Annotated in this window: 56 protein-coding genes and 2 pseudogenes (1 of these 58 cut by a window edge); 27 read left to right on the plus strand and 31 right to left on the minus strand. The window is 69.4% G+C overall.

Annotated elements, in window-relative coordinates; all coding sequences use genetic code 11:
* Window positions 1-506: 506 nt before the first annotated feature.
* The 5 genes from AB0J69_RS45170 (at window position 507) to AB0J69_RS45190 (ending at window position 4185) form a co-directional block, all read left to right on the plus strand.
* A complete protein-coding gene (locus AB0J69_RS45170) occupies window positions 507-749 on the plus strand; it encodes a hypothetical protein (protein WP_364131562.1) in 243 nt (80 codons plus the stop codon).
* Between the two features lie 311 nt (window positions 750-1060).
* Window positions 1061-1636 (plus strand): GNAT family N-acetyltransferase, encoded by a 576-nt coding sequence (locus AB0J69_RS45175; protein ID WP_364131565.1) that lies wholly within the window; start codon window positions 1061-1063, stop codon window positions 1634-1636.
* A gap of 15 nt (window positions 1637-1651) precedes the next feature.
* On the plus strand, window positions 1652-1930 hold the full coding sequence (locus AB0J69_RS45180; RefSeq protein ID WP_364131568.1) for a hypothetical protein: 279 nt from the start codon (window positions 1652-1654) through the stop codon (window positions 1928-1930).
* Between the two features lie 93 nt (window positions 1931-2023).
* Entirely contained in the window at window positions 2024-2422 is a 399-nt protein-coding gene (locus AB0J69_RS45185; RefSeq protein ID WP_364131570.1) for an integrase core domain-containing protein, read from the plus strand.
* A 149-nt stretch (window positions 2423-2571) separates the two neighbouring features.
* Window positions 2572-4185, plus strand: a complete 1614-nt coding sequence (locus tag AB0J69_RS45190) for a hypothetical protein (RefSeq protein ID WP_364131572.1) — start codon at window positions 2572-2574, stop codon at window positions 4183-4185.
* A 41-nt stretch (window positions 4186-4226) separates the two neighbouring features.
* Here AB0J69_RS45190 and AB0J69_RS45195 read toward each other — a convergent pair whose 3' ends face one another.
* Window positions 4227-5621, minus strand: coding sequence for a BTAD domain-containing putative transcriptional regulator (locus tag AB0J69_RS45195; protein ID WP_364131575.1), 1395 nt, complete (start codon window positions 5619-5621; stop codon window positions 4227-4229).
* A gap of 276 nt (window positions 5622-5897) precedes the next feature.
* Between AB0J69_RS45195 and AB0J69_RS45200 the strand changes: the two are divergent.
* The 3 genes and pseudogenes from AB0J69_RS45200 (at window position 5898) to AB0J69_RS45210 (ending at window position 8490) form a co-directional block, all read left to right on the plus strand.
* Window positions 5898-7022, plus strand: a pseudogene (locus AB0J69_RS45200) (alkene reductase).
* A 152-nt stretch (window positions 7023-7174) separates the two neighbouring features.
* Window positions 7175-7825 carry a hypothetical protein gene (locus AB0J69_RS45205; RefSeq protein ID WP_364131577.1) on the plus strand — a complete coding sequence of 217 codons (651 nt, stop codon included), beginning with the start codon at window positions 7175-7177 and terminating at the stop codon, window positions 7823-7825.
* Window positions 7826-7845: 20 nt separating this feature from the next.
* Window positions 7846-8490 (plus strand): TetR/AcrR family transcriptional regulator, encoded by a 645-nt coding sequence (locus tag AB0J69_RS45210; protein WP_364131580.1) that lies wholly within the window; start codon window positions 7846-7848, stop codon window positions 8488-8490.
* 85 nt (window positions 8491-8575) lie between these two features.
* On the opposite strand, the gene AB0J69_RS45215 is transcribed toward AB0J69_RS45210, so the two are convergent.
* The 3 genes from AB0J69_RS45215 to AB0J69_RS45225 form a co-directional block, all read right to left on the minus strand.
* Entirely contained in the window at window positions 8576-9811 is a 1236-nt protein-coding gene (locus AB0J69_RS45215; protein ID WP_364131582.1) for a serine hydrolase domain-containing protein, read from the minus strand.
* 169 nt (window positions 9812-9980) lie between these two features.
* Window positions 9981-10202, minus strand: a complete 222-nt coding sequence (locus AB0J69_RS45220; protein WP_364131584.1) for a hypothetical protein — start codon at window positions 10200-10202, stop codon at window positions 9981-9983.
* Window positions 10199-11506, minus strand: coding sequence for an MFS transporter (locus AB0J69_RS45225; RefSeq protein ID WP_364131586.1), 1308 nt, complete (start codon window positions 11504-11506; stop codon window positions 10199-10201). The genes AB0J69_RS45220 and AB0J69_RS45225 overlap by 4 nt, the downstream gene beginning before the upstream one ends.
* A 311-nt stretch (window positions 11507-11817) precedes the next feature.
* Between AB0J69_RS45225 and AB0J69_RS45230 the strand changes: the two genes are divergently transcribed.
* A complete protein-coding gene (locus AB0J69_RS45230; RefSeq protein WP_364131589.1) occupies window positions 11818-12327 on the plus strand; it encodes a helix-turn-helix domain-containing protein in 510 nt (169 codons plus the stop codon).
* Between the two features lie 197 nt (window positions 12328-12524).
* Here AB0J69_RS45230 and AB0J69_RS45235 read toward each other — a convergent pair whose 3' ends face one another.
* Window positions 12525-12983 (minus strand): MarR family transcriptional regulator, encoded by a 459-nt coding sequence (locus AB0J69_RS45235; RefSeq protein ID WP_364131592.1) that lies wholly within the window; start codon window positions 12981-12983, stop codon window positions 12525-12527.
* Between the two features lie 63 nt (window positions 12984-13046).
* On the opposite strand from AB0J69_RS45235, the gene AB0J69_RS45240 reads away from it, so the two are divergent.
* Both AB0J69_RS45240 and AB0J69_RS45245 read left to right on the plus strand, forming a co-directional pair.
* On the plus strand, window positions 13047-13415 hold the full coding sequence (locus tag AB0J69_RS45240) for a VOC family protein (RefSeq protein ID WP_364131594.1): 369 nt from the start codon (window positions 13047-13049) through the stop codon (window positions 13413-13415).
* Between the two features lie 237 nt (window positions 13416-13652).
* Window positions 13653-13787: pseudogene (locus tag AB0J69_RS45245) on the plus strand (ISL3 family transposase); the annotation flags it as partial.
* A gap of 154 nt (window positions 13788-13941) precedes the next feature.
* Here AB0J69_RS45245 and AB0J69_RS45250 read toward each other — a convergent pair.
* Window positions 13942-14157 (minus strand): hypothetical protein, encoded by a 216-nt coding sequence (locus AB0J69_RS45250; protein ID WP_364131731.1) that lies wholly within the window; start codon window positions 14155-14157, stop codon window positions 13942-13944.
* A gap of 20 nt (window positions 14158-14177) precedes the next feature.
* Window positions 14178-14909, minus strand: a complete 732-nt coding sequence (locus AB0J69_RS45255; RefSeq protein WP_364131597.1) for an SDR family oxidoreductase — start codon at window positions 14907-14909, stop codon at window positions 14178-14180.
* Between the two features lie 357 nt (window positions 14910-15266).
* Here AB0J69_RS45255 and AB0J69_RS45260 point away from each other — a divergent pair, with 357 nt between their 5' ends.
* Window positions 15267-15407 carry a hypothetical protein gene (locus AB0J69_RS45260; protein WP_364131600.1) on the plus strand — a complete coding sequence of 47 codons (141 nt, stop codon included), beginning with the start codon at window positions 15267-15269 and terminating at the stop codon, window positions 15405-15407.
* Between the two features lie 41 nt (window positions 15408-15448).
* On the opposite strand, the gene AB0J69_RS45265 is transcribed toward AB0J69_RS45260, so the two are convergent.
* The 3 genes from AB0J69_RS45265 to AB0J69_RS45275 form a co-directional block, all read right to left on the minus strand.
* The gene (locus AB0J69_RS45265) at window positions 15449-17392 is read right to left on the minus strand and encodes a hypothetical protein (RefSeq protein ID WP_364131603.1); all 1944 of its coding nucleotides are present in this window, start codon (window positions 17390-17392) and stop codon (window positions 15449-15451) included.
* A 366-nt stretch (window positions 17393-17758) separates the two neighbouring features.
* Complete coding sequence (locus AB0J69_RS45270) at window positions 17759-17899, minus strand: hypothetical protein (protein ID WP_364131606.1); 141 nt, start codon at window positions 17897-17899, stop codon at window positions 17759-17761.
* A gap of 68 nt (window positions 17900-17967) precedes the next feature.
* Window positions 17968-18600, minus strand: a complete 633-nt coding sequence (locus AB0J69_RS45275) for a LuxR C-terminal-related transcriptional regulator (protein WP_364131609.1) — start codon at window positions 18598-18600, stop codon at window positions 17968-17970.
* Between AB0J69_RS45275 and AB0J69_RS45280 the strand changes: the two genes are divergently transcribed.
* Window positions 18556-18945: an FtsX-like permease family protein gene (locus tag AB0J69_RS45280; protein ID WP_364131612.1), complete on the plus strand. Its 390-nt coding sequence runs from the start codon at window positions 18556-18558 to the stop codon at window positions 18943-18945. The two genes, AB0J69_RS45275 and AB0J69_RS45280, sit on opposite strands and share 45 nt — an antisense overlap.
* A gap of 17 nt (window positions 18946-18962) precedes the next feature.
* On the opposite strand, the gene AB0J69_RS45285 is transcribed toward AB0J69_RS45280, so the two are convergent.
* From AB0J69_RS45285 to AB0J69_RS45295, 3 genes are all read right to left on the minus strand, one after another.
* Complete coding sequence (locus AB0J69_RS45285) at window positions 18963-19451, minus strand: ester cyclase (protein WP_364131615.1); 489 nt, start codon at window positions 19449-19451, stop codon at window positions 18963-18965.
* A gap of 381 nt (window positions 19452-19832) precedes the next feature.
* Window positions 19833-20396 (minus strand): dihydrofolate reductase family protein, encoded by a 564-nt coding sequence (locus AB0J69_RS45290; protein ID WP_364131618.1) that lies wholly within the window; start codon window positions 20394-20396, stop codon window positions 19833-19835.
* A 342-nt stretch (window positions 20397-20738) separates the two neighbouring features.
* Window positions 20739-21416 (minus strand): TetR family transcriptional regulator, encoded by a 678-nt coding sequence (locus AB0J69_RS45295; RefSeq protein ID WP_364131621.1) that lies wholly within the window; start codon window positions 21414-21416, stop codon window positions 20739-20741.
* 97 nt (window positions 21417-21513) lie between these two features.
* Here AB0J69_RS45295 and AB0J69_RS45300 point away from each other — a divergent pair, with 97 nt between their 5' ends.
* From AB0J69_RS45300 to AB0J69_RS45320, 5 genes are all read left to right on the plus strand, one after another.
* Window positions 21514-22689 (plus strand): cytochrome P450, encoded by a 1176-nt coding sequence (locus AB0J69_RS45300; RefSeq protein ID WP_364131624.1) that lies wholly within the window; start codon window positions 21514-21516, stop codon window positions 22687-22689.
* Between the two features lie 462 nt (window positions 22690-23151).
* Window positions 23152-25716, plus strand: a complete 2565-nt coding sequence (locus tag AB0J69_RS45305; RefSeq protein WP_364131627.1) for a LuxR C-terminal-related transcriptional regulator — start codon at window positions 23152-23154, stop codon at window positions 25714-25716.
* A gap of 247 nt (window positions 25717-25963) precedes the next feature.
* Entirely contained in the window at window positions 25964-26884 is a 921-nt protein-coding gene (locus AB0J69_RS45310; RefSeq protein WP_364131629.1) for an alcohol dehydrogenase catalytic domain-containing protein, read from the plus strand.
* 378 nt (window positions 26885-27262) lie between these two features.
* Entirely contained in the window at window positions 27263-29659 is a 2397-nt protein-coding gene (locus tag AB0J69_RS45315) for a DUF4132 domain-containing protein (RefSeq protein WP_364131632.1), read from the plus strand.
* A 349-nt stretch (window positions 29660-30008) separates the two neighbouring features.
* Window positions 30009-32051, plus strand: a complete 2043-nt coding sequence (locus tag AB0J69_RS45320; protein ID WP_364131634.1) for a SpoIIE family protein phosphatase — start codon at window positions 30009-30011, stop codon at window positions 32049-32051.
* Window positions 32052-32096: 45 nt separating this feature from the next.
* Here AB0J69_RS45320 and AB0J69_RS45325 read toward each other — a convergent pair whose 3' ends face one another.
* The gene (locus AB0J69_RS45325) at window positions 32097-33257 is read right to left on the minus strand and encodes a magnesium and cobalt transport protein CorA (RefSeq protein ID WP_364131637.1); all 1161 of its coding nucleotides are present in this window, start codon (window positions 33255-33257) and stop codon (window positions 32097-32099) included.
* A 349-nt stretch (window positions 33258-33606) separates the two neighbouring features.
* Between AB0J69_RS45325 and AB0J69_RS45330 the strand changes: the two genes are divergently transcribed.
* On the plus strand, window positions 33607-34581 hold the full coding sequence (locus AB0J69_RS45330; RefSeq protein ID WP_364131640.1) for a VWA domain-containing protein: 975 nt from the start codon (window positions 33607-33609) through the stop codon (window positions 34579-34581).
* Between the two features lie 134 nt (window positions 34582-34715).
* On the opposite strand, the gene AB0J69_RS45335 is transcribed toward AB0J69_RS45330, so the two are convergent.
* From AB0J69_RS45335 to AB0J69_RS45350, 4 genes are all read right to left on the minus strand, one after another.
* Entirely contained in the window at window positions 34716-35708 is a 993-nt protein-coding gene (locus tag AB0J69_RS45335; protein WP_364131642.1) for a magnesium and cobalt transport protein CorA, read from the minus strand.
* A 357-nt stretch (window positions 35709-36065) separates the two neighbouring features.
* Window positions 36066-36764: an MFS transporter gene (locus AB0J69_RS45340; RefSeq protein ID WP_364131644.1), complete on the minus strand. Its 699-nt coding sequence runs from the start codon at window positions 36762-36764 to the stop codon at window positions 36066-36068.
* Entirely contained in the window at window positions 36761-37087 is a 327-nt protein-coding gene (locus tag AB0J69_RS45345) for a hypothetical protein (protein ID WP_364131647.1), read from the minus strand. The genes AB0J69_RS45340 and AB0J69_RS45345 overlap by 4 nt, the downstream gene beginning before the upstream one ends.
* Window positions 37088-37104: 17 nt before the next feature.
* The gene (locus tag AB0J69_RS45350) at window positions 37105-37686 is read right to left on the minus strand and encodes a TetR/AcrR family transcriptional regulator (protein ID WP_364131649.1); all 582 of its coding nucleotides are present in this window, start codon (window positions 37684-37686) and stop codon (window positions 37105-37107) included.
* 161 nt (window positions 37687-37847) lie between these two features.
* On the opposite strand from AB0J69_RS45350, the gene AB0J69_RS45355 reads away from it, so the two are divergent.
* Both AB0J69_RS45355 and AB0J69_RS45360 read left to right on the plus strand, forming a co-directional pair.
* Window positions 37848-38978: an MFS transporter gene (locus AB0J69_RS45355; RefSeq protein ID WP_364131728.1), complete on the plus strand. Its 1131-nt coding sequence runs from the start codon at window positions 37848-37850 to the stop codon at window positions 38976-38978.
* Window positions 38979-39380: 402 nt separating this feature from the next.
* On the plus strand, window positions 39381-40265 hold the full coding sequence (locus tag AB0J69_RS45360) for a fructosamine kinase family protein (protein WP_364131652.1): 885 nt from the start codon (window positions 39381-39383) through the stop codon (window positions 40263-40265).
* Window positions 40266-40343: 78 nt separating this feature from the next.
* On the opposite strand, the gene AB0J69_RS45365 is transcribed toward AB0J69_RS45360, so the two are convergent.
* Entirely contained in the window at window positions 40344-41042 is a 699-nt protein-coding gene (locus AB0J69_RS45365) for a response regulator transcription factor (protein WP_364131655.1), read from the minus strand.
* Window positions 41039-42289, minus strand: coding sequence for a sensor histidine kinase (locus AB0J69_RS45370; RefSeq protein ID WP_364131657.1), 1251 nt, complete (start codon window positions 42287-42289; stop codon window positions 41039-41041). The genes AB0J69_RS45365 and AB0J69_RS45370 overlap by 4 nt, the downstream gene beginning before the upstream one ends.
* A 276-nt stretch (window positions 42290-42565) precedes the next feature.
* Here AB0J69_RS45370 and AB0J69_RS45375 point away from each other — a divergent pair, with 276 nt between their 5' ends.
* Together AB0J69_RS45375 and AB0J69_RS45380 are read left to right on the plus strand one after the other, a co-directional pair.
* Entirely contained in the window at window positions 42566-42967 is a 402-nt protein-coding gene (locus tag AB0J69_RS45375) for a DUF6223 family protein (RefSeq protein WP_364131659.1), read from the plus strand.
* Between the two features lie 108 nt (window positions 42968-43075).
* A complete protein-coding gene (locus tag AB0J69_RS45380; protein ID WP_364131662.1) occupies window positions 43076-43489 on the plus strand; it encodes a DUF6223 family protein in 414 nt (137 codons plus the stop codon).
* Window positions 43490-43648: 159 nt separating this feature from the next.
* On the opposite strand, the gene AB0J69_RS45385 is transcribed toward AB0J69_RS45380, so the two are convergent.
* From AB0J69_RS45385 to AB0J69_RS45395, 3 genes are all read right to left on the minus strand, one after another.
* Entirely contained in the window at window positions 43649-43972 is a 324-nt protein-coding gene (locus AB0J69_RS45385; RefSeq protein ID WP_364131665.1) for an alpha/beta fold hydrolase, read from the minus strand.
* The gene (locus AB0J69_RS45390; protein WP_364131667.1) at window positions 43944-44444 is read right to left on the minus strand and encodes a hypothetical protein; all 501 of its coding nucleotides are present in this window, start codon (window positions 44442-44444) and stop codon (window positions 43944-43946) included. Before AB0J69_RS45390 ends, AB0J69_RS45385 begins: the two co-directional genes overlap by 29 nt.
* 115 nt (window positions 44445-44559) lie before the next feature.
* The gene (locus tag AB0J69_RS45395; protein WP_364131669.1) at window positions 44560-45330 is read right to left on the minus strand and encodes a LuxR C-terminal-related transcriptional regulator; all 771 of its coding nucleotides are present in this window, start codon (window positions 45328-45330) and stop codon (window positions 44560-44562) included.
* Between the two features lie 291 nt (window positions 45331-45621).
* Between AB0J69_RS45395 and AB0J69_RS45400 the strand changes: the two genes are divergently transcribed.
* Both AB0J69_RS45400 and AB0J69_RS45405 read left to right on the plus strand, forming a co-directional pair.
* On the plus strand, window positions 45622-45801 hold the full coding sequence (locus tag AB0J69_RS45400) for a hypothetical protein (RefSeq protein WP_364131671.1): 180 nt from the start codon (window positions 45622-45624) through the stop codon (window positions 45799-45801).
* Window positions 45802-45819: 18 nt separating this feature from the next.
* The gene (locus AB0J69_RS45405) at window positions 45820-46131 is read left to right on the plus strand and encodes a hypothetical protein (RefSeq protein WP_364131674.1); all 312 of its coding nucleotides are present in this window, start codon (window positions 45820-45822) and stop codon (window positions 46129-46131) included.
* 495 nt (window positions 46132-46626) lie between these two features.
* Here AB0J69_RS45405 and AB0J69_RS45410 read toward each other — a convergent pair whose 3' ends face one another.
* Window positions 46627-47490, minus strand: coding sequence for a LysR family transcriptional regulator (locus tag AB0J69_RS45410; RefSeq protein WP_364131676.1), 864 nt, complete (start codon window positions 47488-47490; stop codon window positions 46627-46629).
* A 92-nt stretch (window positions 47491-47582) separates the two neighbouring features.
* Here AB0J69_RS45410 and AB0J69_RS45415 point away from each other — a divergent pair, with 92 nt between their 5' ends.
* Entirely contained in the window at window positions 47583-48320 is a 738-nt protein-coding gene (locus AB0J69_RS45415) for an SDR family oxidoreductase (protein WP_364131678.1), read from the plus strand.
* Between the two features lie 85 nt (window positions 48321-48405).
* On the opposite strand, the gene AB0J69_RS45420 is transcribed toward AB0J69_RS45415, so the two are convergent.
* Genes AB0J69_RS45420 through AB0J69_RS45445 form a run of 6 tightly spaced genes read right to left on the minus strand, consistent with a single transcriptional unit; the run spans window position 48406 to window position 54668 of the window.
* A complete protein-coding gene (locus AB0J69_RS45420) occupies window positions 48406-49302 on the minus strand; it encodes a hypothetical protein (protein WP_364131681.1) in 897 nt (298 codons plus the stop codon).
* A 39-nt stretch (window positions 49303-49341) separates the two neighbouring features.
* Complete coding sequence (locus tag AB0J69_RS45425) at window positions 49342-50721, minus strand: MmgE/PrpD family protein (protein WP_364131684.1); 1380 nt, start codon at window positions 50719-50721, stop codon at window positions 49342-49344.
* Window positions 50711-51046 carry a DUF4387 domain-containing protein gene (locus AB0J69_RS45430; RefSeq protein ID WP_364131687.1) on the minus strand — a complete coding sequence of 112 codons (336 nt, stop codon included), beginning with the start codon at window positions 51044-51046 and terminating at the stop codon, window positions 50711-50713. The genes AB0J69_RS45425 and AB0J69_RS45430 overlap by 11 nt, the downstream gene beginning before the upstream one ends.
* Entirely contained in the window at window positions 51039-52421 is a 1383-nt protein-coding gene (locus AB0J69_RS45435) for an acyclic terpene utilization AtuA family protein (protein WP_364131690.1), read from the minus strand. The genes AB0J69_RS45430 and AB0J69_RS45435 overlap by 8 nt, the downstream gene beginning before the upstream one ends.
* 19 nt (window positions 52422-52440) lie before the next feature.
* On the minus strand, window positions 52441-53391 hold the full coding sequence (locus AB0J69_RS45440) for a phosphoglycerate dehydrogenase (RefSeq protein ID WP_364131693.1): 951 nt from the start codon (window positions 53389-53391) through the stop codon (window positions 52441-52443).
* Entirely contained in the window at window positions 53388-54668 is a 1281-nt protein-coding gene (locus AB0J69_RS45445; protein ID WP_364131695.1) for an MFS transporter, read from the minus strand. Before AB0J69_RS45445 ends, AB0J69_RS45440 begins: the two co-directional genes overlap by 4 nt.
* Window positions 54669-54778: 110 nt before the next feature.
* Between AB0J69_RS45445 and AB0J69_RS45450 the strand changes: the two genes are divergently transcribed.
* Window positions 54779-55522: a GntR family transcriptional regulator gene (locus tag AB0J69_RS45450; protein ID WP_364131698.1), complete on the plus strand. Its 744-nt coding sequence runs from the start codon at window positions 54779-54781 to the stop codon at window positions 55520-55522.
* 24 nt (window positions 55523-55546) lie between these two features.
* Here the strand turns inward: AB0J69_RS45450 and AB0J69_RS45455 are convergent, their stop codons facing one another.
* Window positions 55547-55966, minus strand: the end of a protein-coding gene (locus AB0J69_RS45455; protein ID WP_364131700.1) for a hydantoinase/oxoprolinase family protein. Its footprint extends 1647 nt past the window's final position; only the last 420 of its 2067 coding nucleotides appear in the window; its start codon lies off the right edge, out of view — the gene reads right to left on this strand; the stop codon is at window positions 55547-55549.

A 55966-nucleotide genomic window follows, 5' to 3' on the forward strand; every position in this document is an offset into this window, starting at 1 on the left:
TCCCTCAAGTGGCCTGGGCGCCCGTGACCCTGGGCCGCCTTTCTTGATCTCGCCCTCGCCAGTGCCCCTCTCTCGGGCTCCCACGATCACTCTCGGGTGCGGGTGGGCCGCACCGGTTCCGGCGACTCTCGGCCGCTGGTCGCACTCGCCCCGTTTCGGGGCTTCGTCGATGCGCGCCCGATTGTCGACGATCTCCATCAGGCGGGGCCGTTGTCGAGGGTCGACCTGCAGAGGTGAGGCGGATTTGGCCGCCATCCTGGCGGCAGGAACCGGGCGCTGGCGGGTGGGGGACGCTGCGGTGGCCAGGAATGCGAGAACGGGCACCAGCTCGTCACGAGTTTGAGCACCACCGACTGATCGTTGGGGTGCGTCATGTTCACGAGTTTGAGCACCACTTCTCGATCTTGCACTGGTCGGGGTTCGTAGGGGCGAGAGCGTGACGGCCTGGTTGTGGGCGAGGCGCTAAGGTCGGTTCGCTCGGAAGTGGTTTCCGGGCTGATCTGCGCATGTGGGAGTCGGCATGGGGCCGTCGGTCATCGAGTTGGAGCCGCTGCGGGCTGCTGGTGGGTTGCTGCATCGACTCGGGCGTCGATGTGCAGGTGTTCTGTGGTTCGGCCGGTGTTGTGCAGGCGGTCGAGATCTATCGGGGCTTCGACTTCGAGCCGAGGGCGCGGGTGCTCCTCAACGGCATAGACGTGTTCTCCGTTCCTGCCGATCAGATGATCGCTGAGCTCCGTGTCGGTTTCTGAAGTCCTCTGCACTGATTCCCGAGGTCGTCTTCAAACTGACTGATCTGAACGCGCCTTGCTCATCCGAGCTTCGCGGTACGCCCGCCGCGACCCCCCAGACGGAGCCGACGACCCCGCCCGCCCTGTGACACCCGACCAATCCCGCCCCGGCCTCCGGGCCCACTTGATTTTCAGGACGCAGGTTCCCGGGCGCCCTGGTCGCTTCGGTGTCCTGTCGGTTCCTGTAGGGCGATAGCCGCGTCGTTGTCGGAGATGTCGTCCGCAGTAATCCGTTTGTGTATCACCACAGCCCGCTGTCAGTATGAGGGCCCATGCGTCACCCTCTTGACACGCTGGACTGGCCGATTTTCACCGAGCGGCTGCTGTTGCGCCGGGCTGCCCCCGACGACCTGGACGCGACCTGGGCCTTCCGGCAACTGCCGGAGACTCACGAATGGGTCGCGGCCGCCACAGAGACCTACGACGACTACCGTGAGCGTTTCCTCCGCGAGGAGCGGCTTGTAGACCTGCTCATCGTCGAACTGGACGGCCGGGTGATCGGCGACCTGACACTGAAGGTCCAGGACGGTTGGGCCCAGGAAGAGGTCGCTGACCAGGCGGAAAGCGTACAAGGAGAGCTCGGGTGGACGCTCGATCCCTCCTACGGCGGCAAGGGCTACGCCACCGAAGCGGTACGCGCCCTCATCGACATCTCCTTCAAGAGTCTTGGCCTGCGCCGCCTGCACGCGGACTGCTTCTACGACAACGAATCCTCGTGGCGGCTGATGGAGCGGGTCGGGATGCGCCGCGAACAGCACACGGTGAGAGACTCACTCCACCGCACCAAGGGATGGCTCGACGGTCTCTCATACGCGCTCCTGGCCGAGGAATGGCCCGCTCACGAGTGATTACGGCGGAGACGCTTGGGAGCCCTCGCCGGGACGAAGATCACGCTGTCACTCATACACGCGGCCGCTCTCCTGCCGGCGCTGCGGCTGAAACCCAAGGACGCCACCGCGCCGGCGAAAGGGCTGCTCGCCTGCGACTTCTTCCACGTCGACACGATCTTCTTGAGACGCCTGTACATGTTGTTCGTGATAGGGGTGGCGACGCGGCGCGTGCACGTCCTGGGCGTGACCGCCAACCCCACCGGCGCGTGGACGACCCAGCAGGCCCGCAACCTGCTCATGAACCTCAAGTAGAGGGCCGGCTCGTTTCGGTTCCTCATCCGTGATCGGGACGCCAAGTTCACCGCCGTCTTCGATGAGGTCTTCGCCGCCGAGGGTGTCACGGTGATGAAGACGCCTCCGCGGACGCCCCGCGCCAACTGCTACGCCGAGCGCTGGGTGCGCACCGTCCGGGCCGAATGCACCGACCGGATGCTGATCTACGACGAACGCCACCTTCGATCGGTCCTGGAGGAGTACGCCGAGGATTACAACGCGCACCGCCCGCACCAGTCCCGCCAACAACGCCCACCCGATGAAGACGAGCACGTTGTGGTGCCGCTGGAAGGCCGGATTCAGCGCCGAAAGATGCTCAGCCGCACCACACAGTTCCAGCGCTTCGAGCACATTGCTCGGCTGTGTCATGTCGGCGCTGCGCCCCAGGAATATCAGCTGACGCTGAGTCGGCGTACGCACTGCCAAGCGGTCCGCACCGTGATGACCAGGACCGACCCGACCATTGCCTGAGCTGGACCCTTCGGCCGAGTCGGACAGAGCACTTCTCATATCGGGGACCCGGACATACGCTTCCCAAACGTCTGCCGATGTAGCAGCGCCGCAGCTCCCAGGGGGACATGATGCCACGGCGATCCGGGGTACTGCGCTGGTCAGCGGGCATGGTGGCGGTGGCGCTCGTGGCGTGGGGACAGCCGGCACCGGCCGCAGGCGCCGTCGGGGGCTTCGTCGTGTACGGGTTCAGCCAGTCGGACGTGCACGATGAGGACCCGCAGGTCTACGAACTCGACCCGGACACCACCATCCGCGCGATCGGGAAGTGGTCCACAGCGGGGGACGAGGCGGCTGACTACAACTTCACACAGATCAACCGCTATCACGCCAAAGGCATCGCCTTCATGGGCAGCGGTACGGCGAGCGTGATCTTCCCGAAGGACTTCGCCACTGCCGAGATCTTCGACGACATGTCAACGCGCGACGCGGACGGCAATCCGGTACCCCATGACGAATTCGGTTTTCCGGAGCCGGCGCGGCGGGGCAACATCTTCAATCCCAAGTACCGCGAGTACCTCCTGTCCTGGGCACGCATCCAGGTGGACGGCGGAGTCGACGGGCTCAATTTCGACGAGATCAACGCCGGATTCAGCGGTGGGTCGAAATACGGTTTCAACGGCAACGAGGGCTTCGACGACTACGCGATCGCCGACTTCAACCGGTACCTCTTGGAGAAGTATCCGGCCTTCACCGCCGCAGACTGGAAATCGCGCTTCGGAATGACCGACGACAACATCCCCCGTCGCGACGTGCCGGCCGGCGACCTGACGGCCAACTTCAACTACCGTGCTTACCTGCGGGCCGGCGGCTGGAACCGCGACCCCCTGAACGCGGTGAACCCGCTCGCCCGCGAGTGGGGCAGGGTGGTCGCCAACCGAATGTACGCCGAGGACACGTCGTTCACCGCCACATACATCCGCCGGTACTGGAAAGAGCTGGTCGACAAGACGCGGGCGTATTCCTGGCGCACCCGGCACCGCAACGTCCTCATCTCCTCGAACGGGCTGTGGCCCTATGTGGACTTCAACAGCGTCGGCATGTACCCGTGGAACCCGGACGAGCAGACACCCGACTTCCGAGGCGCCGACTACGTGCCGGTGGTAGACGGTCACCTCAACGGCGCCAAGTCGCTCCAGTCGCAGTACCGCTACCTGAAGGAGCAGAGCGCCCGGATCGCGGGCCACGTGCCTGTCGTGGTGTTCATCGACTGGCCGAACGACATGATGACCAACTACCTCAACCTGCCGCTGCAGGAGAAGAAGGACTACTGGCAGATCTTCGGCGCCGAGGCGTACGCGAACGGCATCTTCCCCGCCTTCCACCTGAAGGACACAGTCGGCAGCCCCACCGCCACGGACCTCGGAATGATGGACTTCTTCAAGACCTACGCCCGCTTCTACAAGGATCGTCGCGCGATCTTCAGCGACAACGTGATCAGCCCCCAAGCGGTACGGGTCAGCGCGGCCCACATCGCGGCGAGCCTGCTCGTGCAGCGTGGCACCGGAAAGCGCTCCCTCCACCTCGTCAACCACAACTACGACCAGGGCATCACACCCCATTCAGGGTTCACTGTGGAGGCTGACCTCGGCTCCTGCCCGCGTCACGTCTCGCTGGTCTCGCCAGATTTTCCGCAGTCGAAGTCGCCGGCATTCTCCTGCCGGCACGGCAAGCTGAAACTGACCGTCGACCGCCTCGACCACTACAACATCATCCAGCTGTAGCCGGAGCCAGGGGCGTGTCCCGTGGCCGGACAGTCCCGCCCTCACGACCACATCATGGGCCTGTCATCTGACGGATCCAGCGCGGTGAGCGGCTGGCCCAGCCTGCTTGTCAGGTCGGCGATCACCAGCTCGGTGAGCGTGCCTGGGAAGGTGTGCCGGTCGAATTTGACGTCCCGGACCATCGTCCAGCGGCCGGCGGATGCGGAAGCCCGCTCGGTGAACAGCCGGATCGCGTCGGCCGGTTGGAGCGGCTCGACCAGGTACACGGTCTCGCCCGCCAGGCCGAGCGGCTCCCGGCTGGTGGCCAGGACGTTCGCCCCCGGCGCCGCGCGCAGCAGCAGATCCACGAGCTCGGCGGCCGGCTCGACGACCTGTTCGCAGTTGTCGAGCACGAGCAGTATCCGGCGCTCGCGCAGGGCGGCGGCCAGCCGGTCGGCGGGCGCCCCGGCCGTTCCGGGGCCCGGCGTACCGGCTGGGACGTAGCCGGGGCGCGGTGGGCTGGTCGGAACGTGGTCGGGGTGCGGCGGGCCGGCCGGGACGTCGCCGCTCAGGCCGAGCGTGGCGGCGACCGCCTGCGCGAGGTCGGCCACGCCCCCGCGCTGGTCGGCGAGCTCGACCAGCCACACCCCATCCGGGAAGCGCGCACCCCGCGACGAGTCCTCCGGCGCCGCGATTCGCGTCGCGGCCTCCACCGCGACCCGCGTCTTGCCCACCCCGCCCGGCCCGATCAACGTGACAAGGCGGGCGCCGCCGAGAAGCCGGTCAACCTCCTCCAGAGCAGGCCCGCGCCCGACCAGAGCGGTGAGCTGGGCGGGAAGATTCGACACCAGGCGATCGGGAACCCCAGGAGGCGGGCCGAGCGACGCGTCCTGGCGCAGGATCGCCTGGTGGAGCGCGGCCAGCTCCGGGCTGGGGTCGACGCCGAGCTCGTCCGCCAGCCGGTGCCGCAACTCCTCGTACGACGCCAGCGCCTCGCCCTGGCGACCGGCCAGGTAGAGGGCCCGGAGCTGTACGGCGCGCAGCCGTTCACGCAGCGGATGGCGGGCTACCAGAGCGGCGAGTTCCCCGGTGAGCAAGAGGTCGTCACCCGCGGCCAGGCGGGTCTCGGCCTGCTCCTCCACGACGGCGAGGCGCTGCTCGTTCAGACGGTGCGCCCCCGCGCGGGCGAACTCCTCGTCGGCGAAGTCGGCGTACGCCGGACCGCGCCACAGTTCGAGCGCCTCGGCGAGCAGCGCGGCCCGCGCCACCGGGCCGGCGGAGCGGGCCCCGGCCACCAGGGCCAGGAACCGGTCCGCGTCCACCTCGTCGGCCGGACCGAGGCGCAGCAGGTAGCCCGGCGCCTGGTAGGCCACCCGGTCGCGCCCGACAACCCGGCGTAGCTGGGAGACCTTGGCCTGCAAGGCGTTGGCGGGGTTGCCCGGTGGCCGTGCCCCCACAGGTCGTCGATGAGCCGATGAGCGGCGACCGGTCGCCCCTCGTGTACGAGCAGATCGGCGAGCAGCGCCCTGACCTTGACTTCGAGAACCTTGACCGGCCGGCCCTCGTCGTCCCGCACCATCAGCGGGCCGAGCACTCCGAACCACACACTGATCACCGTACACAGCGCCGCCCGGCAGACCGTCAGCGGCCATCAGCGGACCATCAGCCACTCCGAAGCGCTCAGGAGCACAGTCGAACTCAGCCCCACCACATAGAGAGATCGGACCAGGACCATGACCGGCTCAGCGTTGACCTCCCGCCTGTTCGAACCCGCCAGGCTCGGCTCCCTCCACCTCCCCAATCGGCTGGTGATGGCGCCGCTGACGCGTAACCGCGCGTCGGCCGACGGCGTCCCCGCGCCGATCATGGCGACGTACTATGCCCAGCGCGCGTCCGCCGGGTTGATCATCGCCGAGGCCACCACGCCGAAGGCGGTCGGGTAGACCTATCCCGACATTCCTGCCATCTACCACGACGCGCACGTGGCCGGCTGGCGGCGCGTGACCGGCGCGGTGCGCGCCGCGGGCGGCACGATGTTCCTGCAGTTGCAGCACGGCGGCCGGATCGGCCACCCGGACACCACCGGGCTGACGCCGGTCGCGCCCTCGCCGGTGGTGTTCCCCGACTCGATCCACACGCCCGGCGGAGCCAGGCCGGGGGTCGTGCCCCGCGAGATGACCGTCGCGGAGATCCGATCCACCGTGGACGACGTCGCCGCCGCCGCCCGGCGGGCCATCGACGCCGGGTTCGAGGGAGTCGAGGTGCACGGCGCCAACGGTTACCTCATCCACCAGTTCCTCTCGGACGTCACCAACCGGCGCGGCGACGCCTACGGCGGCTCGGTGGCCGGGCGCATCCGCTTCGCGGTCGAGGTGGTCGAGGCCGTCGCCGACGCGATCGGTCCCGACCGGGTGGGCCTGCGCATCGCACCCGGTGTCACGGCCAACGCCATGCGCGAGCACGACATCGAGCACGTCTATCCCGCGCTCGTCGGCGCGCTGGCGAACAAGGGCCTGGCCTACCTGCACGTGGTGTTCGCCGACCCCGCCCAGCCCCTGTTCCACCGCATCCGCGCCGATTGGCGGGCGGCATTGATCGCCAACCCGTCGCTGCCCTGGCCGACCCCGTTCCCCGCCGACGGCGGCCGGCACGCGGGCGAGCGGCTGCTCGCGGCGGGCGCCGACCTGATCTCGCTCGGCCGCGCCTTCCTGGCCAACCCCGACCTGGTCGAACGGTTCCGCCGCGGCGCACCGCTCAACCTGGTGCGCGTGGAGCACTGGTACGGGGCTGGCGAGCTCGGCTACACCGACTACCCGGCGCTGGCCGCCCGGGAGGAGCGCGCTCCGGTCGCGGTCTGATCTCCTGCCGTGATCTTCAGTACGGCCGCTACCAGGTCTTCCGCACAAGCCCACAGACCCGGACATCGTGCCGAACGCGGACGACGTCGTTGCGATTGAGGTGCTATATATTCATTATAGGTAGCATTAACTCAAATCAGAGGAGCGCCGGCATGGAGTTCATCGCTCTGGCAGGGCTGGGCGGGATCGGGTTCGTGCTCGTGGGAATCGTGGTCAATGTCCTCTACCTCCGCTCCGGCCTCCCGCTGCCGACTTCGGGCAAGGGCCTGGACGCGGCCACCGACTCGTTCGACGGGATCGCGGACGCGCTGAAGAAGCCGTCGGTGCTCGTACCGGTGACGTGGCTGTGCCTGACGCTCTTCGCGGCCGGGCTGCTGTCGGTGCTGTGGCGCGGAAACGCCGATCAGACGGCGTGGGCGCTGGTGGGCTTCGCCGGCGTGCTGCTGCAGAACGCGACGTTCGCCTGCGTCGAGGCGCTCCGGTTCGGCATGGCCACCGCCGCCCGCCATGGACGCGGCTCGATGGCGGGGCTGTGGGGGATGAGCAACGTGCTGTTCGGGCTCAACCAGACATTCCTGGCCATGGCGCTGCTCGGCTTCACCGTGGCCGGGGTCAGTGGTGGTCTCGTCCCCCTCTGGCAGGCGTACCTGGGATACATCAGCGCGGCGCTGCTTGTCGTGTCCTCGCTCGCCGCCCCGTACAACGTCGAGGGCGGCAACCGCCTCGGACTGGCCGGGCTGATCGGGTGGCTGGGCTGGATCTCCTGGATCGTCGCGTACAGCGTCACCCTGCTGCTGCGATAGCTTGCCCTACGCTACACATCATGAGCGCAGAGGGGACCCGGCGCCGCTACGACTCCCTCCGCCGTACGGCCCAGGCGATGGAGACGCGCGCCGACATCGCCCAGGCCGCGCGCCGGCTCTTCGTCGCCCGGGGCTGGACGGCGACGACCGTACGCGACGTCGCCCGCGAGGCGGGAGTCTCCGTGCCGACGGTCTACTCGGTGTACGGCAACAAGGCCGGCCTGACCAGGGCACTTGCGGACGCCGCCGGCCTGTCCGCCGACCCCTCCCGGCAACTCGCCGAACTGGAGGCACCGGAAGCGACACCCGAGCGGCAGCTCGCCGTGATGGCGGCCTTCGACCGGCGATTGTTCGAACACGCCGGAGACGTCATCGTGCCCCTGCGCGAAGCCGCCCGTACGGAGCCGGAACTGGCCACCCTCTACCACGAAAGCCGCGCCCGCGCCGACGAGACCCGCGTGGCGGTGTTCTCCTCGTGGCAGGCCGGTACCCTCCGCCCCGGCCTCGACGTGCGGGCCGCCGCCGACATCTACGCGGGCATGTGCAGCATCGACGTCTACACCACGCTCACCGCCGAACGCGGCTGGCCGCCGGACCGCGTCGAGCGATGGTGGGGCGAAGCGCTGGCCCGCGAACTCCTGAACACCCCGCCGAACCACCGCTAGGCACTGAGACGCTCCCCTCCCGGAACCTCCAGCGGTGGCCGGGACGTCCGTGCAGAGTCCGGGTTCGGGGGAGCGATCGCGCAGCTCAGAAGTACTTCGAGGTCAGGTCGGTGGTGGGCCAGGAGGACACGGTCACCTTGTTCATGTCGTCGTCGATACCGTCGTAGTCGAGCGACCCGCTCTCCTCGCGCCGGTTGAACAGCAGGGCGTAGCTGAACCCGTTCTGCAGCCGCGCGAGGTAGGCGAACGTGCCCGGCATCGAGCCGTTGTGCCAGGTGTTGAGGTGGCCGGTGACCTGGCGGCACCACCAGCCGCCGCCGTACCAGGAGCCGTACTCGTTGACGCCGGTCTCCGGCTTTGCCACCAGCTTGGCGATCGAGGCCGAGCTCAGCACGGTGCCCGGCCGGTCGAAGGCCAGGGTCCAGCGGACCAGGTCCACGGCGGAGGCCAGCCAGCCGCCGTTGGCGTCCTGGTTGGGCATGTTGAAGCCGCCGTAGGGGTACGGGACGGTGGTGCCGGAGGTGTCCAGCACGGTCTTGTTCGTGTACTGCGACTCGTAGCGGACCTCGCCGGCCGCGGCCTCGGTCCTGAGGCTCTCGCCGAGTTGCATGCGGGTGATGCCGAGCGGCTGGAGCAGCTTGGTCTTGATGTACGTCTCGTAGGGCTGTCCCGAGACCTTCTCGATGATCCGGCCGAGCAGCAGGTACCCGTAGTTGCTGTAGACCATCTTGGTGCCCGGGGCGTGGTCGAGCGGGCGGGCGGTGGCGTACCGGATGATGTCGTCGTGCCCGATCGGCAGCGGCACGTCGAGCGCGGCCGAGATGGTGTGGTCCAGCCAGAGCTGGTCCTTGGAGACGTCGCGGTCCCAGCCGCCGAGGTGCTGCATGAGGCGGAGCACGGTGACCTGCTCCATCCGGGCGTCGGCCGGGGTGAGGCCGAGCAACTGGGTGACTTTGGCCGACAGGCTCAGCTTGCCGTCCTGCACCAGGCGCATGACGGCGGCCGAGGTGATGTTCTTGCTCAGGCTGGCGATCCGGAACAACGACGTCGGCGACGGGACGGACGGCACCCTGGAGTAGTCGTCGTAGCAGTAGCCGCGCGCGAGCAGGATCTTGCCGTTCTTCATGATGGCCAGCTGCGCCGCCCTGATCTGGCGATCCAGCACGAACCACTTGAGCAGGTTGTCGTACCCCGCCAGTTGCGTCGGCGCGGTTCCCGTCACCCGTACGACAGGGGCGGGTGGCGCCGCCTGCGCCGGTCGCCCGGCGATCAGCGCCGCCGGCGCCGCCGCGAGAAGAGTTCTGCGGGAAAGGCCGATCACTTATGCCCCTTACATCACATCCGATACTTGAGTCACATAGCTTACGGATGTCGTGGTCCTCGTCGAAGCGGACCGGCAGGCGTAGCGAGCGGCTGCACCGCTGGCTTCACCCCGCGGGCTCTCCGGGAGGCTTCGCCGCGGTCCGAGTCCGCCCGCCCGAGTCGGCCAGTCAAGGGCGGCGGAAAGGGGCAGCTCTGCGGTACTCGCTGATCAGCCCGGTGACGGTGCTTCGACGGTGGATCCGGGCGGTCATGCCGATCACCTCGTGGGGATCGTGCCTGCCGGCGAAGAAAGAGGGCACCGAGCAGCGGAAGCCGAAAATCGCTTCGATCTCACCCTGCAGCACTGCGACGTCGACCGCAGGCCTGGCCGGGGCCGAGAAGGCGCTCATCCCGTCACCGTCCCAGCGCCCGCGGGGCGCGAAGAAGCGTGCGAGTGCACCCACCAGGCGAGCGGAAGTGCGATCAGCACCACCGCCTGGATCGCGAGCAACGCCGGAACGATGCCCCAACGGTCTGCCACCAGGCCGGCTCCCAGGGCGACGAGCGCGTAGAGCACGCTGCCGAGCAGCGACGCAAGCGAACCCATCGTCGCGCGTTCCCGGTCGGTGAACTCGCGCTGCAGCAACGTCTGCTGGGCGATTGTCGACATGCCGTAGGCCGGTGACCCAAGCAGCACGGGCGAGAATACCGTCGGCTTGACCAGCGCCACGAAGTTCGCCACGTTGTCGAACAGCTCACCGAACAGCAGAGTGCGGGCCGCGCCCACCCGGCCGATCACCCAACCACTGACGCGGAAGCCGACGAAGGCCACGCCATGGCCGAAGGTACGCCACAGGCCCAGCGCCCAGAGCGGCCACAGCCCTGCCACGAAAACAGGCGACAACTGGGCCGCGCCTTCGCTGCTGTAACGAAGCGCCGACACCAGAGTCATCCGGCGGAGCACCGGATTACGGCGGATGCCGCGCAGGGCCGATCCGAGGTGCACCAGCACGTTCGATTCCAGTGGGCCGTGCACCCGCGGTTCCCGGACCCGCAAGGCGACGAGCACGCACAGCACCTGCGGCACGACCGACAGCACGACCACCACACGCAGCGACCACGCGCCGGCGACCACGCCGCCTATGGCTGCCGCCAGTGCGAGCGCGATCTGGAACATCGAGTTCACCCGGCCCGAGTGCCGGGGGAACTCCTCCTCCCGGCCGGCTTCGAGCAACGTGTCGTAGAGCAGGGACTCGTTGTTGCCGCTCCACAGTGAAGTCGCCAAACCCTCCAGCACAACAGCAGCCAGGAGGAGGCCGTAGCCCGAAGCGCCGGCGTACCCGAGATGGGCGGCCACCATGACGACGGCACCGGCGATCATCGTGCCGCGTCGGCCGAGGCGGTCGGAGAGCACCCCGGTAGGGACTTCGAACGCTGCCGAAGACAGCATCTTCACCGCCAGGAGGCTGGCGGCAGCGGTGTACGAGCCGGTGACCTGCGCGAAGTAGATGACCATAATCGGCCCGTACATGCGGAAGTCGCCGAAGAAGTTGAACCAGCTCAGCAGGCGGACATGCCGGTTGACAGTCTGATCAGCGGAGTTCGGAGCAGGCGGAGCTGACCTCGACCGTTGAGATTTCCTGCCGAACGGGGCAGCGATCAGGCGTTCGACCAGGACACGTACACGAAGCAGTGAAGAATGACGAGCGGACACAGCAGAACTCCCGGAAAGGCGAACGGAGGCGCCAAACAGCGCCAAGGGCCGGTGACGCGTGTCACCTCGCCCCGGCGACCGGGATGTGTGCTGACTTTGCTGCTACACGCGCGGCGTTACAAGCCTGCGACTGCGGTCACCAGGGGGCGAACGGAAGCTCCGGTCATCGTTGTAGACATCAGTGCTCCTCAATTCCCCAGGCGGACGGGATTCCGCAACGGCTTCAACTCTAGTGTCCTGCGCCTGATATTTCAGCTGTAAGGACAAATGCTGCTTTTATGTCGCATCGAGGCCCACGGGCTGTCGAGGTTGTGCTTTCGGAGAAGGAACGCACCGAGTTGTCACGCTGGGCGGAAGGCGAGGCAGGCGCCCGGGAGGTCGAGCGCGCACAGATCGTCCTGGCCTGTGGGGATGGTGCATCAGGTGCCCGGATGGCTGCCGACTTGAGTGTGAACGTGGCGACGGTGCGCACGTGGCGTTCCCCGTTCGCGGCTGACCGGCCGGCGGGCCTGGCGGACGAGCCGCGGTCGAGTCGGCGCAAGGCGGACCTGGTCTTGTCCGAGGCCGAGCAGGCGCAGTCGATGCGCTGGGCCCGACGGTCGAAGACCGCACAGTTCTTCGCGTTGCGCGCCGGGATCGTGCTGCGCTGCGCCGAGGGCGGCACGAACAGTCAGGTCGGTGCCGAACTCGGCACCGCACCGGGGACGGTCGATCGCTGGCGGGCGAGGTTCATCGCCAAGCGCCTGGACGGCCTGCAGGACGAGCCCCGCTCGGGCCGGCCGCCCTCGATCCTGCTCGATCAGGTCAAGACCCTGAGCTGATCCAACCGTAGCCGCCCCAGATACGGCGTCAGGTAGAGGCGGATGTGGCCCTCATAGGAGCGGCGGGTGGTCCCCTCCATCTTCCGCTTGCGGTCGGGTGTAGTCGGGGTCCGTCGGTTCTCGAGGTCGCCCGCACGGATTTTCACGCTCGGCTGCGCTCCTGTCCGAGCGCGACGAGACGTGCGCCGGGGAACGAGCTATGCACCGTCGTTGCCATCCCTCAGGGAATGGATCATGCTCCGCAGGATCCGGAACGCGTCTGACCGCTCGGTCTCGGTCATCCCGGCCAGCATTCTGACCTCGACGGACCGGACCGCTACGGTCGCCTTCTCGAGGCTCCGTCGGCCGCGAGGCGTGAGCCGCGTGGGAAGAACCTTCCCGACGGGTGCCTCCGCGGGCCTGGTCACGTAGCCGTCTCGTTCCAGGGCCTGGAGCAGCACGTTCATCGTCTGCCGGGTCACGAACGCGCCCCGCGCGAGCTCGGAGTTCGACAAGCCCGGTCGTTGAGCCAGCAGTTCGAGGCAGGAGTAGTGCGTCACGCTCATCCCGAGCGGCCGCAGCACCTCCTCCATGGCTGCACGGAGGGCGCTCGACGCCTCTTTCAGCAGGTAGCCCAGGGACGTCTCCAGGTCGACGCCGACACCGTTTTGACTCATGTCAGCATTCTGACATAGATTGACCTGTGTCAGAAAGCTGACACGAAGACAAGGAGCATCATCATGCCCGCCACCGGCCCCGACTTCATCTCGCTCCAAGCGCGCGACCTCGACGCTTCGCAGGCGTTCTACGAGCAGTACCTCGGCCTCGTCCGCTCGCAGACCGGACCTCCGCACGCCGTCGTCTTCGAGACGAAGCCGATCGCGTTCGCACTCCGCGACATCGTGCCCGGCACCGATCTCGCATCCGCTGCTCAGCCCGGCATCGGTGCCACGATCTGGCTCCACGCCACAGACGTCCAAGCCATTCACGATGCTCTGGCCGCCGACGGTCACACCATCGTCTCCGCACCGATCGACGGCCCCTTCGGTCGGACCTTCACCTTCGCCGACCCCGACGGCTACCAGATCACTTTTCACGATCGCGCCTGACAGGCCAAACGCCACCGGACGATCATCGGCCCCAAAGACCGAGGTTGCGCCCGAGGCTCGAGAATCCAGGCGACGTTTGTTCGCCCGGGGTGATCACTTTTCCTGCTCCTCACACGTGAGGTGAACGGAGTGTGACGTCGAGGCCGGCGGTCATGGCACGGCGCGTCGAGGGCCGGATAGAGGTCGAGGTCTCCCAAGGACAGCGGTTCCTGCGCCGCCCATCCGGAAGACCTCGACGTGCCCGACGCTACCGTCGGCGCGGGCTTCGCCTGCGCTGATCTGACCGCCTCCTGCCGACTCGACGAACTCGGACTCGAGGTCACCGGCCAACGACTCGACCCCGACCGTGCCGTCCTCACCTGCCGTGTCGTGCACGCGTTACATGACGCAGGCGACCGCCAAGTGGACGACGGCCTCCGGCACGCCGAAATCGAAGGTTCGCTACTCGGGCGCCGTGAAGTTGCGGGCCAGCGGTCCCTGCCAGCTCATCGAGGGCCATCGGCGAGCTTGCCCCCACCGGCCGACTTCACCCGGCGTACTGCTGGGACGCGCTCCCGAACGCGTGACGGAGCGCCAGTAGCTCAATGGCCTTGGACAGATCAGCGCGGACCAGCACCGTCAGCAGGCCGAACAAGCATCGCACCAACCGGTGGACGAGCGACAACACCACCTCGCGATGGCCGCAGCCGTTGCCCTGATTCGCAGCGAAACCCAAGTTCAGAGTACGAAATCGCATTTTCAAGCGGGACACGGTACGTGTGTTCAGTCGACGACGGCGCCTCCGGTGATGTTGACCTCCGTGGCGGTCATCGTCGCGGCACGGTCGGAGGCGACGAAGGCGGCGACGTTGGCGACGTCTTCGAGTCGCGGCCGGCGGTGGAGCAAGGTTACGTTCGCCTCCGGGTCATCGTCGGGCGGGTTGGATGGATCGGGTGAGCCGGGAGAGAGCAGCCAGCAGACCCGGATGCCGTGGGGGCCGAGTTCGCTGGCGAGCTGGCGGCACAGGCCGGCGAGGGCGGACCAGGCCATGTGGGAGCCACCGAGGCGGGGGATGGCTTCCCGGCCGCCGCCCATGGCCAGGATCACGCCGGTGCGACGGCCGATCATGTGGCGGGCGACGGCGGTGGCCAGGGTCAGGTGGGTGGTGACTGCCTTGATGACGGGGCGCAGCACGTCGTCTTCGGCCATGTCGACCAGCGGGGTGCCCTGCAGGTCGTCGTTGGACGTGGCGTTGAAGGCGATGTCGATGCCCGCAGAGCGCTGGGCGACGGTATCGGCGTGCTGCTCGACCGCGGCTCGGTCGGTCGCATCGAGTGGGGCGACCTCGACGCGCCCCCCGGCTTGGGAGATGGCGTCGGCCAGGTCCTCCAGAGGCTCCCGAGTGCGTCCGGTCAGGTGGACCGTGGCGCCTTCGCCGGCAAAGACGCGGGCGACCGCCGAGCCGATCGCTCCGGCGCCGCCGTAGACGATGGCGGTCTTGTTCTCCAGCAGCATGACGGCCCCTTCGGCACGTGTGGGCTGTGATCGATGAGGGAAGGTGGCGGATGGTCGCACAGGTACTGGTCGCACAGTTCCGGTCCAACCCGATGCCTTCCCGTGTGCCCGGTGCGACCGCGAGCGAACCCGAAGCTCATCGGTCCGGCCCCGCCTCTGTTGTGACGCACATTCGGATGCCCCTGCGTACCCGATGGGGATCGTCTGAACACGTCCGCGGCCTCGCCGCGATGATGACCGGCCGCAACGGTCACCTGCTCGACGACTGGATCGCCACGACCGCGGCAGGAAGCTCACCCCCATCCGGCCGCTTCCGCCACGGGTCTACGTCGCGACCATGCCGCGGTCACCGCCGGGTTGACACTGCCCCACAGCAGCGGCGCGGTCGAGGGCATCGTCGACAAGATCAAATTTCTGAGGAGGCAGATGAGCTTCCGCCACTGCGTGCGGGAGCCCGCGTTCCGCGACCAGCACGGTATGCCGGTCGTGACGGTCTGAGCCATGAGGGTGTGCGGGGCCCCGCACACCCTCATCGCGAGCTAGTCGACGGGGCCGTGCACCGTGACCGCGTGGTCGGCCTGAGCGGGCAGGTGCGTGGTGTCTCCCAGCCAGCGGACGGTATAGGTGTAATCACCGCCCGTCTGGGGGGTATCGGCGAAGGTGAACGATCCGTCAGGGGCTGTCGGCCGCGTGGTGGCCACCCTGGTGGTGACGGTGCCGGCGCTGTTGGTGACGGTACGTTCCAGGATGATCAGAGTGCGAGACCAATCCAGGTTGGGGCCGGTCAACGCCCCGCTCAACTCGATGCTCCGGTCGGCAACCGACGAATCGGGGCCGGTGAGGGTCAAGCTCGTCGGGGCCTTGCCCACCAGCACGCTTCGCGACGTGTAGCTCAGTTCGTAAGTGGCGTTGCCGGACCAGGACACCTGGTAGCTGTGCCTTTCGGCGAGCGGTGGGGTGTCGGTGAAGGTGAAGGCGCCGTCCGCGGCGGTCACCGTGGACAGGGTCAGGAGAGTGCCGTTCGGACTGTTGCGGGTCACGGTGAGGCGCTGCTCGCCTGGGGACGCCCCGTTCGCCAGGACGAGCCGCCCGGTCAGGGTCAGCGGTTCGAAGACGGTCGCCGCGCTCGGAAGGTTCAGGCTGATCGAAGATCTGACCTTGGCCGCGGTGACGTATGTGTACGCTCTGGTCCACCGGTGCTCCGCGGTGCCGTCCCAGACCGCCTCGTACCTGAACCTACCGGCGGTGGGCAGCGCGTCGGTGAGGGTGAAGGTCCCGTCGGCGGCGGTCGTCACCTCGGCGACGGGTTCGCGGGGGCCGTTCCCATCCAGCGATTCGAGGCGGCGGGCTACCGTGACCCGCTGCTCGCCGGGTGCCGATCCGTCGGCCAGAGTGAGTCGGCCTGTCAGCGTGAGCGGTGCGACCGCGTCCACCGCGTACGGGGCGGTCAGCGTGAGCGTGGATGCCGGGAGGTCGACATCCGGCAGCCGCCACAGGTGGACACGGTCGGAGGTGTCCTTCGCCAAGGCGAAGGCGACGTTGCCGAGGGTGGTCAGTGCGCCCGCGAACACCTCCACATCGGAGTCCGCGTAGGTGAAGGTGTTCTCGCCTGTCGCGGCGTCGAACACCTTGACGCTGCTGACGCCGTTGGAATATTCGGCACCCAGGACCGACGTGCCGTCCTGGCTGATCGCCATGGCTCGTGCCGCGCCTCCCGTGCCGTAGCCGCGGACGAGGGTCAGGCTGGTCGTGTCCCAGGCGTCGTACGTGCTGGGAGGGCTGGTAAAGGCCAGCGCGGTCGAGCCGTCCGGCGTGAGGGTGATGTCCGGCCGGCTGGACAGGATGGACGACGGCTGGCCGAGCTGGCCGCGAAGGGTGACATCGGCGCCGGAGGTGTCGTAGACAAGGGTCTCGTTGTCGGCGCTGACGACGAGCGTCGACCCTGCGGCGGCGGCCACGGGCCAACTGTTGAGTCGCGGGATGATCGGAGCCGGTTCCGGCTGAGCCGCCGTCGTGTCGAGGCGGAGGAGCCCGCCATCCCCCGATTGGCAACCGTAGCCGACGTACAGGCGGCCACTGGACCAGGCCAGGCGCCGCGGGCACCGGTACGCCGACAGATCGAACCGACGCGTGATGGAGAAGGCGCCGGTATCGATCTCGGCGACTTCGTTCGAGAGCCTCAGGGCCGCGTACAGGCGGGTGCCGTCGGGCGTCACGGCCAGGCCGTTGGCGCCTGCAAGGCCGGTGATGGTCCCGGTGACGACGCCACGGGAGTCAGTGGCGACGATCCGGTCGTCGATCGAGGCATAGACCCGGTCGTTGCCGGCCACGACATCGGCACCGTGCATGTAGTCGAGATCGACACCGAGGTCGATCATGGAGTCGGCGGCTGTGGCGCCGGGGGCCTGGATCACGAGCATGGCGGTCGCGGTCACCACGGCGGCGGCGCAGGTGAGCAGTCGCTGGCCCAATCGTAAGGACACGTTCTTTCCTTCGTTCATCAGTACGAAAGACAAGATCCAACCCGCTCGGCATCCTCGACGTCAACATGGACGACAAGCCGCGACGGAACCGAACCCGAGCGGCTTTCCGGTGTCGTCGTGAAGCGGTTCGAATCCGGCGTCGTCAGCGGTGTGGTCGGCCCACATCTGGCCGCGCGTCGGCCCGCTGATCACCAGGGCCGCGCGATACGCGTAGCCGAGATGGCAGAGGTACGGCAGCCCGATCGAATGCCGGGGGTCGAAGGCGACCAGGTCGTGTTGCTCCCGGTACGCACCTGGCGGTACGCAGCAGCGGGCGGAGCGGCGTTCTGAGCAGAAGCGGCAGGGCGCACACGTACGAGCCCGCCGTCACCAGGCCGGCGAGGACGATCCAGGTGCGTGAAGCTGCCCGAGCTGGTTCACCGCAGCCGGGGCGAGGAAGGCCGGCAGGATCGGGAACTCGCGGTCCTTGCGCCGCTCCAGCGCCTGGTTCGTGGAACGCCGCGCCACCTGGCCTGCACACCCCCGCATCTCGGCGGTGACGCACGTGTGGTCATGTGCAGCTGGTGGGGTGATGGTCAGGTCAGGTCGAGGCCGGCGAGTTGGGCTCTGCTGGTCACATTGAGCTTGGGAAAGGCCCGGTAGAGGTGGTAGCTGACGGTCTTGGGGCTGAGGAAGAGTTGCGCGCCGATTTCCTTGTTCGTCCGCCCCGCCGCCGCCAGGCGCACGATCTGCAGTTCCTGCGGCGACAGGGCCGGCAAGGCGTGGGTGTCGGTGACGGCGAGGCTGGTGTCTCCGGCGGCGCGCAATTCGCTTCGGGCACGTTCGGCCCACGGGCGGGCGTCGAGGCGCTGGAAGGTTTCGAGCGCGGCACGCAGCTGGACGCGGGCGGCTTTTTTGTTCCGTTCCCTGCGCAGGCGCTCGCCGTAGACCAGCGCGGTGCGCGCCGACTCCCACGGGCGGCCGCCGGCGGCGTGCAGCCGTACGGCAGCGCGGAAGAGCTTGTCCGCCCGTTCACTGTCGGGTTCGAGCAGGGCCCGGCAACGATGCAGGACGGCTTGCGCCCACGCCAGACCGGAGGCCTGCGCCCAGGCCTCGTAGCGGCGCAGCGGCCCATCGGCGGGCCGGCCGAGGCGGGCCGCGGCTTCGATCTGGTCGGGGGCGAAGTGCACGGCCACCGGCCTCGTGCCGGACGCATCGGCCCGCGCCACGCTCCCCACGCTGCGCGGCGTCGAGGAGCTGCTGGGCCCGGTGCAGCTTCCCCTCCTGAACACGCCGCCCTGCGCCTGCTCGGCGCGGCCAAGGGTCAGGTCCTGCGGTACATCATGGCCGAGGCGCTGCTGGTGGTGGCGGTGGGCGCGGTCCTGGCCGCCGTCGCGACCGGGCTCGGGCTGCTCGGTCTGTACGCCGCTCTGGCGCAACTGTCCGGGCCCGTGGCAATCGACGTACCCTGGCAACCGGTCACCGGGGTGATCGGTCTCTGCGGTGTCCTCGCGGTGCTGACGGCCGTACTGCCCGCGAGCCGGACCAAGACGGTGGCGATTCCCCGGGCCTGAGCTGCTGATGGACGAGGTCAGTCCGAGGCCGGCCGGCCTTCGGCGCCGCTCTCGATGCCGCCGGCTCCGAAGGACAAAGGTGTCCGCAGGCCGAGCTGCGCGTAGATCTCGAGCTGGTCGTAGTAGAAGCGCTGGCTGGAGATGAGGCCATCGCGCAGGTGCCAGAACCAGCAGACCCGTACGCTGACGTGATGGCCAGTCGGGGCCAGGACGTCGCCTCCGGCCACCAGGTACGGGCCGGTGTGTGTCCCGGTCGCCGTCAGCTCGGTCGCGATCGTGTCCCGGACGGCGATCGTCTCCCACGAGGCGAAGCGCAGGTTGGGAAAGCCGTCCCACATCTGTGTGTAGTAGGAGCCGATCTCCTCGGGGCCGGCCGTCTCCATCTCAGGTCCCACCACGACCGCGCCCGGCGCGTAACAGCGCAACACCGCATCGAGGTCATGGGCGTTGGCAGCGTCGAGCAGCCGGCGCACGACATCGTCCGTCGATTGCGGCACCTGTTCCATTCCACGCAGCGTATCGATGCCGGGACAGCTCAGCGCTAACGGCTCGTCACCGGCCCCTCATCGGCTGGAATGGGCTTGGTTTCCTGAGCTGAGGGAGGGCAGGTTTCGGCGGGGCGTGCACAAGGAGATCGTTTCGATGTGGCAGAGATCGACGGCCGGGCGGCCCTGCGCACCAGGCGGTCTCCACGGCGAGGTCGGCTACACCCAGCCAGGCCATGCGATCTCCATCACCCGGCAGAGCGCCCGCCGTCCTTCCCGAACCGGTGCGCCGCCCTTCCTCGACCACGCACCCCGGTGCCCGATCAGCCCCCGAGGGCGTCCAAACTGACCGACAGCGGCGCCCGTCTTACCGCTGCTCGTTGGTGCATGTCGGCCGCTGGGTCAGCGGTTTCGCCGGTACTGCAGATACATGATCCCGTTGCTGGAGGCGGTGCTGGAGACCAGGCCGAGCTGGTAGGACTTGGGGACGCCGTCGAACAGCCGGGTGCCCTCGCCCGCGACGTAAGGGAACATGCTCAGCTGGAGCTCGTCGATCAGGTCGAGCCGCATGAGCGAGCGCCAGAGGCGGACGCCGCCCCAGACCACGATGTGGCCGTCGCCGCCCTGCCTGAGCTTGTCGATCTCTTCTGTCGTGTCACCGGCGGCGATGGTGGTGTTGGCCCAGTCGGCCGTCTCCAGGGTCCGGGAGAAGACGACCTTGCGCGCGGCGTTCAGGATGTCGGCGAACGGATGGTCGGTGGAGGTTGTCATGCCCCTGGCGATGCCCTCGTAGGCGGTGCGGCCCATGACGTGCGCGTAGGCGCTCTGAAGGAAGCCGAGGTGCGCCGGGTCGTCGGGCTGACGATTTTCGGGCAGGTCGAAGCAGAACTTCCAGAACTCGGTGCCTTCGTCGGCGAGAAGGCCGTCGATGGAGTAGTTGAACACCGTCGCTATCAGTTTCCGCATGATCAAATCTCCGTGGTCTCGGATCGTCTGGGGACCGTGCTTGCCAGGGGGCGTGCGTGTCCCGGGCCGCAGCGCTCGCGTAGCCGCGGCATCCGTGGCCTGGCGCCAGTGCTTTAGACGCCGATGCCGCCCGGAAGTCATCGGTGCCCGGTCGATTGACCGGTTGCGGCCTCCGTCAGGTGGGCGTTGTCGGCGGGACCGGTGCGGTCGATGACCGTTGTGGTTCTCGACGTACTCCCCGAGGGCCGGTCGGTTGGAAGCGGGCCGGCGCCGCCAGGAGCGCTCGATCAGGCCAGTCCGGCCTCGGCTGGGCGGCACGGCGCTGGAGGGCAAAACCGCAGATCAAGCATCCTGCGACGAGTTATGAAGCGGTGCAGGGGGTCGAGCCGGTTTTGCGAGGTCGCGGCCCAGTGTGTTGAGCCCTTTCATCGCCAGGTCGAAGCCGCGTCTGGCCGCAGCGAGCTGCTCCTGCTCCGCGGGGCCGGACCGCTCGTAGCTGGCCCTCGCCGCCGCCTGCGCCGCGCCGATCATCGAGCCGACCGCTGCCGCCGCGCTGATCGGGTCGAGCTCGTCAGGGCACGCCTCGACCAGCGCCTCAGCCATCCCTTGTTGGATGTCGAAGAGCACCTGCAGCCCCTTGGCCTGCACGGCGGGCACGGTCATCACCATGTGCTTGTAGACCTCCATCCGCTCGACGTCGCCTGCCGTGGGCCCCTCGGTCAAGTAGTTGACGATTTCCCCTTCGTACAGCCGCATCAGCAGGTCGGGAACGCTCTCGTCAGGCTCGCGCTGGGCGATCAGCTGCCGCGCCGCCTCCACGTAGGAGCCCGCGTTGCCGAAGACGACGTCCTCCTTGCTCGGGAAGTAGTTGAAGAAGGTCTTCATCGCCACGTCGGCCGCAGCGGCGATCTGCGCGACCGTGGTGCGCTCGTAACCCTGCTCGGCGAACAGCCTGAACGCGGTGTCGACGAGCAACTGCCTGGTCTGGCGCTTCTTGCGCTCGCGCCTGCCGTCCTCCATGGGCGACATCTTACATCATCACTAAACTTACATAAGTTGTACTTTTACTCATAGTGGTGTTATCTCGGAACTGAAGCCATCAAAGAGAGGCGAACAGATGTCCTTGCTGACACGACGCCAGGCCGGCTGCCCCTTCGATCCGGCACCAGAGCTCGCGCGCCTGCGCGCCGAGCAACCCGTCTCCCCCCTGACCTATCCAGACGGACACGAGGGCTGGCTGGTGACCAGCCACGCCCTGGTCCGTGAGGTGCTGTCCGACCCGCGCTTCAGCCACAGGGCCGAGCTCCTCCACAACCCGCTGACAGGAGTGGGCATCAGCGACGAGCCGCAGCCGGCGCCGCCAGGGGCCTTCACCGCGATGGACCCGCCGGAGCACACCCGCTACCGGCAACTGCTGACCGGCCAGTTCACCGTCCGCAGGATGCGCGGGCTCACCGAAAGGATCAAAGCGGTCACCGCAGAGCGGCTGGACGCCATGCAGGAGCAGGGCCCGCCCGTGGACCTCGTCCAGGCGTTCGCCGTGCCCATCCCCGGCCAGGTGATGTGCGAACTGCTCGGGGTGCCCGACAGCGACAGGAGCCGGTTCTACGATGAAATGGCCGTCCTAGGGCGCATGGACGTCTCGCCGGAAGGCAAAGCCGCTACCTTCATGTCCCTCCGCGGGTACGTGGCCGAGCTGATCCACGCCAAACGCGCCGACCCCACCGACGACATGCTCAGCGGCCTGGCCGGCAGCTCCGACCTCACCGACGACGAGCTGGCCACCATCGGGTTCATCCTGGTAGGTGCGGGACTCGACACCACGGCCAACATGATCAGCCTGGGCGCCTACGCTCTGATGAGCCACCGCGACCAGATCCCCGCCCTGCGCCGGCGCGGCGCCATCGAGGAACTGCTCAGATATCTGAGCATCATCCCCGCCGGCGTGCGCGCCGCCCTGGAGGACCTCGAGCTCGGCGGGGTCCAGATCAAGGCGGGCCAGTCGGTCACCGTCTCGATCCCCGCCGCCAACCGCGACCCCCGGCACTTCGCCGAGCCGGACACACTCGACCTGCACAGGTCGGCTTCCGGGCACGTGGCCTTCGGGCACGGCATCCACCAGTGCCTGGGGCAGCAACTCGCAAGGGTGGAGATGGAGGTGGCACTGCCGGCGTTGTTCGACAGGTTCCCCACGTTGCGGCCCGCCGTACCGGAAGAGGAGGTTCCGCTGCGCCACGACATGTTGATCTACGGGTTGTACGGGCTGCCCGTCACCTGGGACCCGACGTTGTGAGAACAGCGCCGACCCGAGATCCGCTGCATGGCGCCGCGGGGCCAGGTCGTGCTGCAGCACGATCCGCGAGGCGCGGCCATCTCCTCCTCCTTGACCACCAAGGGATCGGTGACCCTCCCACGGCCCCAGGAGGACCTCCGCCCGGGTGGCCGCGGTAGCTCCCTGCAGCGCCTGTGACTCTTCGTATTCTCAGGGATGAGTAGTGCTGAGCAGGATCATGCTCGGAGGACGCCGCCGAGCCGATCTCGTCGGCGTACGTTCAGGGTGACGGTTGTGGCCGGATCCGGGGCGGGACGTAGCGTCGCGATCTTGTAAGTGCACAGCTCGGGTGGTGAGGGAACGTCACCTCATCAGGGTGATTAGATCGGGGCTATGAGACCTGACGACGGGGCCTCCCGCGTTCGCCTGGGTGGCTTCGTGCCGCGACCGGTCTTATTCGGACGGCTGGCAGCCGCAGGTCGGGTGACCGTGATAGCGGCGCCGGCCGGTAGCGGGAAGACGGTCCTGGTCCAGTCGTGGATCGATGAAGCGCGCATCGATGAGCGGGTCGCCTGGGTGGCGGTCGGACACGACGAAGGTGACCCGCAGCGGTTCTGGCTGTCGGTGCTCGACGCGCTGCGTGGGACGGATCCGGGGTCGGCGCTGGTGCGGGCGCTGACGGCGGCGCCCGATCTGGACGGCTGGGGAATCGTGGAGCGGCTGCTGACCGACCTGGCGCCTTTGGCGGACCGGATCTGGCTCGTGATCGATGACGTGCACGAGCTGGGCTCGGCCGAGGTTCGCCGGCAACTTGAGCTGCTGGTGATGCGGGCACCGTCCGCGCTGCGGTTCGTTCTCCTCACCCGGCAGAACGTGCGGCTGGGCTTGCATCGGCTGCGGCTGGACGGCGAACTGACCGAGATCAGGACGGCCGACCTGCGCTTCACGCTGGAGGAGGCGCGGAAGCTGTTGGACGGCGCCGGGGTGAGGTTGCCCGAGCCCGCGCTGACGCTGCTGCGGGACCGCACCGAGGGCTGGGTGGCGGGGCTGCGCCTGGCGGCATTGTCGCTGGCCGGACATCAGGCCCCGGAGCGGTTCGTGGCCGAGTTCTCCGGGAGCGAGCGGACGGTGGCCGAGTACCTGCTGGCCGAGGTGCTGGAGCGGCAGAGCGGCCAGGTGCGGGAGCTGCTGCTGCGGACCTCCATCCTGGAGCAGGTGAATGGCGAGCTCGCCGACCTGCTCACCGGTGGCAGCGGCGGGGAGCGCATCCTGCAGGACCTGGAACAGGCGAACGCGTTCGTGGTCTGCCTGGACGCGACACGGTCATGGTTCCGCTACCACCGGCTGTTCACCGACCTGCTGCGGCTGGAGTTGCGCCGCACCGCGCCGGGTGAACTCACCGCACTGCATCGGACGGCCGCCGGATGGCTCGCCGCGCACGGGTACCCGGTCGGCGCGATCCGGCACAGCCAGGCCGCCCAGGACTGGAGCCTGGCCGCCCGGCAACTTGCCGATCACTGGCCCGTCCTGTGCCTCGACGGTCAGGCCGCCACCACCCGCGACCTGCTCAAGGGATTCCCCGAGGATGTGGTCGCGACCGACGGCGAACTCGCGGCCCTGTTCGCCGCGGAGGAACTCGCGCACGGATCGGTGGAGGCCGCGCAGCGACATCTCGGCCTGGCGGAGCGGAACTTCACGGCCGTGCCCGCCGAACGGCGCGAACACGCGCGCCTCGTGCTCGCGATCGTCCGGCTGATGCTGGCCCGCCGGCGCGCGGACCTGCCGACGGCGGCCGAGCAGGCACGAAACCTTCAGGAGATGGCCGCGGCCCCGAACGCGATGCGGCCAGGGCTCGGCGAAGAGCTGCGCGCGCTCGCGTTGATCAGCTTGGACAGCACCGAGTACTGGATGGCCGAATTCGCGCAGGCACGACGGGACCTTGAACTGAGCCGCGCGCTGGCCCAGCGAATCCGGCGACCGTACCTGGAGTTCAGCAGCCTCGCCTACCAGGCGGCGAACGAGTTCTTCCTCTCCTTCGAGCAGGCGGCCGACCACGGCATGCAGGCGGTGGACCTGGCCCAGCGGCACGGCTGGACCGAGGAGCCGGCCGCTGGGGTGGCATACATGACGCTCGGGGCGGTACGGGCCTGGCAAGGACGACTCGACGAGTCGGAAGCCTGGGTCCAGCGCGCCGAACGCACCCTCGTGGCCAACGCTCAGCCCCTGGCCGGGATAGGGATCTGCCTTGTCCGCGCGATGCTGGAGATGGCACGCGGCCGGCACGTCGAGGCACTGGCCGCTTTCCAGGCGGCCGGGCCGCTGTCCGAACTGCTGGCCGCGCCCAATCCGATGGGCATGGCGATGCATGCGTTCCGGCTTCAGGTTCTCGTGCGTTCCGGCGAGACCAAGCGTGCCGCGCAGGCCCTCGCCGACCTGGACCCGCACGACCGGGACCGCGGGGAGATGCGGATAGCGCTGGCGATGCTGCGGCTCACCCAGGCCGACCCACGGGCCGCGACCGACGCCCTCGCGCCGGTCCTGGACGGTTCCGCATCGGTGCCCTGGCCGGACTGGCTGGAACAGGCGTTCCTGCTGGAGGCGATCGCCAGGGACACGCTCGGCGACCCCGGCGCCGCCGAGCGCGCCCTCGAACGCGCTCTCGATCTGGCCGAACCGGGCGGCGTGTTGATCTGGTTCTTGCTGCAGCCGACGCAGCACCTGCTCAGCAGGCACAGCGCGCACCGCACCCGGCACGCCTCCCTCATCACCGAGATCCTGAGCCTGCTCGCCGGAAGAAGCCCCGCCCCCGCGCGGACCGCGCCCCCGCCGCCGCTCGAGCCGCTCAGCGACAGCGAGATCCGTGTGCTGCGGTACCTGCCGACGAATCTGTCGGCACCGGAGATCGCCAACGAACTGTCCCTCTCGCCGAACACCGTCAAGACCCACACGCGCAACCTCTACCGCAAGCTCGGCGTCAACCGCCGGGCCGAGGCGGTCACCCGCGCCCGCGCCCTGGGCATGCTCGCACCGCCCGCTCGCCGCCGCTGACCCGGACAGCTCCTTACGGAGCCGGACGACCAACTCGACCGGCTCGGGCGCTGTGGCGCACGCCGGTTGGGGGTGAGGGAAGCTGCAGGTCCCCTAGCTGTCGGCGGGAGGCGATGCCGACCCCGTGGAAGATGTCGGGCTGATCACCCTGATGAGGTGACGTTCCCTCACCCTGTCACCCGCCAGGTTGAAGCAGGAGAACCGAGACGGTGGTTGACGATCGGGGGGACGCAACATGTTGGCGGTAGTGAACACCGATGACGGAATCCGCACCGTCGAGGTCGACGAACCTGGTGGAGTGGGGGTACGGCTCTCGGTCGCCGCCGCCGGGATCTGCGGCACCGACGTCATGTTCGTCAACCTCGGCGTCACCAGCTTCATCTACGGCCATGAATTCGCCGGGGTGGATGACACCGGCAACGGCTATTTCGTCGAACCGACCATTTACGGTGGGGAATGCACGGAATGCCGTGCCGGTAATCCACAGCGGTGCACCGAGGCCGGCCACGGAAACCTCGGGATGTACCGGGACGGCGGCCTCGCCGAAGCGGTCGTGGTGCCGGAATACACATTGCTGGCCCTGCCCCCGCAACTGGACGTGAAGGACGCGTGCCTGATCGAACCTGGCGCCGTCGCCTGGCACGCGTTGCGCCGCGCGCGGGCGCAACCAGGAGAGCGCATCCTCGTGGTCGGCGGGGGGTCGATCGGGCTCCTGGCAGGCGCAGCAGCCCAGTATCAAGGATGGGACGCCGATGTGGACACCCGGCACAGCCATCAGCTGACCGCCGCCGAGCGACTTGGACTGGGCCGGCCGGGGGGAACCTACGACGTGGTGATCGATGCGGCCGGCAGCGAGTCGAGCCTGGCTCGATCCGCGGACGCCGCACGTCCGGGAGGCCGGATCGTCGCGTTGGGCGTGTACCGGACGACGTTGCCGATCCCGGGGACCCAGAGCCTGGTCAAGGAGCTGACCTACGTCAACAGCATCGCCTACGGCAGGCATGAGGGGGTCCGCGAAGTCGAGGAAGTGGCGTCCATGTTGGCCAAGAAACCCGAGATCGCGCAGACGATCATCACGCATCGGTTCCCGATCCAGGAGGCTCGGGAAGCGTTTCGCGTCGCGGCCGACCGCGGAGCCGGCGCGATCAAGGTGGTCATCGAGCCCTGATCAGGCGCCACGGCGCACGTTCTCCGCGTGCAACTCCTTCTGCCGCTCGCGGTGCCGCATGGGCACCTCCTCACTCACCGTGTGCGACGACAGACCCGCCGGCGTGGGCTCGCGTTCGATGAGGGGTGACCTCGGGTCGGGTGTCCGGGGTGGGAACCTTGGCCAGCTCCACGAGTGAGGCTGATTGTCGGTGCCCGTTGATAACTATGGCCTGTCACGTTGACCGACCGACGACGATGGAGCCCCCCATGGCCACGGCCATCTTCAGAGACGAGAGCGCTGCCTCCAGGTGCTCAGTCGAGATCCCCCCTCCCGCTCGGCCCGACGCGAGCCCGGCGCGCGAGCTCGCCCGCCTCGTGCCGCGGGCAGGAGGCTGACATGGGCGTCCTCGACAACTTTCCCCGGTCCCAGAGCTACGTGCTCAACTACCGCCTCGAGGGGCTGCCGCGTGAGCTGTTCGCCCGGTACGACGCGGGCGGGCGGCCCGGCACCGACGAGGCCGGGCGCAGGGCGTTCGGCATGTGGGCGCAACTGCGGCTCAGCCTGGGCGACAAGGGCGGCCACGAGCACCCCGAGGAGGTGCTCCGGCTGGTGCGCGAGGTGGCCGGCGGCGACATCCCCTGGACGTTCGAGGACACGCGCTCTCTGTGGGAGATCGCCGACGCGCTGTCGGGTTCCGGTCACACCGGGTACGCCGCGGTGTACCGGATTCCGCTGGCCGCCATCGCGACGCTCGGATACCCCGAGCGCCGTCAGATCCTTGGTGACGCGCCGCCGTGGCACCCGGCCCACCGCAGCCCCGGCCGGGCCGCGTTACGCAAGGACCTGGAGCGCGTCCTGACCGAGCCCCCGGAGCACGGGCCGGCCGGGGTCGTGCGCAGCCTGGTCTGGGACGGCGACCCCATCGCCCGTGCCATGGCAGGGAAATACGCCGCCCGGCTGGCTCACCCCGCCGTGCTGCCCCTGCTGAAACACTGGCGCAAGGCCAAGGCCAACAGGCCGAGCGAACCCTGGCTCGCCAAGGTCCGCACGCTGCTCACCGACGACGGCGTGGCAGTGCTGCGCGAGATCCTCTCCCGGGTGGCCACCCACCGCGAGAGCCGCGAGCCTGGCGGCAGGGTCTTCCTCGCCCGCCGCACCGCCCTCCCGCTGCGCGGCATGCTGTGGACCTGTGAGGTCATCGACGCGCCCTGGGTGTCCACGCTGCTCGGCGACGTCGCCATCAACTGCGGCATCGGGCGCAACGGCTCCGGCGGCGCCGCCGTCTGCCGCAACGAGAGGCTGGCCAACGCCGCCCTGAACGTGCTGGCCAAGCGGGGCGGCCTCGACACGGTGGGCGTGCTCGCGCGCGTGCGGGCCAAGCTGCGCCGACCGGCCCTGCTGGCGAAGGCGGCCGATGCCCTCGACGCGGTGGCCGTACAAGAGGGGCTGAGTCACGAACAGCTCGTCGACCGGACGGTCCCGGCCTTCGGGCTCGGCCCCGACGGGGTCAGGGAGGAGCAGGCCGGCGACTGCGTCGTCCGGCTCGACGTCGACGGGCCGGTGCTGCGGTTCGTCAACGCGTCCGGGCGCGTCGTCAAGTCGGCGCCCCAGTCCATCCGCAAGGATCCGGTGCTCGCCGATCTCAAGGCCACGCTGAAAGACCTCAAACGTACGCAGGCCGCCGAGCGGCTGCGCCTGGAGCAGATGCTCATCGTCGAACGGGAGCTGTCCTGGCAGGAGGCCGAGCAGTACTTCTTCGACCATCCGGTCACCGGCCCCTACACCCGCGCCCTCATCTGGCGGCAGCCCGACGGGTTCGCCGGGCTGCCGGTCAGGAGCGGCGGCGGCTGGGCACTGGCCGGCGCGAGCGGCAGGTCCGTGCGTCCGGGCGGCGACACGCCCGTCCGGTTGTGGCACCCTGTCCAGGAGAGCGCCGAGGGGGTGCGCGGCTGGCGCGACCACCTGCTGGAGCGGGGGATCAGGCAGCCGTTCAAGCAGGCGTTCCGCGAGGTCTACCTGCTCACCCCGGCCGAGGAGCGCACCCGCACCCACTCCGACCGTTTCAAGGGCCACTTCGTGCGCTACGGGCAGGCCAAGGCGCTGCTGGAGCAGCGCGGCTGGAGCGGGCTGTCGATCGGTCACTGGGACTACGAGTGCGATGGCGACGTAGGGGCGGCCGTCAAGACGCTCGCCGGCTGGCAGGCGAGCTGGGGCATGCGGGTCGCCTCCGACCCCCACCAGGACGCCTGGGGCACGGCCTCCTGCGCCGCCACCGACGCCATCCGGTTCCGCCGCGCGGATCTGCCCGGCGACGCGCCGCTCACCGAGGTGCCGCCGCTGGTGTTGTCGGAGCTGCTGCGCGACGCCGACCTCGCCGTGGGGGTCGGGTCACTGGGGCTCGACCAGCAGGCGGCGGCCGGGTACGACGGCTACTGGCAATCGTACGGGTTCGGCGAACTCAGCGAGACCGCTCGCACGCGGCGTGACGCGCTGGCCCGGCTGCTGCCCCGGCTGAAGATCGCCGACCGGGCGGAGCTGACCGACCGGTTCCTGCGCGTGCGCGGGCAACTGCGTACCTATCGGATTCATCTGGGGTCGGGCAACATCCTGATGGAGCCGAACGATGCCTACCTGTGCATCGTCCCCGGCCGCGACCGCTCCGCCACATCGGTCTTCCTGCCGTTCGAGGAGGACGGCGGAATGCTGTCGGTCATCCTGTCGAAGGCGTTCCTGCTGGCGGACGACACCAGGATCAGCGATCCCAGCATCACCCGCCAGCTGGTGACCACCTAGGCTCGATGCCTTCGCGGGTGCAGGCGCGGTTTCGGTCGCGCGACCACTTCGGTCCGAAGCCCTCCGTCGTGTTCGGGGAAGTGGTGCGCGTGTCGAACGTGCGCATTCGTCTCCCTGCCTCCGGACCAGAACGAGAACCAGGCGCAGGGTGAGGGCGCGGATGGAGTGGACGGTGGGTGGCCGGAGCTGAAGAAGGCGGAGAAATGGGGACGGCCCCCAGTCGGCACGGACGTGAGCAACCTCGTTCCAGTGAGGGGCCGCACGCCGGTCGTTGCAGGCGACGTCGAGTTCGTGGTCTGCCATCCATGGGTAGGGCTGATGGTGCTTGTGACCGTCGGGGGAGGTCACGATGGATGTCGTAGATCGCGGAAACAGCGGGCTGTCGTTCGAGATGCTGGATCCTGCGCCGGTGGGGGTGGCGGTGACCCGGGGTCCGGGTCACCGGCTGATCTACAGCAATGTCGTGTACCGGTCGCTGGTCAGCGATCCAGGGGGTGGGGTCTCCGTCGAGGAGGCCTTCTCCGAATCGGTGCTGCCGCACTACCTTCCGCTCTTCGACCAGGTGCACGCCACCGGCGAGCCGGTCATCAGCACGGCCGAGCCGGCGGTGCCGATACGCGGCCGCCGGGACCTGGGGGAGCGGTTCTTCACCTTCAGCCTGTCGCGGGTCGTCTTCGGCCCCGGCGACCACGGGGTGCTCGTGGTGGTGATGGACGTGACCGAGCAGACCACCGCCGCGCGCCGGATGACGGCCAACGCCGAGGAACGCCACCGCATCCTGCGGCGCTACGAGAGCCTGATGCGCGTCAGCGCGGACATCTTCTGGGTCACCAGCAGGGAAGGCTACGTGTCCGAGCCGAGCCCCAGCTGGGAGCGGGTGACCGGGCAGCAGTGGGAGAACTACCGCGGGCAGGGCTGGCTGGGGGCGGTCCACCCCGAGGATCGCCCGGCCACCGTGGAGTCCTGGTCACGGGCGGTCGCCCAGGCCACCGAGATGTGGGAGCACGTCTACCGGCTGCGCACCGTCGACGGCGGTTACCGGCACTTCCAGCTCCGCGCGGTGCCGATCTGCGTGGACGGCCAGGTGGTGGAGTGGGTGGGCACGTCCACCGACGTCGAGCAGCAGTGGCAGGAGCAGCGGCGCCAGCGCCTGCTCGACCGTGCCGCCGCCGTCACGACGCAGCTGCACAGCCTGGAGGAGATGCTCGGCGCGCTGGCCGACGTCATCGTGCCGGAACTGGGCGACGGTTGCGGTGTCTATCTCGTCACCGACCTCACGGACGAGCGGCATGGCGGCGCTCCGTTCGTCATCGAACGGCTGGCCACCGCCGCGCGCCCCGGCCTGAGGCGGCTGCCGCCCTACAGCGAGGAACAGCTCCCCGCCGGCAACGCCTTCGTCAAGGCCGTACGGCGCCGGCGGCCCCTGCTGAAGCGGTTCCCCGCCGGCTCGCCGCCACCGGCGATCGTCCCCACGGGCACGCTGCCGTGGCTGACGGCGAACGACGCCAACAGCGTGCTGGTCCTCCCGGTTGTGGTCGACGGTGCGGTGCCCGCCGTGGTCTGCGTGGTGACGTGCGGCGACCGCTCGCCGATCAGCCAGGCCGACATCAGCCTGCTGAACCGCATGTTCGACCACGCCCATGACGCCTTGAGCAGGGCCATCCGCTTCCAGCGCGCACAGCAGATCGCGCTCGCCCTGCAGTACAGCCTGCTCGCCGAGCCACCACGCCTGCCCGGTCTGCAGATCGTGGCCCGCTACCGGGCGAGCCCGGCCGCGGCGGAGGTGGGCGGCGACTGGTACGACTCTTTCGTCCTGCCCGACGGGGTCCCGGTGCTGGTGATCGGCGATGTGGCCGGCCACGATCTGAGCGCCGCCGTCGCGATGAGCCAGCTGCGGAACATGCTGCGCGCGCTGGCGATGGATCGTTGCGAACCGCCGGGTGAGATCCTCACCCGGCTCAACATCGCGATGGAGTCGCTGTCGGACGACGTCACCGCCACGTGCGTGTACGCCCGCGTGGAGGCGTCCGACGGCGGTTACCGGCTGCGGTACGCGGCGGCCGGTCATCCGCCGCCGCTGCTGGTCACCGCCGAAGGCCGGGGACGTTTCCTGGAGGGCGCCGTGAGCCCGTTGCTGGGCCTTCCCCATCACGGGACGCGCGTCTCGCAGGTGGAGCCGTTGCCGCCGGGCAGCACGCTCCTGCTGTACACCGACGGCCTCGTCGAGCGGCCGGGCGAGCACCTCGACCGTGGCCTGGAACGGCTGCGCAGCCTGGCGGAGTCGGTCGCCGACGAGCCGGCGGACAGGTTCTGCGACACGGTGGTCAGCGGGCTCCCTACCAGCGGGCTGGACGACATCGCGGTGATAGCGCTCCGCCTGCCGAGACCGTGAGGATCTCCTCTGAGGACATGCTGCTTGGGAGGTGTCCCTCGCCGGTCAGAGCCAGTCTCGGCGCTTGAAGATCAGGTACAGGCCCAGGCAGGTCAGGGCCATCAGGCCGAGAGCGAAGGGGTAGCCGTAGGGCCAGCGGAGCTCGGGCATGCCGGGGGCTTCGAAGTTCATGCCGTAGACGGTGCCGATGAGGGTGGGGGCGAACAGGATGGCCGCCCAGGAGGAGATCTTCTTGATCTCCTCGTTCTGGGCGAGGCTGGCCTCCGTCATGTGCTTGATCTCCTCGTTCTGCGCCTGGGAGACGAGGGTGGCGTTGACGGTGAGGATGTCGGCGAGCATCTGGCGAAAGCCGTCCACCCGCTCGGCCACGGTGGTGGCATGGTCGGCGACGTCGCGCAGGTAACGCTGGAGCTCCTCTTCGGTGCCGTACTTGTCGAAACCCGCGGTCAGGCTGTCCAGGATGACCAGGAGGGGACGGGCGGCGCGCTGGAACTCGATCACTTCACGGGACAGTTCGTAGATGCGCCTGGACACGCCGGGGTCGCCGCCGAAAACCTGGGTCTCGATCTCGTCGATGTCGTTCTGCAGTCCGGCGATGACGGGGGCGTAGCCGTCGACGACGTGGTCGAGTACGGCGTACAGGACGGCTTCGGAGCCGCGGGCCAGCAGCTCCGGGTCGGCTTCCATGCGTTCGCGTACCGGATGCAGCGGGGGCGCGTTGCCGTGCCGGACGGTGAGCACGAAGTCGGGGCCTACGAACAGGTGGATCTCGCCGAACTCGACCTGTTCGGCGTCGTCGTCGTAGCGGGCGGCGCGGAGCACGACGAACAGGGTGTCGCCGTAGCGTTCCAGTTTGGGGCGTTGGTGGGCCACGATGGCGTCCTCGATGGCCAGCTCGTGCAGCCCGAACTCCTCGCCCAGCGCGGCGAGGTGCGCCTCGTCTGGCTGGTAGAGACCGATCCAGCCCATGCCGCCGGACTGTTCACTCAGGCGCGCGCGGACTTCGGTGGGGGAGGACGGGCTGTCCAGGCGCTTGCCGTGCCGGTAGAGAGCGGCATCCACCACCTGGCCGTCGGCCGAGCGTACGGGGTGGTGTCCACGCGGGTCCATCGACTGCTCGGGCGAGGGCTCCCGCTCCTTGGCCGTCGCTGATTCGGTTCGCCGGACCGGGCGCAGGACGCGTGAACGCCAATCGGACATCATCATGGGGGACCTCCGGAGACACCTCAAGGGTCACCAGCACGGCGGCACAGCCGAACGAGCCGCAGGGCGGCGCTGGTCAGAAAGGGGATGAGACGCTCAGCGAGTCGGACTGGGAGGTTGACTGCTCATGCAGCCTCACCTCCTCGCCCTTGGCCGCCGGTCCTGGCGGTATCCGGAAGAACCTGCTCAAGATACCGCACACTCCTGCGTACTGGCAGACATGTCTCAGGTGGCGCATGTGTGTACCGGTCGGGGGTAGACCTGCGGATGTCCGCATGTGACAGGCGCGCCGAGGAGAAGTCAGGCCGCGGGCGCTGCTCCAGGGCGCCGGTGCTGTCCGCGGGGAGGCAGGATGAGCTTTCAGGCCGCCGGATGGTTGTGGTTGTTCGTGGTCCTGGCCGCCGCCGTGGCCGGATACGTCGTCGTGCAGCTCATTCGGCCCCGTTACGCCGCGCGCTATACGAACCTGAGATTGCTGGACCTGGTGGCACTGAACCGGGCGACCTGGCCGCGGCACGTTGCCGCAGGGCTGTTCGCGCTGGTGATGGGGCTGCTCATTGTGGCCGCCGCGCGCCCGGCCGCCACGGTTCTCGTGCCCCGGGACCGGGCCACCATCGTGGTGGCGATCGACGTGTCGCTGTCCATGGTGGCGACCGACATCCCGCCGTCCCGGTTGCAGGCGGCCAAGTCCTCGGCGAAGACGTTCATCACCAGCCTGCCTGAGCGCTTCAACGTGGCCCTGGTGTCCTTCGCCCGGTCCGCGGCCGTGGTGGTCTCGCCCACGGTGAACCACGAGGCGGTGGCTCAGGCCATCGAGACGCTCCAGCCCGCTTCGGGCACCGCCATCGGCGAGGCGGTCTTCTCCAGTTTGGACGCCATCCGTTCCTTCGACCAGCAGGCCGCCAGCGACCCGCCGCCGGCGGCCATCGTGCTGCTGTCGGACGGCGACAACACCGCGGGCCGGACGGTGCCGGAGGCCGCCCAGGACGCCGCCCGGAGCAAGGTGCCGGTCTCCACCATCGCCTTCGGCACCCCGAACGGCACCGTGGAGATCGACGGCCGCCAACTGCCCGTCCCGCCGAACACCGAAACGCTGCGCACCCTGGCCGAGGGCACCGCGGGGCGGACCTACGACGCTCAGACGGCCGACTCGCTGGACGAGGTGTACCGCAGCATCGGCAGTTCGCTCGGCACCATGGCTAGAACCCAGGAAGTCGGGTCCGAGGTGTTGCGCTGGGCGCTCGTGCCGGCGTTCGCGCTGGCCGGCCTGTCGCTGCTGGCCCCGATCAAGCCGGCCTGGTCACGCCGTCCTGCCCACGGTGGCTGACAGCGGGTGCGGGACTCACGGGCCGGAGCCGTGGGGATCGAGCAGGATGATGACGGTCAACAGGACGATCCAGGCGACGACCGCGGCCAGAACAAGTCTGCTCGGAGAGGGTCTGCGGGGGAAATTGGGCGTTCTCATAGCCATCCGCTCTTTCGCAGCAGCCGGTGGACGATGAGGACGGCGATGACCATGACGGTCAGACTTAAGGGGTAGCCGAGCAGCCAGTGCAGTTCGGGCATGTAGTCGAAGTTCATGCCGTAGATGCCGGCGATCATGGTGGGGACGGCGATGAGGGCGGCCCATGACGAGATCTTGCGCATGTCGGCGTTCTGCTGCATGGCCACCGTGCTCTGCTCACGACCGACCAGGGCCAGGTGGGCGCTCAAAGCGCTGGTGAGCAGTTCGTTGTGCTCGTCGACCTGGGCGTCCACGCGGAGCAGGTGGTCCAGGACGTCGCGGAACTGATCGCGGGTGCCGGCGCACAATGCCACCCGGCCTTTGACGATCTCCTCCAGGACCGGTACGAGCGGGTCCTGGGCGGCCCGGAACTCCAGGACCTCGCGCTTGAGGGAGTAGATGTCGGCGGTGACATCGGTGTGCTCACCGCTGAAGACGCGGCGCTCGAGTGCGATGAGATCGTGCTCCACCTCGTGGGAGACCTGGGAGTAGGTGTCGACGACCTGGTCACAGATCGCGTACAGCACCCCGGCCGGACCGGCCGCCAGCAGGTCGGGATCGGATTCGACGCGCTGGCGCACGCCGCTCAGCGGGTTGGCCTGGCCGTGGCGGACGCTGATGAAGAAGTCGTCGCCCAGGAACATGTTGATCTCGCCGACCTCGATGTCGGAGGTCTCTTCCACGTACAGCAGCGGCTTGAGCACCACGAACAGGGTGTCGTCGTAGCGTTCGAGCTTGGGTCGCTGATGGGCATGGATGGCGTCCTCCACCGCCAGCGGATGCAGCTTCACCTCGCTGGTGATCAGATCGAACTCCTCCTGTGTGGGCTCGTGCAGGCCGATCCACAGGAAGCAGCCGCCCCTGGCCCGGGCCGCGTTGAAGGCATCGCTGATGTCGCCGCTGATGGTCTCGCGCACGCCGTTGCAGTAGATCGCCTTGTTCACAATCACACCGGGCATTCTCGCGTATCCGAACAATCCTCCCATCTACCTCGCGCAATGTGGCCACCGTCCCGGCCCATCAGTCCCGGCGTCACCGGGGATTCGGCCGGCTGCTGGTGCTCCTGGGGACCGGATGAGCCGGTGTAGCTCTTGACCGCCTGCACCACGCCCCGCTCGGCCCCCGGTCGAACGACCAGCCCACGGCAATGCCGCCGGCGAACGCGAACAGACCCGAGAGTAACGTCTGCACGCCCAGGTAAGCCCCGAAGCGCGTCGGCGGAGCGAGCCGGGCGATCGTTTGGAACACCGCCGGTTGCAGCAGGCCGTCGGCGAGCCCGTGCAACACGGCCACCACCACCAGGCCCGTCAATCCGCCGCCCGCGCCGTCAGCAGCACCGCGGGCGTCGACACGGCCGCGAACCAGATGAAGATCCGATCCCGGAGCACCGTTCGCACCCCGGAGGCGACCCCGCTCCCGACCCGGACGCGCGGGACGTGCCGTACCAGTGAGAACAGGGACGCCGCGCCGGCCCACAGCGCGGCCGCCGTCAGCGCCACCAGCCAGTAGCCGACATTCAGCAGCGCCAGCCCAAGGATCGGGCCGAGCACCGCCGCGACCTGCAACGTCATCGCGTACGCCGCGTATCCGCGCGCCCTTCGCCGTTCGGCGAGCCCGGCCAGCAGCGACTGCGCCGCCGGATGGAACAGCGCCCCGCCCGTGCCCAGCAACACCGCCGCGACGACCAGCCAGGGCAGGGAGGACACGGTGCCCAGCAGCGCGAACCCGGCCGCGCGCAGCAGGCACGCCATTATTCCTATCCGCACCGGGCCGAGCACGTCCACCAGCGCGCCGACCGGCAGGGAGAGCGTGTGCTGCACGAGATTACGCAGCGCCAGCACCAGGCCGATCAGCCCGGCGGCCAACCCCAGGTCGACTCTGAGGTGCATGACGACGTGCGCCATCGCCGCGAAGTAGCCCAGCGAGATGGCCGCCTGGATGGCGACGACCACGGCGACCGTGCGACGGTCGCCGTGGTCGGAGGGGTCCTCGTGGGGAACGCTCACGCCGTGGGCGGGACGTTCAGCCGGTGCAGCAGTTCACCCGCGAGAGTGGCCCGCTTCCCGGCGTCGCCGTCCTCGGCGATGTCCATGCTCAGCGCGAACGGGTGCACGCGTCCGCCGTGCTCGACCCGCCCGGCCCACCAGCCCGTGCCGGGGCCGGGGGTGTTCTGCCGGCCTGACTTGGCGTACAGCACGTACCCGTCCTTCTTCTCCTGCTCGATCAGGTCGCGGACGGTGCGCTGGTGCGCGCGCGAGGCGGGCAGGCGCAGGGTGGCCGGCCGCGGCGGCCGTGTACGCGGCAGGTGGCCGGTCCCTCGACGCTCCACGACCGGCATGGGTGTGGTCAGGTCCCGGATGTCGTGAGCATTTCGATGGTGAAGTCGATTGCTGTGGCGAGCCGTTGGGGGTCGTGTCCGGCACGTTCGCGTACGCGCAGTCCAAGCACCGTCGTGAACAGCAGCTCCACTGCGGCGTCGACGTCCAATGCGGCAGGCAGGTCGCCGTCGCGGATGCCGCGGCGTAGCAGTGACGCCAGGGTTTTCCTGGTGACCTCGAACGCGCCCTCGGTCCGTTGCTGGACCTCGGGGTCGGTGGTGCCGAGCTCGGCAGCCGTGTTGACCACGAAGCAGCCGCGTCCGGCCTCGTGGCTGATCATCCAGACCAGCCACCCCCGCAGGATCTCGAGGCTGGGGCCGGGGGCACTGAGCTGCTCTTCGGCTTGGGTGGACTCCGTTGCCCGATAGTGGTCCAGCGTCCGCAGGAACAGGGTGTGCTTGTCGTTGAAGGTGCGATACAGGCTGCTTTGCTTGAGGTTGAGCTCGGCGCCCAGGTCGCGGACGGACGTGGCGTTGTAGCCGCGACGCCAGAACAGGTGGGTCGCCTTGGCGATCACGTCTTGCTCGTCGAACTCCCTGGGCCGTGCCATGTCCGCCACTGTACCAAGGTTGTGGAGCGATCGTTCCCGTATTAGGGTGTGGCGTCGTATGGGAGCGATCGCTCCCGAATGGGAGAGGGAGATTCGACGTGACAGCAACGGACCCTGCGACGACCGGGCGAGACGCGTCAGCGAGGAATCGTTGGATCGCGGTGTCAGCCGTGGCCTTCGGCACATTTCTCCTGGTGACGGCCGAGCAGCTCCCCATCGGGCTGCTCACCCCCGTCGGATCGGCGCTGTCGGTTTCTGAGGGTGCGGCGGGCTTGATGGTCACGGTCCCCAGCATCGTCGCCGCCGTCGCGGCGCCATCGGTCCCGGTACTGGTCGGCAGGATGGATCGCCGGCTCTTGCTGGTCGCCTTGATGGGACTCATGACGCTCGCCAACCTGGCCTCCGCGCTGGCCCCTGACTATCCGGTCCTGATCGCTGCCCGTGTGCTGGTCGGGGTGGCCATCGGCGGGTTCTGGGCCATCGCCGGCGCCCTGGCCGTCCGGCTCGTCCCTTCCTCACACGTGCCGCGGGCCACTGCGATCATCTTCGGCGGCGTCGGGGCCGCGAACGTCTTCGGCGTCCCCATCGGCACGATGATCGGCGGGCTGGCGAACTGGCGGATCGCGTTCGGCGCGTTGAGCGCCCTCGCGCTTGCCGTGCTGGTCGCCTTGCTGGCAGTGCTGCCACCGTTGACGGCGGCTCAGCCCGTCGGCCTGCGGCGACTGGCCGGCCAGTTCCGCAACCAGGGCGTCCGGGTCGGCATCCTGGCGACCTTCCTGATCGTGACCGGCCACTTCTCGGCCTACACGTTCATCAGCCCCGTGCTGCGGGATCTGTCCGGCATCGACGAGCGACTCGTCGGGCCGCTGTTGTTCGGATTCGGCGTGGCGGGCATCGTGGGAAACTTCATCGCAGGTGCCGCCGTTGCGAAACAGCTCCATCGGACGGTCCTCACCATCGCCGCCGCCTTGGGGGTGACCGTGCTGCTCTACCCCGTGGCAGGGCTTACCGGCGCGGGCGGGGTGACGCTGCTCGTGATCTGGGGCCTGGTGTACGGCGGGGTGTCCACGAGCCTCCAGACCTGGATGATCAAGGCCGCGCCACGAGCGGTCGAGGAAGCCTCCGCTCTGTGGGTGGCGGTGTTCAACCTCTCGATCGGTCTCGGCGCGCTGGCCGGCGGCGCAGTCGTCGATGCCCTGCCAATCCAGGGGATCCTGTGGCTCGCCGGGGGTTTCGTCTTGGCTGCTGGGCCGGCCGTGTGGAGTGCACGCCGAAACGAGAGCCTGCGATGACCTCGGGTGGTCTCTGGTCGCCTGAGTGCTGTTCAATTCTCAGAGACATTGCGGTCCGGTCAGCGCCCGACCGCTATCCGAACTGACCGGTCAGCAAAGAGCCGCAGGGACGAACGCCACGTTGTGGGGCGTGCGGATGCTGGCCCGCCGCAGCTCACTGACCTGGACAAGAAGGCCGGCTCGTCTGTCACGCCCGCCGGCGCATCCTGAACCTCAGCGCCCAACTGACCAGCTCTAATGTCTCCATCTAGAAGTGGAAACCGCCGCCCACCGAGCACCTCGGGACAGGCGGCCGACCGGGCGGCGTTGAGGGTGCGCGGTCCGGCTAGGCTCAATGACCGAGCCGCCGCGGGCTCGTCCCTGATTGCCATGATGCGTGACCAGCAGAGAGGAGCACCCCCCGTGACAGACGGGACGTCCTTCCTGCTCGAACGCCTGCACGCGGCCGGCCTGACCGACGTCGTCGCGGTCGAACCGGCCACCGGAGGCCTCGCCGCGACCGCGGGGCTCGCGCGCCGCGGTGACGGCACGTCGGTGTTCGTCAAGGCGTTCGGCGAGCCGCCGTCGGACGACGCCTTCGCCGCGGAGGCCGAAGGGCTCACCGTGCTGCGCGAGGCGGGCGGCGTCGCCACGCCCGAGATCATCCTGGCGGACCGCGACCTGCTCGTGCTGTCCGTGCTGCAGTCCCGGCCGGGCACCGAGGCGTTCTGGGAGCAGTTCGCGCATGCGCTCGCCCACCTGCACACCACCACGCGGCACCCCCGATTCGGGTGGCACCGGGACAACTGGCTGGGCCGTCGGCGGCAGGTCAACACCTGGGATGACGACGGGTTCGAGTTCTTCGCCCAGCACCGTCTGCTGCGCTGGCTCGGCGAGCGTCGCGTCCAGGAGGCGCTCGACGCCGCGGACCGGGCGGCGCTGGAGCGGCTGTGCGACCGGTTGCCCGAGCTGCTGCCGGTCAGGCCCGCGTGCCTGACGCACGGCGACCTGTGGGCGCTGAACGTCATGGCCGCCTCCGACGGGCGGCCCGTGCTGATCGACCCGGCCGTGTCGTACACGTGGGCCGAGGTCGACCTGGCCCACCTGTGGACGACGGCGCCGCCGCCCGAGGCGCATGTGTTCTTCGAGCTGTACGCCGAGCTGACCGGGCTCGACCGCGACTGGCGCGAACGGATGCCGATCCTCCAGCTCCGCCAGCACCTGGCCGTGATCGCCCAGTTCGACCCCGACTGGGGCGCCGCCGACCTCGTACGCGCCACGCTCGCCCCGTTCCGGCAGCGGCCCTGAGCTCAGCTCAGAAGCCGGCCCGCAGGTAGTCGCTGATGAGCCCACCAGCCGTCGTGGGAGCCCGAAGCGGCCCGTGCCTCACGTCGCAGGGCTGACCAGTCCTGTTCGGTAAGCGATGACGACCAGTTGCGCACGGTCGCGCGCACCCAGTTTCGTCATCGCCCGGCTGACATGGGTGCGGGCGGTGGCCGGGCTGAGGAACAACTCGGCACCGATCTCGTGGTTGCTCAGGCCCTGTCCCACCAGGGCCAGCACTTCGCGCTCGCGCTCGGTCAGCACCGCGAGCCGGTCCTCCGCGTCCCGGGCGGCTGTTCGTCGCGCGGTGAACTGGCCGATGAGGCGTCGGGTGATCCGCGGCGCGAGCAGCGCGTCTCCGGCGGCGATCACCCGGATGGCCTGCAGGAGCTCGGCCGGCCCGGCGTCTTTGAGCAGGAAGCCGCTGGCACCGGCCTGCAAGGCGTCGAAGACGTACTCGTCGGTGTCGTAGGTGGTGAGGATGAGGACTCGGACCTGCTCCAACCCGCGCGTCTCGGCGATCTGGGCGGTGGCTTGGATGCCGTCCAGCTTGGGCATGCGGATGTCCATGAGGACGACGTCGGGGCGGGTGGCGCGGGCCCGCTCGACGGCTTCGGCGCCGTTGGTGGCTTCTCCCACCACCGTGATGTCGTCCTCGAGGTCGAGCAGGACCTTGAACCCGGAACGCACGAGACGCTCATCGTCCGCGACCAGCACCTTGATCGGAGCGTTGGTCAGCGGTGACGCGACCGCCGCGTTCACAGGCGCACCCCGGTCGGCGCGAGGGGCAGTCGTGCCTTGACCTCGAACCCGCCACCCGCAAGCGGCCGGGCGTCGAGCTCTCCGCCCAGCAGTTGACAGCGCTCGCGCATTCCGAGGATGCCGCGGCCGGGCTTGGCCGAGCCGCCGGCGCCGGCCGGATGCGGGGGCGGTAGGTGCGGGTCCGCGGGGCCATGACCTGGGGCGGCACGGCGGCCCTCATCGGTCACGCGGATCTCCAAGGCCTCGAGTCCGGGGTTGAGCGCGACCGTCACCCGAGTCGGGCCGACGTGGCGGACCACGTTGGTGATCGATTCCTGAACAATCCGGTACGCGGCACTTCCCACCGCGCTCGGCAGCGGGGTCGCGGGCGGGGTCTCCTCGAGCTGGACGTCGAGTCCCGCCTCGCGTGCCTTGGCGGCCAGTTCGTCGATCTGCCCCAGCCCCGGGTACGGCACGCGCCCGCCGTCACCGTCGTCGTCACGGAGTACCCCGAGGATGGCCCGCATCTCCTGCAGCGCCCGGGAGCTGGTCTGCTCGATGGCGCGCAGCGCCTCGCGTGCCACGTCGGGCCGCTTGTCGAGCACGTGCGCGGTGACGCCGGACTGGACGTTGATGATCGCTATGGCGTGCGCGACGGTGTCGTGGACCTCGCGCGCGATCCGGAGCCGTTCGGCGTCCACCCGCGCCCGCGCTTCCTCCTCGCGAGTCCGTTCGGCCAGCGCGGCGCGCTCCTGCGCTTCGGCCGCGATGACCTGCCGGGACCGCACGGACTCGCCGAGGGCCGCGCTCATGACCGACGCGCCGATCCGGAAGAACACCCAGCCGATGGCGGCGCGTGGCTCGATGTCGGCCGCGGCGACCAGCCAGGCGATGGCGAGCACCGTGGTGCCCACGCCGGCGATCACCAGCGACCGGCGCCCGTCACCGTAGGCGGCGAGGGCGTACAGGGCGACGAAGAGCCCGAGCCAACCGGGCCCGTCCGGGAAGTCGAAGCCGTAGTACACCAGGCTGGCGAGCGCGGTGATGACGAACACCGGCACCGGCCACCGGCGGCGGGCGACGACGACCACGCCACTCACGATCAGCAGGACATATCCCAGGTTTCCGAGGTCGGTAAGGGGACGCTGCACCACCTCGCCGGCATTGCGGACTATCGTCCCCTGAACCTGCATCACGGTGATGAAGAGCGCGAGCAACAGGTCCTGCGCCGGCGCGGGCAGGCGCAACGACACCACGCGGTGTTCCATGCCGCGATCCTACGGTCGCCGCCCGCGAGAACACTCCGCCCGGACGCGCGGCCGCCTACGACGACGGGCGTACCCGAGGCCCGAGCCGTCTACGCAGAACTGCGTAGAAGCTGCCGTCCGCTGCCGGAGGCCGCGGCCGCCTCGACGGCGCGACGATCGATTCCGTGAAACCCCTCCCAGGCGCTCGCGCTCGTCACCGGCACCTCGACCGGCATCGGCCGAGTCACCGCGCTGCACACGCTGCCGGCGCCCGTCATTCGACAGAAAGGCACCTCCATGTCCGTCCTGTTTGGGTTTGCCGCACAGGCGGCCTCGCCCGTGTGTACGTCGGCGGCAGAATGCGCGGGCCAGGGTGTCGACACCTTCCTCGGAACCCCTGAGCGAATCTGGGCCAGCGTGGCCGCACTGGTGGCGCTGGGCGGCGTGGTCATCGGCTGGCTGGCGCTGCGCTCCGTCCGTCGGGTGGGCGACGGCGGGCGGAGGGGAGCCATCGTGGCCCTGGTGGTGGCGCTGACCGGCGGGCTCAACGGCGCGGTGAAACTGGCCGTCGCCGACGGCGGTCTCGGCACCGGCAACGGAGTCTTCGGGGCAGCCTTGGCCCTGATGCTCGGGCTGGTCGGTGCGGTTCTCGCCGGGCTGGCCCTGGCTCGCTCCCGCCGCACCGCGCGGAGCGGCTGACCGCGGCGAATCCAAGCGCGATCGAGGCCCTGGTGACCGTACACCTCGAACCTCTCGTGATCTGTACGTGTGTACGTACAGGCAGACAGCTCTACAGAAGGGATCCTCATGTCCGTCCGTCACTTGCCGGCCACGGCCGCAGCCGCCGTGCTCGCCATCGTGGGGCTCGCCACACCGGCAGCCGCGCACGTTGTGGCCCAGCCTGTCGGTGCTTACGCCTTGACCGCCGGGCGTCTCTGGTCCGCGGTGGCCGCGCTGCTGGGGCTGGCCGGCGTCGTCGTCGGCGGTCTGGCTCTGGCCCGCTCCGCCGGTCGAATCGGCAACCGCGGGAGCAGGGGAGCCGTCGTGGCCCTGGCGGCGGGGCTGGCCTGCACGGTCATCGGCGGGCTGGTCGTGGCCGCCGCCGAGGGCGGTCCCGGCACCGGCTACGGGATAGTCGGGGGCTACGTGGACCTGGTGGTCGGGCCGATCGCCATGGTCGCCGGTGCGCTGGCTCTGGCCCGCTCCCGCCGCACCGCCTGACGCCAGGAGGCCGAAGGCCGGCGATTCCAGAAGCCATCGGCGCGCAACTCGACGTCCTGATCACAGGATTCCTGTCGGCACCGGACAAGCCGCTCAAGCGGTAGCCGGGCCGGCCTGCGCTTGCTCATCCTTTCGCGGGGCCCGCGAGGAACCGGACGGTCAGCTCGGCGAGGTCGCACCTACCCCTCGGCGGGACACCGCCATGAGCTCGCGGCCGTCCATGCCCGCCGGGTCCCGGTCGGCCACCTCGATGTCGCCGAGAACCTCGTCCCACCCCCCAGGGGCCGTCCTGGACAGGCCGTGGCCGCACAGGTCGACGGTGACGACCTGGTGCCTCCGCGCCAGGAGCGGTGCGAGGGTGTCCCGCGCCTCGAGCGCCCCGCCCAGCCCATGCAGGAGCAGTACGGCGGAGCCGGCGCCACCGTGGTCGCGGGCCGCGAGCGGGATGACGTGGTCAGCGAGGGTGATGCCCTGCGGGGGCACGCTGCTCCTTCGGTTGGTTGAGCCGGGCGCGTACGGACTCGGTGGTCACCCCGCCGTCGGGATGGCGTTCGAGCTTGGCGCGCTTGACGAGGTCGTGAACTCCCTGGCGGGTGATGCCGAGCATGGCCGCGGCCGTGGCGTACGACACGGCGACCGCCCCCGGGTGGCCCACGCGGCGGGCGACGGCCTGCCCGAAGGCCGAACGCCACCACGCTTCCGGCGGGTCGAACGGCCCGTCGCCGGGGAAGGCCGCCGCGATCAGGCGCGCCGACGCACGGACCGCGAGGGCGTCGTCCGGGCCGAGCAGCTGTGCCGCCCACACCTCGGCCTCGATGCGCAGCCGTTCCCGTATCGGCCGGACCTGATCATCCGACTCGAGAAGAATCTCCAACGGGTCGACGACCCGGGTTTCGATCAGCCGGAGGAGTTCCCCGGAGAGTTCGACGTGTTCTACCGTACTTGCGTGGTTCACTTGACGGACGATAGCAAGTACTTGTCATTTGGCATCAAGCGCTTGATGCAGATTCCTAGACGGCATCTCGGCGGCCGATTCGATCCGGCTTTTCAGCACCTGGCGAAGGAGGGTTTCAGGTCCTCGACGTGATCGTCGGCGTGTGGAGGTGAGGCATCACCAGGGCGGCGGCAGCGGTGCGGCTGCGTGCGCCGGTGCGGTCATAGATGTGTTCGAGGTGTTTGCGCACGGTGGAGACGGTGATGAAGAGCAGCCGGGCGATTTCGGCGTTGCTGCGCCCCTGAGCGGCCAGTCGCAGCACTTCCTGCTCGCGCCGGGTCAGGCGGGGGACGGCGTTTCTGCGTCGTTGGGCATCGAGGTAGACCTCGTACAGGTGGGGGCGAAGCACCTGCAGGATGAGACGGTCGCGGGGGCTGAAGTCGCGCCCGCTGTCGCGCCAGAAGGCGATCCGGCGTGCGTGGTCGGGCATGTCGGTCAAGCCCGTCATCATGGCGTGCTGGCGTCCTTCGGGCGCGAACTGCTCGGCGAAGAACGGGTGGTTGCGCAGCTCTCTTCGGGTGAAGAAGCCTGACCAGCCGATCACCCTGCTCAGATCGCCGGTGCGGGTGAAGTAGACCGTGGGCAGGAAATCAGGGCCCTCGTCGAAGTACTGGTCGTCCTCGAAGTCCGTCCACAATTCGCGCTCGCCCGCGGTCGCCTCCTGGGTGGCGACCTTTCGTCGACCTGCCATGTCGAAGTCGAAGAAGGACACGAAGTCGCAGGCGATGAGCTTGCCGAGTCCTTCCAGGACGGCCCAGGGCATCGCTGCGGTGGGCTTGTCCTGCTTGCCGTCTTCGACGACGGCCATCAGCGCACGCAGGTCCTTGGCCGCGAGGAAGTCAGGCATCGCCCATCTCCTGGTTCGACTGCACCTGACGCTACGCCGATGGGCAGCTCAGAGATACGCCGGAAGGCGAATATCCCCGCGCTGCCACAGCGGGCACGCTTGGCCTTGTCACCGAAGTTTCCGGGCCCGGATCCACGGCCAGGGTTCGCACCGCAGTTCTTGCCCTCGCAGGTTTCGCCCTGCGGTGCCGAGCCCTCGCATCCGGGCTGCCACCTGTGCATAGACCGCTATCGCGGCCGGCGGTGGCTGCCCGTTCACCGGCAACACATCCATCACGGAAGAGGCAAAGTCATGCGCGGTTACATCAAGGCACTGCTGATCACGGCGATGTCGGCGAGCTCCGCCGTCACCGGAGGTACGGCTGCGGTGACGGCCCCCGATCCGCCGCCGCCGATCCTGCTGATAGCTCCCTACGACAAGGACTGGCCGACCACATCCGGGTACTACAAGTCCGCCAACAGACGGGCCTGAGCCAAGGGACACATCAGGGTGACCAACACCGCGCCGGGCAAGAACCGCGTACGCATCACCGGCCGGCTTTACGACAAGGACCCTCGGGATCTGAGCGAGGGTGGCAAGTGCGCCTACATCAGGTTCCGCTACCACTACGTCGGTGGCGACTGGCGCTGGACGGAGTACAAGCACTGCGGATACAACACGGTCCGGCCCATCATGCTCACCCGGTACAACGTCGACGAAGTCCGGCTGAAGGTGTGCCAGGTGTCGTGGCAGCCGCCGCACACTCCCACGTCCTGCAGGGTCAAGAAGATCTACCCGACCGTCTCGCCGCGCGACCTGTAATTCACGTGTCTGGCCCGCCGGTGCGGGCTGGAACCCCATCAGTCTGTCCTCTGGTGGATGATCCACCAGAGGACAGAACCTTCAAGTTCGAGCCGTACACCACCGAACCCGGCCTGAACCGCCCAGCGCCCGTCGGGTGTCTTCCACGCGGTGGTTCGCGGGTCAGGGCGTGCCGGGCGCGACCATCGCGGCAGTGAGGGGGAGGGCTTGAACCCCTTGACGACCAGCCAGAGGCCGAGTGACCCCTCCCACAGGAATATCGGAACGGCCGACATGGCAGACAGCACGGCCGCCGCGGAAAGGAAGAGTCCTGGGAGGCAACGACGCCGCCAACGGCGGCCCGGCTTCGACCAGTGCACCGCGGAAACCCGGGGTGCTCTGCCGCCCTACAGCTTTCTTGGCACCTTCACCCTGGCCACCGTGGTGATCTGGCTCCGCACCGGATCCAAGAGACGGCTCTTAGAGGTGCGTTCCAGCATGAACGGCAAGAGAGGGTCATAGCTGTGTGGCCGTGCGGATCAGTCCGGCGAGGACGAGGGAGCGGCTGTGCGCGGGCCAGGCGATGTGGGTGACGACGGGGGGTGCGTCGGTCAAGGGGACGGCGGTGTGCTCGGCCCACAGCCAGGCGCGGGCGGAGTCGGGGAGGACGGCCACGGTGCGTCCGAGGGCGATCAGCTGGGCCAGTTGCGTCTGGTCGTGGACCTCGGGGCCCGGGCCGGGTGGGTACGTGCCGTGGTGGGGCCAGCGGGCGAGCGGAAGATCGGGGATGTCGCTGACGTCGGCCAGGGACAACGTCCTGCGCGCGGCGAGGGGGTGCCGGGCGGGCAGGATGGCGATCTGTCCCTCGGTCTGCAGTTCCTCGCTGTCGAACCCGGCGAGGGAGTTGTACGGCGCGTGCATGAGAGCCACATCGGCGCGGCCGTCGCGCAGCAGCTCTTCCTGCTCACAGATGCCGCACGGCAGCACCTCGATCTCGGCGGCGTCGGGCTCGGCCGCGTAGGCGTCGAGCAGCTTCTGTAGCAGCTCGTGAGACCCGGCGGCCTTCACCGCCAGCACCAGGCGATGGCGGGGGCCGCCCGGACTGTCAGCGCCACCGGCGCGACGGGTGCGGCGAACGGCAGCGGTGGTCGCGTCGAGGGCTGCCCGGCCCTCGTGCAGCAGCACCTCCCCGGCGCCGGTCAGGGAGACGCCGCGGCGGTTACGTTCGAGCAGGGAGACGCCGAGGCGCCGCTCGAGCTGCTGGATCGCCCGGGACAGCGGTGGTTGGGCCATGCCGAGGCGCTCGGCGGCGCGGCCGAAGTGCAGCTCCTCGGCGACGGCCATGAAGTACCTCAGCTCGCGGGTCTCCAAGGTGTCCACGGCCACAGCATACTCAGTGATACCTACCGGGTATGACAGGGCACCGCATCGGTGTTGGATGCACCGCTCGTCCGCCAGCGAACATCAACGGCATGAGCGAAACGAGGATCGCGCTGGTGACCGGCGCGAACAAGGGAATTGGGTACGCAATCGCGACCGGGCTGGGCGCCCTCGGATACCGCGTGGGCGTGGGAGCCCGCGACGAGGCCCGGCTCGAGACCGCCGTCGAGAAGTTGCGCGCCGGCGGGGTGAACGCATTCGGGGTGCCGCTGGACGTGACCAGCGCCCGAAGCGTCACCGAGGCCGCGGCACTGATCGAACGGCAGGCCGGGCGCCTGGACGTCCTGGTCAACAACGCCGGCATCTCAGGAGAGGTGGGTCCGGGGTGGGTGCAGGACCCGACCACGCTCGACCTCGACGTGGTCCGCACGGTCGTGGAGACCAACGTCATCGGTGTCATCCGGGTGACCAACGCGATGCTGCCGCTGCTGCGGCGCTCGGCCTCGCCACGCATCGTCAACGTCTCCAGTGGCGTCGCCTCCCTGACCCGGCAGGCGGACCCGGACATCGAGATCGGCCCCGTCATGGCGGCCTATGCGCCGTCGAAGTCGTTCCTCAACGCCGTCACCGTGCAGTACGCCCGGCAGCTCGCCGATACCGACATCCTGATCAACGCCGCCTGCCCGGGCCTGGTCGCGACCGACTTCACCGGCTTCCAAGGACCCCGTACTCCCGAACAGGGCGCAGCCACGGCGATCCGGCTCGCCACGCTGCCCGACGGCGGCCCGACCGGTTCGTTCTTCGAGGACGACGGCGTCATCCCCTGGTGACCCCGAACCTGAGGCGACACGATGGGCACAAACGGCGGCAGCTCCGCCTTCAGCGCCGTCACCGCGGCCGGGCCCGTCTTCGAGTTCACCGCTCGCGGGGGGCCGGGGTGCGCTGTTGTGCCGGCGGCGTGTCGCGCCTGGGCGAACAGGTTTCCGACCGCACCCCGGATTCGGCGCGGCCGGTGAGCAGGTCGTCGAAGAAGTCGATGATCGGTGGTTGCGTCCCCGCGGCATCGTGGCCCACCCTCGGGACCTCGACCTTCCGGACGGTCGTCCGGTGCCGTGCCAGGCTCCCGGCCAGGCGGTCGAGCTCCTCCGGCCGGCTGCGGCCGGGGAGGCCCATGGCGGCCAGGTCGGCCCGCCCGTCGTCGTCACCGCCGATGACCAGCAGCACTGGCACCCGGGCGACCGCGGCGGGGTCGACCGGGATCCCGAATCGCTCCTGGGTGTCGCCGATGCCGGCCGGCCAGGTGAGCGAGTGGTCGAGCAGGGTCACGCTGCCCGGCGCGCTCACCGCGACGGCGGCGAGCCGCTCCGGGTGGAGGTAGAGGAACCGGTGGGCGAACTGGCCACCGCCGGAGTGCCCGCACAGCATCACCGTGTCCACCCGCGCGTTCCACCGGACCCGGACCTGCTCCAGGACATCGAGCAGCACCAGGTCGAACCGGATGCCGTGGGCGTCGACGGTCTTGTAGTTGTGCACGTCGTCCGGATCGTCGATGCCGGCCGGGAACAGTGGTGTCACGACGATGAGATCGTGCCGGTCGGCAAAGGGGATGAGTCCCTCCCGCAGCGCGCCGACGTTGCGCCCGGTGCCGTGCACGGCCACCAGCACCGGCATCCGGGCATCGGGCGTCCAGGTCCTGGGGACATAGGCGCAGTAGCTGCAGCGCGGTTCGGCCGGCGCGGCGAAGAACGGGGTGCGGCCGGTCAGCAGCCGGCGGCCGGGGTGTGCGGCGGGCAGGTCCGCGAGACGGATCACGAGAGCTCCCTTCTCAGGTCGAGGCAAGAGCGGGCGGGTTCATCCGCCATCGCCCTGGTCGTCCACGACCAGGGCCCGCATGAGGGTGGTGACGGTCGGCGCCACGTCGACGTTCCAGATCTCGTCGAGCATCCGGCCGCACCGCGCTGCCGTCGTCAGCGGTTCCACAAGAGCCACGAACTTCTTCTCGAACTGCTCGTCGGTCATCGGCGTCCGGTGGCCGCCGGGGGCGTCGTGGACCTCGCGGACGAGCTCTTCGCCGGAGCTGAGGCGGACGGTGACCCGGTTGGGGATGCGGGTCGGCAGCATCGCCGTGAGAACCGGGTCCTCGCGAACCTCGACGCGGGCCATCAACGCCGCGACGGCGGGGTCGGTGAGCGCGTCCGGTTCGTACGAGGACGCCGTCAGCTCCCCGTCGACGAGCACGCGGGCCACCGTGTACGGGAGGCTGTGGTCGGCGGTCTCGCGCGTGGTGGGGCGCCACTTCTCCGGGTCCCTGCCCAGGATCGTCCAGCCGATGTGCGTGGTGTCGACGACGATGCGGTCGATCTCGCCGAGGTCGGCGATCTTCTCGCGCAGGTCGAGCGCCGCCCACACCGCTGTCTGCATCTCACCGTTGGTCGGCAGCAGTTTGGTGAGCGTCCGGGACACGGCGTACGTGCTGCCGGAGGTGCGGGGGAACGCGAGGGGCTCCAGCACGAAGGAATCGCTCACCTGCCGCATGAACCCCATCTCGCCCTCGAAGATCGGCGCGGGGCCGGTGAACCCCTCCCTGGCCAGCCAGGCGGAGAAGACACCGTTCCTGGCGGCGTTCGGCGCGGAGGAACCCTTCCACGACGACAGTTCGCCTGCCCGGACCTGGCGCATCGCGATGTGCCCGTTCAGGGCGATGTTGACCGCCTGGGTGAGCTGCCGGGCCTCCAGGCCCATGAGCTTGCCCGCGGCGAGGGCGGCGGACACGAGCACGTAGTTCACGTGGTCCCAGCCACGGCGGTAGAGGTTCGCGGCGTCCTGCAACCGGACCTGTACCTCGTAGGCGAGCGCGATGGCTGTGACGAGGTCCCGGCCGGAGCGCCCTTCGGCCTCGGCGACCGCCAGGCATGCCGCGATGTTGTCGCTGGGATGTCCGGGTTCGAGCCCGAGGTAGCCGTCGTTGAAGTCCAGGTAACGCACCATCGTCCCGTTGACGAACGTGGCGACGTCCGCGGTGGCGGTGTTCCTCGTGCCCAGTATCGTCGACGGGCCCGGGGGAAGGGCGCGTGCGAGGCGTCGCCCCGCCCGGCTGGGCTCGGCGTCGAACGCGCCGAGCCCGCAGCCGAGGGTGTCGACCAGGCGTTGCCGGACCGTGTGGACCGCGTGCTCGCTGACGTCGTCGAAACGCAGCGCGGCCGCCCAGGTGCCGAGGTCGTCAGCGATCATGGTCGGCCGGCCGCCTGATCGCCATGCGCGCGAGAGGGACGTGGTGCTGGCCGGCGTGCATGTCGCGGTCCCGGAGCGATCCCTGGCTGATGGGACGTGGGAAGGAGATCTTCACGACGTTCAGCGACGGGATCCGGAACATCTGGACCGTGCTCTCCTCGACCCGGTAGAGCTCGGCGATCACGCGCTCGTTCAGGAAGGACTCGTCCGCGGCGATCCGGTAGCCGTCGGCGTCACGCAGGAAGAGCTCCATGGTGACCCAGAACGGGCCCGCGTTCTTCGACCGGACCTCGTGGGCGAGGTCCGCCAGGGTGGTCTCAGACATCGGCGTTCTCTCCCATCTCGATGCGGAACAGGCTGGTCGGGTCGGCGCAGTCGACGACATGGTTCAGCACGAACTCGTACGCCGCGCCGCGCTCGACCTCGGCGGGCGAGGACGCGAACGCCAGGCTCGGCAGGTAGTCCATCGCCGGCGTCGGCAGGTGCAGCATCAGCGGGTTGGCGACCTTGGCGATCGCCGTGGCCGTCGCCTGGTCGGGCGCGTTGACCAGCAGCATCACGCCCACCTCCCGCGGCGGCCCGGTCTCGGGCTCGAGGTCGCCCAGCACCGCGTTGTGGCCGTAGAGGCGCAGGTCGAAGGCGTACTCGTCGTCCGCCAGCTCCAGCGTCTGGCCCACCCGCCGCTTGATCATCGTACTCATCAGGTCCGCCCAGGCGTCGATGTCGGCGAGGATGAGGGGGTCCCGGATCGCGGTGAACGACATGGTCTCGTAGCCGGTGATCCGGGCGCCCTCCAGCTTGATCGTGTACTGGTCGGCGACGTGGAACCTCGACCCCTCGACGCGGACGATCCGGTCGTCGACCGCGGTGTAGCGCGCGTCACGGACGTCGAGGGTGCCGTCGGGCTCGCGCATCTCGAACGGGTTCGCGGTCTCGTAGAGCATGTGGGCGGCCACCGAGATCGGCGTGCACGACACCGCGGGGTCGAGCGGTTCGATGGTGAAGCCGTCGGCGTCGATGGTGGCGAGGACGCCGCCCGCGCGCGGGTTGCCGGTGCACTGACCGCCGCATTCGACGATCTTGGCGGCGTGCCACGTCGGCCCGGCGGGCAGCCCCTTCATGAGCGGGTAGGCGGCGGCCACCGCCGTGTCGGTGGCACGGCCGGCGAGCACGACCTGGGCACCGGCCCGGAGCGCTTCGACGATCGGTTCGTGGCCCATCGCGCCGACGATGTGGGTGCAGCTCTCGAGGGTCTCGGCCCGCAGCTGTCCCAACGGGGGCAGCGGGTGGATCCGGCCCGCGTCGAGGTGCTCCTTCAACACGGTCGCGTTCTGCTCGCTGTAGATCCGGGCGACCTTCAGGTCCAGGCCCTCCTGCGCCATCACCTCGGCGGCGATCCCGGCGACCCAGTCGACGCCGCTGTCGGTCCCGCTCGTACCGCAGGAGCCCACGATCACGGGTATGCCCGCGCCGGCCGCGGCCGTCAGCAGGCTGCGCAGGTCGCGTGCCACCGCCTTGGCCGTCGTCTTGGGGGTCGCGGAGCCGAGGTAGTAGGGGCCGGAGTCCGTCGACCCGGCGTCGATGCTGATGACGTCGGCACCCAGCGCGATGCCGCGCTCGATCGTCGCGTGGTCCCAGCCCGCGCCGAGCATGCCGCTCGGCGACAGGACCCGGACCGGCTTGACGGGTTCGCTGTCCATGTCCCTCTTTCTCTCGGTGTCAGTTCACCGGGAACTGTGCGCGGCCTTCGAGCGCCGCCACGAGTTCCTCGGCCCCTCTGAGCCCCGCGGCGGCTCGTGCTTCGGCGGTCTGCCCGGCCATGTGGGAGTAGACGACGATGCCGTCGACGCCGCGCAGCGGGCTGCCGGGCGGAAGCGGCTCCTCGCTCACGACGTCGAGCGCGGCGCCCGCGATCTGTCCCGCCCGTACGGCCGCGACGAGCGCGTCCTCGTCGACGATGGGACCACGCGCGGTGTTGACCAGCAGCGCGGTCGGCTTCATCCGCTTGAACGCCGACTCGCCGAGCAGGCCTCGGGTCCGTTCGGTGAGCGAGGTGTGCACCGAGACGTAGTCGGCGGTGGCCAGCAGCTCGGGCAGGTCGACGAACCCGACCGAGGGATCGCTGCGCAGCCGCGCCGGCACGCCGGTGGAGCAGACCACGTTCATGCCGAAGGCGCGAGCCAGCGGCACCACCGCCCGCGCCGACGCGCCGTAGCCGATGAGTCCGAGGGTCGACCCGCGCAGTTCACGTCCGTCCTCGCGCGGCCAGGCCCCCTGGGCCACACCGTGCGCGGACTGCACGAGGCGTCGGGCGCCCGCGAGCAACAGACCCATGGTGTACTCGGCGACGGCGTTGGCGTTGATGCCGGGCAGGTTGCTCACGCTGATCCCCAGCTGGGCCGCGGCGGCGACGTCGACCGAGTCGTAGCCCACGCCTGTCCGCACGATGACCCTCAGCCTCGGCGCGCGGGCGAGGACGTCGGCCGTGAGCGGTTCGTTGGCCACCAGCGCGGCGTCGATCCCGGCGAGCGCCGCCACGAGCTGTTCGGGGTCGCGCCGGCCGACCATGGGCAGGTGCACGGTCTCCAGGCCGGAGAGTCTCAGGAACTCGTCGACCTCGTCGCCGGGGCGGAGGTAGTCCGTGGTGATCAGCACGCGGGTCGCCGTCACAGCACACGTCCGGAGGCAGAGCGTCGTTGCAGGGCGCTGACGCGCGCGACCGTCAGCACGGCGACGACCGCGATGATGGCGACGTGGATCAGCAGCAGGGACCAGCTCGTCAGGTCGACCATGCCGCCGACCACCGCCGGCCCGAGGAAGCCGCCACCCACCCATCCGACGGTGTAGAGACCGGTATAGGTCCCGACCACTCCGTCGGACGGTGCGAGGTTCCACAGGACGACGACCGCGTTGACCAGGAACGAGGACGCACCCGCTGCCGCGACGCACAGACCGACCACCGCGCCGGTGGGCGTCTGCACCACGGTGCCGAGCACCAGGCCGGCCGCGAACACCGCCATCCCGGCCATCATCACGCGCAGCCGGCCGAAGCGCTCCGCGAGCATCGCCACCGGGTAGGCCGCCACGATGAAGGCCACCCCGCTGGGCAGGGTCAGCCCGCCCGCTTCGCCGCGGGACAGGTCCAGCACCTCCATGCCGTACGGCGTCATGAGTGCCCGGGAGGCGGCCCACGCACCGCCGAAGAGGAGGATGGCCACGATGAGCAGCAACCTGCTGCGGTTCGGATCCCGCACGATGTCGAGCACGACGTCCCGCACCCGCACCCGCACGTTCGCCGCCGCCGTACCCTGCCGCTCGCGGTCCTCCTCGAGCGCCGTCCGGTAGGCCGGGGACCGGCTGTCCCGCAGCTTCGCGGCGAGCAGGGCCACGGACGCCACCATCAGGACCGCGGGAATCGCGAACGACAAATTCGGGAAGTCGTCGATCAGGAAGATGCTGATCAGCGCCGCGACCATCACCGTGAGGCTCGACGCGATCTTGACCGCCGCGTTGGCCCGGCTCCGGCGCTGCGGCGGGATGAAGTCCGGGAGCAGGGACTCGGCGATGGGCTTGAACGAGTTCGCGACCAGCGCGTAGGCGAACATCACCAGGATCAGCAGCGGTAACGAGGCCGCGGCGTGCGGGATGACGAGGAACAGCAGCGCCGCCAGCGGCATCCCGACGACGAGGTACGGGATACGTCTTCCCCACGAGGTGCGGGTGTTGTCCGACCGGTTGCCCATCCACGGCTGGATGAAGATGCCGAGCAGGTTGTCCATCCCCATGAGCAGGCCGATGAGCGCGGCACTGCCGATGTGCTCGCGGAGCAGCGGCGGCACCTGCGAGTCGTAGAGGTTCCACGTCGACTCCTGCGCGAAGACCGCCAGGGAGACGAGGAAGGTGATGCGTCCCGCTCGCGTGGGCTGCCCGCTCATCGTCGTGGACATTGGACACCTTCCCTTCACTTCGCCGTTGTGGCGAGCACAACGCTACGGTTGCTATAGCAAGACGGTCAATAGTCTCAAACGAGCTTTGCCATGGCAGTTAGACTGATCGCATGGCGGATGAGACGTTGAAGGGCCTGACGGCCGGCACCCTGGCCGACCGCGCGTACCGCGCCATCCGCGACGCGATCACGATCGGGGAGCTACGTCCCGGCCAGAAGGTCACCGAACGGGGGCTCGCCGAGCGGTTGTCGGTCAGCCCGACTCCGGTGCGCGAGGCCATCCGGCGCCTGGAGCAGGACGGCCTGCTCGAACGAACGGGACCGCGGACGGTGCAGGTGGCCACGTTCGGCGACGTCGCGATACAGGACCTCGCCGAGGTCGAGGTGGCCCTGCGCGGGATGGTGGCCCGCTTCGCCGCCCGGCACGCATCCCTGGAGCAGCTGGACCAGCTCGACGCCATCCTCGACGAAGCCGACGACCTGCTGATCCTCATCAAGCAGCGCCAGAAGGCCGGGCAGGAGCTGTCGCGGCACCTCGGCCGGCTGCTCGACGCCATGCAGCGCTTCAACGAGGTCGTCGAATCCTGCGCCGGCAACCCGGTCCTCGTGCGGCTGCTCGACCAGACCCGGGTGTTCTCGTGGCCGGAGCGCCGGGCCAGGCTGATCGAGCGGATCAGCCACGACGCCGAGTTCGGCCTGCACCGCTACACGAGCCATCGGGCGCTCGTCCGGGCGTTGCGGGCACGTGACTCGGCGGCGGCCGAGGCGCTCGTGATCGAGGACGCCCGTGGCGGGCTCGGGGACCTGCTCGCCGCACCCACGACACCGGCGGCGGCTTCCGCCGCCCGCTTCTGAAGGACCATGCCTGGCCGCCCGAGGTCAGCGCGCGAGGTCGACGAGGAGCGTCAGGTCACGGTCGACCCGGATGCGGCACTCCGGTCCGAAACAGCACGAGGACTCGCGCTCCTCGAAGACCGCCGGCCCCGTGATCTCCGTTCCCGGTCGCAGGCGGTACCGGTCCCAGACCGTCGCCTGAAGCCGGCCGTGCCCGGGGAGCCACACCTCGCGTACCCCGCGCCGGGGGTCGCCGGCCACGGGTGCACATCCCACGGGGATGTCGTGGCCGGGCAGTTGCGCCGAAAGCCGCCAGTTGACGACTTCCGCGGGTCCGTCGAGGGAGCGACCGAACGTCGCGCGGTAGGTCTCTTCGAATGCCCGGTGGAGGTGTTCGACGTCGGTGCGGGCGACGTCCGTCCCGGGGAGCTCGATCTCGATCTCGAACCCCTGTCCCACGTACCG

The organism is Nonomuraea sp. NPDC049709, from assembly GCF_040674815.1.
Taxonomy (GTDB): domain Bacteria; phylum Actinomycetota; class Actinomycetes; order Streptosporangiales; family Streptosporangiaceae; genus Nonomuraea.

What these genes read in the sequence shown, in the direction of transcription:
- AB0J69_RS45290 (WP_364131618.1), bottom strand. Translation starts at nt 20,396, where the DNA reads ATGCGGAAACTGATAGCGACGGTGTTCAACTACTCCATCGACGGCCTT.
- AB0J69_RS45330 (WP_364131640.1), top strand. Translation starts at nt 33,607, where the DNA reads ATGAGCTTTCAGGCCGCCGGATGGTTGTGGTTGTTCGTGGTCCTGGCC.
- AB0J69_RS45185 (WP_364131570.1), top strand. Translation starts at nt 2,024, where the DNA reads ATGAAGACGCCTCCGCGGACGCCCCGCGCCAACTGCTACGCCGAGCGC.
- AB0J69_RS45445 (WP_364131695.1), bottom strand. Translation starts at nt 54,668, where the DNA reads ATGTCCACGACGATGAGCGGGCAGCCCACGCGAGCGGGACGCATCACC.
- AB0J69_RS45415 (WP_364131678.1), top strand. Translation starts at nt 47,583, where the DNA reads ATGAGCGAAACGAGGATCGCGCTGGTGACCGGCGCGAACAAGGGAATT.
- AB0J69_RS45315 (WP_364131632.1), top strand. Translation starts at nt 27,263, where the DNA reads ATGGGCGTCCTCGACAACTTTCCCCGGTCCCAGAGCTACGTGCTCAAC.
- AB0J69_RS45300 (WP_364131624.1), top strand. Translation starts at nt 21,514, where the DNA reads ATGTCCTTGCTGACACGACGCCAGGCCGGCTGCCCCTTCGATCCGGCA.
- AB0J69_RS45375 (WP_364131659.1), top strand. Translation starts at nt 42,566, where the DNA reads ATGTCCGTCCTGTTTGGGTTTGCCGCACAGGCGGCCTCGCCCGTGTGT.
- AB0J69_RS45175 (WP_364131565.1), top strand. Translation starts at nt 1,061, where the DNA reads ATGCGTCACCCTCTTGACACGCTGGACTGGCCGATTTTCACCGAGCGG.
- AB0J69_RS45320 (WP_364131634.1), top strand. Translation starts at nt 30,009, where the DNA reads ATGGATGTCGTAGATCGCGGAAACAGCGGGCTGTCGTTCGAGATGCTG.
- AB0J69_RS45395 (WP_364131669.1), bottom strand. Translation starts at nt 45,330, where the DNA reads ATGCCTGACTTCCTCGCGGCCAAGGACCTGCGTGCGCTGATGGCCGTC.
- AB0J69_RS45190 (WP_364131572.1), top strand. Translation starts at nt 2,572, where the DNA reads ATGGTGGCGGTGGCGCTCGTGGCGTGGGGACAGCCGGCACCGGCCGCA.
- AB0J69_RS45370 (WP_364131657.1), bottom strand. Translation starts at nt 42,289, where the DNA reads ATGGAACACCGCGTGGTGTCGTTGCGCCTGCCCGCGCCGGCGCAGGAC.
- AB0J69_RS45240 (WP_364131594.1), top strand. Translation starts at nt 13,047, where the DNA reads ATGCCCGCCACCGGCCCCGACTTCATCTCGCTCCAAGCGCGCGACCTC.
- AB0J69_RS45205 (WP_364131577.1), top strand. Translation starts at nt 7,175, where the DNA reads ATGGAGTTCATCGCTCTGGCAGGGCTGGGCGGGATCGGGTTCGTGCTC.
- AB0J69_RS45350 (WP_364131649.1), bottom strand. Translation starts at nt 37,686, where the DNA reads ATGGCACGGCCCAGGGAGTTCGACGAGCAAGACGTGATCGCCAAGGCG.
- AB0J69_RS45450 (WP_364131698.1), top strand. Translation starts at nt 54,779, where the DNA reads ATGGCGGATGAGACGTTGAAGGGCCTGACGGCCGGCACCCTGGCCGAC.
- AB0J69_RS45380 (WP_364131662.1), top strand. Translation starts at nt 43,076, where the DNA reads ATGTCCGTCCGTCACTTGCCGGCCACGGCCGCAGCCGCCGTGCTCGCC.
- AB0J69_RS45400 (WP_364131671.1), top strand. Translation starts at nt 45,622, where the DNA reads ATGCGCGGTTACATCAAGGCACTGCTGATCACGGCGATGTCGGCGAGC.
- AB0J69_RS45285 (WP_364131615.1), bottom strand. Translation starts at nt 19,451, where the DNA reads ATGGAACAGGTGCCGCAATCGACGGACGATGTCGTGCGCCGGCTGCTC.
- AB0J69_RS45255 (WP_364131597.1), bottom strand. Translation starts at nt 14,909, where the DNA reads ATGCTGCTGGAGAACAAGACCGCCATCGTCTACGGCGGCGCCGGAGCG.
- AB0J69_RS45325 (WP_364131637.1), bottom strand. Translation starts at nt 33,257, where the DNA reads ATGATGATGTCCGATTGGCGTTCACGCGTCCTGCGCCCGGTCCGGCGA.
- AB0J69_RS45210 (WP_364131580.1), top strand. Translation starts at nt 7,846, where the DNA reads ATGAGCGCAGAGGGGACCCGGCGCCGCTACGACTCCCTCCGCCGTACG.
- AB0J69_RS45295 (WP_364131621.1), bottom strand. Translation starts at nt 21,416, where the DNA reads ATGGAGGACGGCAGGCGCGAGCGCAAGAAGCGCCAGACCAGGCAGTTG.
- AB0J69_RS45425 (WP_364131684.1), bottom strand. Translation starts at nt 50,721, where the DNA reads ATGATCGCTGACGACCTCGGCACCTGGGCGGCCGCGCTGCGTTTCGAC.
- AB0J69_RS45430 (WP_364131687.1), bottom strand. Translation starts at nt 51,046, where the DNA reads ATGTCTGAGACCACCCTGGCGGACCTCGCCCACGAGGTCCGGTCGAAG.
- AB0J69_RS45435 (WP_364131690.1), bottom strand. Translation starts at nt 52,421, where the DNA reads ATGGACAGCGAACCCGTCAAGCCGGTCCGGGTCCTGTCGCCGAGCGGC.
- AB0J69_RS45220 (WP_364131584.1), bottom strand. Translation starts at nt 10,202, where the DNA reads ATGAGCGCCTTCTCGGCCCCGGCCAGGCCTGCGGTCGACGTCGCAGTG.
- AB0J69_RS45235 (WP_364131592.1), bottom strand. Translation starts at nt 12,983, where the DNA reads ATGAGTCAAAACGGTGTCGGCGTCGACCTGGAGACGTCCCTGGGCTAC.
- AB0J69_RS45170 (WP_364131562.1), top strand. Translation starts at nt 507, where the DNA reads ATGTGGGAGTCGGCATGGGGCCGTCGGTCATCGAGTTGGAGCCGCTGC.